Below are 54,938 nucleotides of genomic sequence, written 5' to 3'. Positions count from 1 at the left end.
GTCTTGCCGTGGTCGACGTGACCGATCGTGCCGATGTTGCAGTGCGGCTTGTTACGTTCGAACTTTTCCTTGGCCATCAGGTCACCTTCGCGGCGTCGGCTAGAGTGGGAAATTCAAAGAGTTGGAGCGGGTAGCGGGAATCGAACCCGCATCCTCAGCTTGGAAGGCTGCTGCACTACCATTGTGCTATACCCGCGATGCGGTGGCGGCGGTTCGCGCCGTCTCCTTCCTACTGAGCCGGGGCCCATCGCCGTCCAGCCTCGAAACTCGCGCGTGGTGGGGGAAGCAGGACTCGAACCTGCGAAGCTTACGCAGCGGATTTACAGTCCGCCCCCTTTGCCGCTCGGGACATTCCCCCAAGCGCGAGTTCCGGAGCTTCGGTCGTCCGCAAGCCTTCGAAACGAAAACTCACGAACAAAAAGCCTCTGACGTCCTCGCCGGCCTGTTATAGGAGCGCCGGTTCAGTCGCCGGAGGCCCGAAGGCCCCAAATCGGAGCGCGTCTTATAGTGGCCTCTTTCCGTGAACGCAACGACCGCAAGGCCCGATCTGAACAGGTTGGAAAAAGCGGCGGCGATCGCCAGAAAAATCAACGCCCTCAACGATCTAGCCAGGGCCGGGTGGATCCCGAGGGCTGGTTGTGGGGCTGGCACGCGGTAGAAGCCGCGCTGGCCAACCCCGCTCGCGAGGGGCCGATGCGCCTTCTGGCGACCCCGGAAAAGGCCCGCGAGCTGGAATCGCGAATCCCCCGCGAGCGCCGCGACCTGCGCGTCGAGCCGGTCGACGCCCACGAACTGTCGCGCATGCTGCCCCAGGGCGCCGTGCACCAGGGCGTGGCGCTGCGCGCCGCCCCGCTGGAAGGCGTCAGCCTGCACGAGTTGGCCGAGGGGCGCTCGGGCGTCATCGTCATGCTGGACCAGGTCACCGACCCGCAGAACGTCGGCGCCATCTTCCGCTCGGCGCTGGCCTTCGGGGCCAAGGGCGTGATCCTGCAGGACCGCCACGCCCCCGCTCTGTCCGGCGCGCTGGCCAAGGCCGCCACCGGCGCCACCGAGCGCCTGCCCTGCGCGCGCGTGACCAACCTGTCGCGCGCGCTGGAGACTCTCGCCGACCTGGGCTGGCGGGCGGTGGGCCTGGACGGCTCGGCCGAGCTGACCCTGGCCGAGGCGCTCGACGGCGGCCCGACCGTCCTGGTGATGGGTTCCGAAGGCGAAGGCATCCGCCGGTTGGTGGCCGAGCACTGCGACGTGCTGGCCAAGATCCCCATGCCCGGCGGCTTCGAGAGCCTGAACGTCTCCAACGCCGCGGCCGTGGCCCTGTACGAAGCCTCCCGGCCGCGCTGACTTATCCCTCCGGGTTTCCCCGGAGGCGCCCTCGCCCGTGACGCGAAAAGAACATTGATCTTTGAACGTCGCGGGCGTTCTACTTAGGGGAGTCGCGGGGGCGACGGAGGCTGTGCCATGTCCCTGCGTGCGCTTTTCCTCGCCAGCGTTCTGACATTGCCCGCCTTGGCGGCGTGCTCGCGCGTGGCCGATCAGACCGCCCTGCCCTACGCCACGGCCGAAGCCGAGACCGCCGAGACGCCCGACCTGGCCGGCGGGCCGGACTCCGTGGGCGACGCCGCCCAGCGCGCCGCCATGGACGCCGCCGTCGACGCCGCCCTCTCCGGGGCCGAGGCGGCTCCCGCCCCGCCCACCGTGCTGATCGTCTCCAACACGCCGATCCCGAACCCGGGCGACCCCGTGCGCCCGGCCGGCGTGTTGCGCATCGCCATGGCCCCGGTGCCGAACCCCGACGCAGCCCCGCGGTCCGCCCCGGCCCTGCTCGGCGCCCCCGAAGGCGAGCCGGCTCCGGCCATGGAGCTGGCCGGCGCGCCCGAAAAGCCCAAGCACGTGGGCGCCATGGTCGAGGCCGCCGCCGCGCCCGAGCCCGCTGCGAAACCCGCCGCCGCGCCGGCCCGCCGGGTCCACGCCAGCCTGGCCGCCGCCGCGCCGAAGCCTGCCGTCGCGCCCGAGCCCCAGGCCGCACCGATCGAGGTCGCCGCGGTCGAGGCGCCGCCGCCCGCCACGCCGATGGAGGCGGTGCTGGGCACGGCCGCGCCGCCGCCGCCCGAGGACGTCCAACTGCCGCGCGTCGCCGCCGGCGTCACCCCGGCCGACACCGACGGACCGATGTCGCCGCTGGTCTGGCTCTCGGGCCTGGCCGTGGTGGTGGTCGGCGGCGTGTTCGCCGCCGTGCGCCTGATCCGCCGCGAACGCGAACCGCTGCGGGCTTAATTCGAGAGCCGTCCCTTCTCCCCTCGCGGGAGAAGGTGGCGCGCGGAGCGCGTCGAATGAGGGGTGCAAGCGCGACGCTTGAACCGCCGGAGCCTCCACGCGCTCTGTTCTGATCCGGTGGCGCCGTCACCCCTCATCCGGCCGGCTCCGCCGGCCACCTTCGCCCGCAAGGGGAGAAGGAGAGTCGCAAGCGCGCCGCCATCGCGCTTGCGGACCGGACGTTCCTGACCCAACAAGGACGCATGCTCGATTCACTCTTCCACGGCGACGTCGCGGCGCAGCTTTCGGCCCTGTTCAAGGTGCTGATGATCGACCTGGTGCTGGCCGGGGACAACGCCGTGGCCGTGGGCCTGGCCGCCGCCGGCCTGCCGCACGACCAGCGCAAGAAGGTCATCCTCTGGGGCCTGGGCGCGGCGGTGATCCTGCGCATCGCCTTCGCCCTGATCACCACCCAGTTGCTGGGCCTGATCGGCCTGCTGCTCGCCGGCGGCGTGCTGCTGCTGTGGGTGTGCTGGAAGATGTGGCGCGAGCTGCGCGAGCAGGGCCGCGAGGCCGGGGCGCGCGGCGAGGCGGCGCTCGAGGACGCCACCGGCGTGGACGTGAACTGCTCCGACGAGATGGGCGGCGCGGCGGCTGTTCCCGCCAAGCAGAAGACCTTCCGCCAGGCCTTCCTGCAGATCTTCATCGCCGACCTGTCCATGTCGCTCGACAACGTTCTGGCCGTGGCCGGCGCGGCGCGCGAGCACCCGGGCGTGCTGGTGTTCGGGCTCATCCTGTCCATCGCCCTGATGGGCGTGGCGGCGACCTGGATCGCCAAGCTGCTGCACAAGCACCGCTGGATCGGCTTCCTGGGCCTGTTCGTGGTGCTCTACGTGGCCCTGCACATGATCTGGGAGGGCCACCGCCAGGTGGTCGTCGATCTGGGCCGGGTCGAACAGTACAACGCCTTCATGCCGGGCCCGCTTGAGATCGGGCCGGCCGAGAAGGCCAAGTTTATGGCCCACTGACCATGTCCGAGATTTCCCCCGAGGTCGAAGCCCTGCTCGAGCGCGTGGCGCGCCTGGAGCAGAAGGTCGAGGTCCAGAGCGGCGCGGTCGCCGCCCTCATGCAGCTGGCCCTGATGCGGCCGACCGCGCTCAGCTGGTACGACACGCCCGACGGCGGCGACTTCAAGGCCCGCCTGGCCGCGCCGCTGGAGCTGGAAGGCGTGGTCGCCAAGGCCCAGCTGGGCCACCTGCGCCAGGCCGAGCCGCACGGTCACAGCGAGATGTTCGTGCTGGGCTGGCGCGCGGTCACCGAGGACCTGGCCCGCGCGCTGCAGCTCTGGCAGGGGCCGCTGACGCCGGCGCAGTAGCGGGCGCGCGCGCCCGCTACGTTCCTCTCCCAGCGGAGCGCGCGCTTTCCACCCCACAAACCGCCACCCTCGGGCTTGTCCCGAGGGCCCAGGGTTCAGCCCCCACGAACTGCGCCGGGTTCGCGCGGACATCGACGCGCGAGCGCGTTCATCCGCTCTGCTACGGACGACTGGGCCCTCGGGACAAGCCCGAGGGTGACGATCCTTCGTGTACGTCGCGCCTGAGCGCGGCGGCTTACGCCGCCGGCTGCTCCGCCCCGCCGAACCGCTCCGCCCACTCCGCCACCATGGCGTCGTCGATCTTCTTGAACAGCACGTCCGGCGCCTTCACCGGCGCGCCGGGCTGAAGCTTGCTCAGCTCCGCCTTGCCGTCCGCGCTCGGCCAGGGCAGCGGCAGTTCCAGGCCCACGCCGCCGCCGATGGCGATCGAGGCGAAGGGCAGGATCGGCTGGCTGACGGCGGCGAACAGGGCGACCAGGTTCAGGCCGGTGCGCACCACCACGGCGGCGCGGTCGCGGTCGGTCTTGATCGCGGTCCACGGCGCGGCCTCGGTCAGGTACTCGTTGCCCAGCACCCACAGCCGGCGAACGGCCTGGGCCGCCTTGCGGTACTCCATGGCCTCGAACTGCTCGGCCGCCTCCTTCAGAGCCTCGGAGACGTCGGCGTAGAGCTTCTCCTCCAGCGGCCCCGCCTCGCCGCCTTCCGGCACCACGCCGTCGAAACGGGTCTCGGTGAACTTCAGGATGCGGTTGACGAAGTTGCCCAGCACGTCGGCCAGGTCCTTGTTGGTGGCCGCCTGGAACTGCTCCCAGGTGAAGGCGGTGTCGGAGTGCTCCGGCGCGTAAGCCGTCAGGTACCAGCGCCAATAGTCGGCCGGCAGCAACTCCAGCGCCTGGTCCATGAACACGCCGCGGTTCATGCTGGTGGAGAACTTGCCGCCGTACCAGTTCAGCCAGTTGAAGGCCTTCAGCACGTCGACCGTCTTCCACGGCTCGCCCGAGCCCAGGATGGTGGCCGGGAAGCTGACGGTGTGGAAGGCGACGTTGTCCTTGCCCATCACCTGTACGTAGCGGACGTCGGCGGCGCCCTCGTCCAGCCGCCACCAGCGCTTCCAGTCGTTCCCCGTGGCTTCGGCCCACTCGACGGTCGAGCCGATGTACTCCACCGGCGCGTCGAACCAGACGTAGAACACCTTGTCCTCGAAGCCGGGACGCGGATAGCCGCCCTGGGTCACGGGGATGCCCCAGGCCAGGTCGCGGGTGATGCCGCGGTCGATCAGCCCCTCGTCCAGGTGCTTGTAGCCGATCGAGCGGGCCAGGCTGGCGAACTCGGTCTTGGAGTCCAGCCAGGCGCGGATCTTGTCCTCGACCTTGGTCTGCAGCAGGTACAGGTGGCGGGTGTCGCGCACCTCCAGGTTCTTCGAGCCCGACACGGTCGAGTACGGGTCCTGCAGGTCGGTCGGGTCCAGCAGCCGCCCGCAGTTGTCGCACTGGTCGCCGCGCGCCTTCGGGTAGCCGCAGTGCGGGCAGGTGCCCTCGACATAGCGGTCGGGCAGGAAGCGCTTGTCGTCGATCGAATAGATCATCCGGTCGACGCGCTCTTCGATCAGGCCGTTCTTTTCCAGCGCCTCGGCGAAGTGCTGGGTCAGCCGGTGGTTCGGCGGGTTGGACGAGCGGCCGAACCAGTCGAACGACAGGCCGAACGCCTCGCCCGCCTGCTTCTGGATCACGTGCTGCTCGTCGCAATAGGTGCGCACGTCCTGCCCGGCGGCGGCGGCGGCCAGTTCGGCCGGCGTGCCGTGCTCGTCGGTGGCGCAGATGTACAGCACCTCGTGCCCGCGGGCCCGCTGGAAGCGCGCATAGACGTCGGCCGGCAGCATCGACCCGGCCAGGTTGCCGAGGTGCTTGATGCCGTTGATGTAAGGCAGGGCCGAGGTGACGAGAATGCGGGCCATGGCGTCCGTGTGCGTTGAGAGCCGCCCGGTATAGTGGGGCGCGGCGAGAGGCGGAAGCCCGCCCAGATCTCCCCCCGAGCGAAGCGCTGGGGGGAGCAGGCGGCTGAAAGCCGCCGTGGGGGGCTCCAGCGGAGTGCGCCGCTTCCGTCGCGCCAGGACGAGCCCCCTCCACCACGCTACGCGTGGTCCCCCTCCCCCAGAGGGGGAGGATCTTGGCTCACGCCGTCTTCGCCACGTCCACGCCCAGTTCCTCGATCATCGCCTCGCGGATGACGAACTTCTGCACCTTGCCGGTCACCGTCATCGGGAAGGCGTCCACGAAGCGCACGTAGCGCGGGACCTTGTAGTGGGCGATCTGGCCGCGGCAGAACTCGGCCACCTCGGCTTCGGCCATGGCCTCGCCCGGCTTCAGCCGGATCCAGGCGCAGATCTCCTCGCCGTACTTGCTGTCCGGCACGCCGACCACGGCGACGTCCTCGATCTTGGGGTGGCGGTAGAGGAACTCCTCGACCTCGCGCGGATAGACGTTCTCGCCGCCGCGCACGACCATGTCCTTCAGCCGGCCGACGATGTTGCCGTAGCCCTCGAAATCGATGACGGCCAGGTCGCCGGTGTGCATCCAGCCCTCGGCGTCGACCGCCTCGGCGGTCTTCTCCGGATCGTCCCAGTAGCCCAGCATCACCGAATAGCCGCGGGTGCACAGTTCGCCGGGTGTCCCGCGCGGAGCGATTTCGCCGTCGGCGCCGACCACCTTCACCTCCAGGTGCGGCTGCACCCGCCCGATGGTCGAGACCCGCCGCTCGACCGGATCGGCCGGCGAGGACTGGAAGCTCACCGGGCTCGTTTCGGTCATGCCGTAGGCGATGGTGACGTCGGCCATGTGCATGCGCCCGATCACCTGGCGCATGACCTCGACCGGACAGGGCGCGCCGGCCATCACGCCGGTGCGCAGGCTGGACAGGTCGAAGCGCTCGAACTCCGGATGGGCCAGCTCGGCGATGAACATGGTCGGGACGCCGTACAGAGACGTGCAGCGCTCCTTCTCGATCGCCGCCAGCACCGCGCCGGGCTCGAAGGCGTCGGCCGGATAGACCATGGTCGCCCCGTGGGTCAGGCAGGCCAGGTTGGCCATCACCATGCCGAAGCAGTGGTAGAGCGGCACGGGCACGCACAGCCGGTCGCCCTCGCGCAGGCCCTGAGCGCGGCCCACGAAGAAGCCGTTGTTCAGGATGTTGCGATGGCTGAGCGTGGCGCCCTTCGGCTGGCCGGTGGTGCCGCTGGTGAACTGGATGTTGACCGGGTCGGCGCTGGAGACGCCCGCCGCGATCCGGTCCAGCGCCTCGCGATGGGCGGGGCCGCCCAGCGCCGGCAAGTCGTCGAAGCGCAGCCAGCCGGGCCGGGGTTCGCCGCCGATCTTGATCACCGCGCGCAGGTCGGGAGCGCGCTCGCAGAACAGCTCGCCCGGGCACTCGTCGGCGACGGCCGGGCACAGGGCCTCGACCATGGCCACGTAGTCGCTGGTCTTGAACCGCTCGGCCACGACCAGCGCGCTGATGCCGACCTTGTTCAGCGTGTATTCCAGCTCCGCCTGGCGGTAGGCGGGATTGACCGTGACCAGGATCAGCCCGGCCTCGGCGGCGGCGAACTGGGTCAGCACCCACTCGGCGTTGTTGGGCGACCAGATACCGATCCGGTCGCCAACCTCCAGACCGAGAGCCAGCAGGCCGGCGGCCACCTGTTGCGCCCGCTCGCGCAGCTCGCGCCAGGTCAGGCGCACGCCTTGATGGACCGAGACCAGCGCCTCCTGCTCGCCCCAGCGCTCGGCCGCGCGGGCCAGGGCCTGGCCGATGGTCAGCTCGGACAGCGGCGGCTCGGCGGGCCCGCGGACATAACTCAGGCTGCTCGGCATCACGATCTCCAGCGGCCCCGCATGGACTATAGCCCGGCCCGAGGCCTCCGCCAGATCGGGATTCAGCCCGAAGGGGCGACCATCGCCCGCAGCTTCCGCGTGGTGTTCCAGTTGCGCGCCGTGCCGCGGGTCCCGAGCTTGCGATCGATCAGGGCGTTGGTCAGCTTCGAGGTCCCCGCCCCGTTCGGATAGACCAGGAAGGCCTCGCGCCCGACCACCTCGACCTGTTCGGGCCAGCCCGCGATGGAGGCCTTCAGGGCGGCGATCTCAGCCGCCGCGGGGGCCGACTTCAGCGCCATGACGAAGGCGCGCGAGGGCTCCCGCTCGGCCTCGACCCGGAATGGATTGGCCGCGATCGCCGCGGTCCAATCCTCAGGACTGCGGACCATGACGTCGGTGTCCAGCCCCATCCGTTCGGAGAAAGCGGCCTCAAGCCGGCGCTCCAGCTCGCCGGCCGTCGTGCCCTCGGCCCCGAACACCAGGTTGCCGCTGGCCAGCAGCGAGCGGGGCTCGGCGAAACCCATTTCGGCCAGCAGGACGCGCAGCTCGGCGGCCGGGGCCTTGCGGTGGCCGCCGACGTTCACGCCGCGCAGCAGGGCGATCCAGGATTTCACGGCGACGCTCCCGACTCGAAGTTTCTCGGCTAGCTTGGCCGCCAGCGCGCAGCAGGAAAAGCAGATGCCGCCCTACGACCACGTCGTGCTCCTCGGCCGGTTCCAGCCGGTCCATGACGGCCACGCCGCCGCGCTCCGCCGCGCGCTGGCGCTGGGCCGCGAGGTGGTCGTGCTGATCGGCTCGGCCGACGCGCCGGTCAGCGCGCGCGATCCGTTCAGCTTCGACGAGCGCGCGGCGATGCTGCGGGCGGCGGCGGGCGCGGACGCCGGGCGGCTGAGCGTGCGCCCGGTGGTCGACCACCTCTACAACGAGGACGCCTGGCGGGCCGAAGTGCAGACCGCCCTCGCAGGACCGGCCGGCTCGGTCGCCCTTATCGGCCGCGAAGGCGCCGACGCGTGGCGCGACGCCTTTCCGAAGTGGGCGAAGGTCGACCTCGCGCCGGTCGAGGCCCCCTCTGCCGACGACCTGCGCCGGCAGCTGTTCTCCGACGATCCCGAGGCGCTGAAGGGCGTCCTGCCCGCCGCGGTGCTCGACCTGCTTCACACGCACCGCACGAGCGACGCGTTCGCCTACGCCGCCGAGGAATGGCGCCAGCTCGAAGCCTATCGCCAGGCCTGGTCGGTCGCCCCCTACCCGCCCGTCTTCGTCACCGTAGACTCCGTGGTGGTCTGCGACGCGCACCTGTTGCTGGTCGAGCGCGCCGGCCAGCCGGGCCGCGGCCTGTGGGCGCTGCCCGGCGGCTTCCTCGATCCGGACGAGACCACGCTGGCCGCCGCCGTGCGCGAGGTCGGCGAGGAGACCGGACTCGCCGCCGACATGCTGGAAGGCGCGCTGGTCGGCCGCGAAGTGTTCGACGCGCCGGACCGCTCCTTGCGCGAGCGCACCGTCACCCACGCCTTCCGCTTCGACCTGCCGCCCCAGCCCCTGCCGACCGTCGCCGGCGCGGACGACGCCGCCCAGGCGCGCTGGATCCCGCTGGCCGAGGTCCGGCGCATGCGCGGGCGGATGTTCGAGGACCACTACTTCATCGTCGAACGCCTGCTCGGCCTGGCCTGACTAGCGCAGCACCCGACGCAGCTCGGCGCGCAGTTCGCGCCCGTCGTAGGGCTTGTGCAGCACCGGCCAGCGGCCTTCGGCGCCCTCCAGCCGGTCGCTGGCGTAGCCGGTGGCCAGGATCACCTTCAGGTCGGGGCGCCTGGCCTTCACCGCGTCGGCCAGGTCGACCCCGCTCATGCCGCCGGGCATGACCACGTCGCTGAGCAGCAGCTTCACCTCCGGCGCCTGCTCCAGCCGCTGGAGCGCGGTCGGCCCGTCCGGGGCGCTGACCACCTCGCAGCCCATGTCCTGCAGCAGGGCCTCGGCCACCTGGCGAACGCCGGGGTCGTCCTCGACCAGCAGCACGCTGCAGCCCTTCTCCAGCGGCCGCGCGTCCTCCAGCTCCGCGGCCGGCTCGGCCTCGGCGACGCCGCCGGCGGCAGGCACGTAGAGGCGCACCGTCGTGCCGCGCCCGGGCGCGCTGTCGATCGTGACGGTCCCCGACAGCTGGCGGACCAGGCCGTAGACCTGGGCCAGGCCCAGGCCCGTGCCCTTGCCCACCTCCTTGGTGGTGAAGAACGGCTCGAAGGCGTGGGCGGCGACCTCCGCCGTCATGCCCCGGCCGGTGTCCTGGACGGCGATCACGGCGTAGTCGCCGGCCGGCAGGTCGGGAACCTCGCCATCGGACAGCTTTACGCGCGAGGCCCGCATCCGGATCTCGCCGCCGTCGGACACCGCCTCGCCGGCGTTGACCACCAGGTTCAGCAGGGCCGCCTCCAACTGGCCCGCGTCGACCAGGCCCGCCCCAAGGTCCGGATCGACGTCGACGGTGAGCGGCGTCGCCTCGCTGACCGCGCCGCGCAGCATGGGCTGGAAGCGGGCGATCAGGCCGGGCAGGTCGACCCGCTCCAGCTTCAGCTCCTGCCGGCGCGAGAAGGCCAGCATCTGTCGGGCCAGCCGTTCGCCGCGCCGGGCCGCCTCCAGGGCCGCCCCGCCCAGCCGCTGCACCCGGTCCGGATCCGGCTTGCGCAGGATCATGTCCAGCGCGCCGATGATCACCGTCAGCAGGTTGTTGAAGTCGTGGGCGATGCCGCCGGTCAGCCGGCCGACCGTCTCCATGCGCTGGGCCTGGGCCAGGGCCGCCTCGGCCTTGTGGCGCTGTTCGATGCTGGCCTCCAGCTCGGCCGTCCGTTCGGCCACCCGGCGTTCCAGCGCCTCGCTCTGCTCGACCGCCTCGGTGACGTCGCGGCTGAGCCCGCCGAACCAGCGCAACCGGTTCTGGTCGTCAAACAGCGGGAACATGGCCGTCTCGATCGCCCGGCGCCCGCCGTCGTCGGGGCGCACGATCTGGAACCGGACCCGCACCTTCTCGCCGCGCAGGGCGCGGGCGACGGCGCGAGAGACCGCGCGGCGGTCGTCGGGTGCGACCAGTTTCCACCAGTGGCCGACGTGGGCCAGGAAGGCCTCGGGCCGCTCGCCGGAGATCCGCTCGTAGGCCGGATTGAGATAGTCCAGCCGGCGATCAGGCGCGTCGATCAGCCAGACCACCTCCTCGGCGTGGTCGGCGAAGCTGCGCAGCTTCTTCTCGCTGAACCTCAGCGCCGCTTCGGCCCGGCGGCTGTCGGTGACGTCGCGGGTGATGCCGCCGTACCAGAGCGGCCGGCCGGCGTCGTCGCGGACCGGGAACTCGCCCTCGCTCAGCACGCGCTCTTCGCCGTCGGCGCGGATCACGCGGTACTCCAGCACCTGCCGCTCGCCGCGACGCACGCCGGCGTGGGCCGCCCGCACCGCCTCGACGTCGTCCGGATGGGCGTGGCGGGCGATGAATTCGGGGTCGGCGTAAAGCGCCTCGCGCGGCCAGCCGAACATGGCCTCGAACGCCGGGTTGGCGTAGCTGACCCGGCCGGTCTCCGCCTCGGCCATCCAGCAGCAGACCTCTTGGGTGGACTCCGAAAAGGCCCGGAAGCGCAGCTCGCTGTGACGCCAGCCCTCGACCGCCTCCTTCAGCTCGGTGACGTCCGCCCCGGCGCCGACGTAGCCCAGGAAACTTCCGTCCGGCCCGTAGTGCGGTGCGCCGGTCTCGTCGATCCAGCGCCATGAGCCGTCGCGGCTCAGCAGGCGGTACTGCATCCGGTAGGTCTCGCGCCGGTCGAAGGCGCCTTCGTAGGTCGCCACCGCCTCGGCGCGATCTTCGGGATGCACCAGCTGCGACCAGTCATTCAGCAGCTGTTCGCCCAGGCTCTGACCGGTCAGGTCCAGCCAGCGCTTGTTGAACCAGTAGCAGCTCTTGTCCGGCCGCGAGAGCCAGACCAGCATGGGCGCGGTGTCGGCCAGCTCTCCGAACCGCTGCTCGCTCTCCACCACCGCCATCTGCGCGGTCTTCAGAGCGGTGACGTCGAAGCTGACCCCGCGCATGCCGCGGATCCGGCCCGAAGCGTCGCGCACCACCTCGCCGCGCGCGGCCAGCCAGACCACGCCGCCGTCGTCGCGCATCACCCGGTAGTCGGTCCAGTACGCCTTGCCCGAGCCGTTCAGCGCCGCGGTGTAGGCGGCGTGCGCCCGGTCGCGGTCGGCCGGATGCATCATGGCGAACTGCTGCTCGGTGGTCAGTTCGGCGTGCGGGGGCAGGCCCCACAGGCGCAGCAATTCCTCGCTGTTGTGCAAGCGGTCCGTGCGGGCGTCCCACCACCAGACCCCGACCCCGCCGGCGGCCTGGGCCAGGCGCAGGTTTTCGCGCGTGTCCTCGAGTTCGCGCTCGGCCGCGCGCGTCTCGGTCACGTCCTCGCCGGAGTTCAGCACGCCGATGACCCGCCCCTTGCGGTCGCGCAGCGGCGTGGAGCGCCAGACCATGCGCCGACGCGCGCCGTCCGCGGTCAGGACCTCGGCCTCCTGTTGCGCCGGCATCTCGCGCCGGCCAGCGGCGACGTCGGCGAGCAGGGCTTCGGCCGCCCTTCGGTTCTCCTCGGGGAGGAACTCCGCGATCCAGCGCCGCCCCACGATCGCCTCGCGCGGCGCGCCCAGCAGCTCCTCGCCCTTCAGATTGATGTCTCGAACGATCCCGTCAGCGTCGATCGCCAGCAGCACCACGCCGGCGAGATCGAAGCACTGCCGGGCCAGGGCGTCGCGCGAGCGCGGCCAACCGGGAGGCGCGGCCCCCATCTCCGGTTCGGCCCTGGCGCGGACGGAACGTCGCTTTGAGAGCATGGGTCTCCGCCTGCCCCCGGACGGGAAAACGGCCGGCGTCTGGAGTTGGTTCGCCCGGTCCGCGGGCGATGTCCGTCTTTCTACGGATACGTCAGGGGACGGCCCCGGGGCTCACCGGCGCTGGCGGCGACCGCGCCGGCGCTGGTCACCCGCCCGGCGTCCACCCCGCCTTGGCCGGCGGCGCGCCGCTACCAGTCGATCTGGGCCTTGATCTTGGGCAGCTGCATCAGCCAGACGCCGAAGTCGTCGTCCAGCGCCTCGTAGGTGCCGCCCGGGCTGAGGTTGACGTCGTACTGGAAGAACGGGTCCTTCGTCTCGTCCAGGTGGGCTTTGACGTAGCGGTTCGCCTTGTTCCAGCTGTTGACCGTGTCCAGGTCCGTGCCGTCGGTCAGGTCGAAGCCGGCGCTGAACTGCAGGGCCGAGCAGCGCCCCTGGTCCTTGCAGTCGTACATGTAGATGTCGAAGTTCACGCCGTCGGCGGCGCTGGCCACGTGCGTCTCGCCTTCGACCTTTTCCAGGTCGGCCTTGTAGCCCTGGGCGCCCAGCCATTCGGCGACCTCCTCGACGGTCAGGCCGCCGCCCGGGATGTCCTTCGCCGCCGCGCCGCCCCCCGCGGCCGCCACCAGGGCCGCCGTCGCGATCGCAATCCAACGCGTCATGGGTCCTGCCCCCGGTTGACCGAAGCTGAGCCATAACCAGCCGGCTCACGCATCCGTTCCTTGAGCCGCCCCCGGACGCGCGCTTAGTGGCGCCGGGGGCAGGAGTTCAGGACATGCGCCCCAGGCTTCACACCCTCATCTCCAGCACGCGCCCCGGCCGCGTCGGCCCGGCCATCGCTGGGTGGTTTCACGAACTGGCGCTCGAGCACGGCGGTTTCGACGCCCACCTGGTCGACCTGGCCGACTTCAACCTGCCGGTGCTGGACGAGCCCAACCACCCGATGAAGCAGGCCTACCAGCACGCCCACACCAGGGCCTGGGCGGAGAGCGTCCACGCCGCCGACGCCTACGTCTTCGTCACGCCCGAGCACAATTACGGGCCGCCCGCCTCGCTGGTGAACGCGCTGAACTACGTCTACCGCGAGTGGAACTACAAGCCGGCCGCCTTCGTCAGCTACGGCGGCGTCTCGGGCGGCCTGCGCGGCGTGCAGATCACCAAGCAGCTGCTGACCACGCTCAAGGTGGTGCCGCTGGTCGAGGCCGTGGTGATCCCGATGTTCGCCCAGCACATGGACCCGGCCGGCGGCTTCAAACCGACCGAAATGCACGAGACCTCGGCCAAGACCGCGCTCGCCGAGTTGAAGCGCTGGGCCGAGGCGCTGAAGCCGCTGCGGACCGCCTGAGCAGCACCCAGGGAGGAACAGATGAGCGACCACGTCTACAAGATCGTCGAGCTGGCCGGCACGTCGCAGGACGGCATCGAAGCCGCGATCCGCAACGCGCTGGGCCGCGCCGAGCAGACCCTGCGCAACCTGCGCTGGTTCGAGGTCACGCAGATCCGCGGCCACGTGAACGAGGGCCAGCCCTGCCACTTCCAGGTGATTCTCAAGGCCGGCTTCACGCTCGACGGCGAAGGCGGCTGACCCGGCGTTGCGCCCGCGCCCGGGCGGCGGCATAAACCGCCCCGGGCCGGTTTAGCTCAGTTGGTAGAGCAGCTGATTTGTAATCAGAAGGTCGCTGGTTCGATTCCGGCAACCGGCACCAGCGCCCCCCTCCCCGTCAGGCCGGCTTGCGGCGGCTCACGCCTTCGAACCGGGAGCCGGCTTCCAGCGTAAAGCTGTCGCTGGTCACGTCGCCCTCGACCTGAGCGTTGAGACGCACCCGCACCTCGTCGGCGACCAGGGCTCCCTTCACGCGGCCCAGCACCTCGATGCGCCGGCCAACGACCGTCCCGTCGACCCGGCCGCCGGCGCCGACCGTCACGTTCTGCGCGCGCACCTCGCCCTCGAACGGGCCGCCCAGGTGCACGTCGCCGTCCCCGGACAGGGTCCCGGCGAAGGTCAGGTCGCCAGCCAGGAAGGAGGCCGTCTTCGGCCGGGCGGCCGGAGCTGGCGCGCGCTCGGCCCGGGCCGGCTGGGCGGGCGCCGCGGCGGGCGCCGGAGCAGGCTCGGGCTTGGTCTCGGGCTTGGATGCGGTTTCCGGCTCAGCTTCGGCGACCGGCTCGGCCACGGGCGCGGCCGCCTCGCCGAGCTCGGCCGGCGGATCGATCGGGTCGCCCAGAAGCGCCCCCAGCAAGGCGTCGGTCGCGCTCGGCGCGGCGGCTTTCGGCTCGGCGGCGGGCTTCTTTCGGGCGAACATCGGCGAACTCCTGCAAAGCTTGAAAGCGATCGTCGCCCGCCGCAAGCTTGGCCGTCCACGTGCGCAAAGGTCGCACCCCCGCGGCGTCGGCGGCGCTTGCTCTGATTTGCAGGCGCCGCGGACCTTCGCCCGCGACGACCTCGAGGCGCCGGTGACCCGCGAGTTCTGCGGCCGCTGCGGCACCCATCTGGCCACCCGCCGGCCGGGCCTGGAGGCGGTGATCCTGAAGATCGGCATGCTCGACGAGCCGGCCCCCTATCGCGGCCCGAAGATGGCGATCTTCACCGTCGACAAGCAGGACTTCCACCACCTGCCCGACGGCCTGCCGGCCTTCGAGCGCCTGCCCGGCTGATCAGCCCGGCCGCATCGAGCCGGTCTCCAGATAGCGCCGGTGCCAGGACAGGGCCTCGTCCAGCAGCACCGGGGTCTGCAGGCCGTAGGACTCCTTCAGCGCCCGCTGAAAATAGTCCTCAAGCCCCGGCCGGTAGTCCGGATGGGCGCAATTTTCGATGATCGCCCGGGCCCGCTGCTTGGGCGACAGGCCGCGCAGGTCGGCCAGGCCCTGCTCGGTGACGATCACCTGCACGTCCTGGGTGATGTGGTCGACGTGGCTGGCCATCGGCACGATGGCTGAGATCTTGCCGCCCTTGGCGGTCGAGGGGGTCATGAACACCGAGATAAAGGCGTTGCGGGCGAAGTCGCCGGAGCCGCCGATGCCGTTCTGGATGCGCGAGCCCATCACGTGAGTGGAGTTCACCGCCCCGTAGATGTCGACCTCGATCAGGCCGTTCATGGCGATGCAGCCCAGCCGGCGGATCAGCTCGGGGTGGTTGCTGATTTCCTGCGGCCTCAGGATGATCTTGTCGCGATAGTCGGCCATGCGCGCGTTCATGGCCGCGGCCGCCTCCGGGCTCAGCGAGAAGGCGGTGGCCGAGGCGGACAGCATGCGGCCGCTGTCGAGCAGTTCCAGCATGCCGTCCTGGATCACCTCGGTGTAGGCGGTCAGGTTCTCGAACGGCCCGTCCTTCAGCCCGGTGAGCACGGCGTTGGCGATGTTGCCCACCCCCGACTGCAGCGGCAGCAGCGAAGCCGGCAGGCGGCCGCGCGCCACCTCGTGGCGGAAGAACTCCATCAGGTGGCCGGCGATGGCGCGCGCGGTCTCGTCGGGCGGGGTGAAGGGCGCGTTGCGGTCCGGCGCGTCGGTCTCGACGATGGCGACGATCTTGTCGGGATCGACCCGGAAGCCCGGCTCGCCGATCCGCTCGTCGGGGCGCACCAGCGGGATCGGCACCCGGTTCGGCGGCAGGGCCGTGCGGTAGTAGATGTCGTGCATCCCCTCCAGCGCCGGGTTCTGCCAGGCGTTGACCTCCAGGATCACCTGGTCGGCCCGCTCCAGCCAGGTCTTGTTGTTGCCCACCGACGAGGACGGGATCAGCGTGCCGTCCGGCCGGATCGCCGTCACCTCGATCACCGCCGTGTCCAGCGGGCCCAGGAAGCCCTCCCAGGCCATGGGCGCGACCTGGCTCAGGTGCATGTCCAGGTATTCCATCTCGCCGCGGTTGATGCGCTCGCGGGCGATCGGATCGGAGTTGTACGGCAGGCGGAACTCGATCCCGTCGGCCCGGGCCAGCGCGCCGTCCAGCTCCGGCCCCGTCGAGGCCCCGGTCCACACCCGCAGGCGCGAGCGCCGGCCCGCCGCCCGCTCCGCCTCGATGCGCGCGGCGAGCGCCAGCGGCACGGCCTTGGGATAGCCCGAGCCGGTGAAGCCGCTCATGCCGACCGTGCTGTTGGAGGCGATCAGGGCGGCGGCCGCCTCGGCCGGCATCACCTTGGCCCGCAGGGCGGGATTTCCGATCCGTTCGGGGGCGCTCATGGCGGCGCTTGTCTCCTGCTCTCGTCCCCCGCCCCGGGACATGCGCTCTCACGTCGGGCGGGCGCCCGCAAGCGGGGTCACGGGATTTTGTTTGATTGCCAACATATCCGAGATGCGTCCGTTTCTGACGCAGCCGGTCTCCACCTTGGCCGTGTCGCAACCGGAGCCCCGCCATGGCCGCCCTCGCCTTCACCTTCTTCGCCGCCCTGCTGGTCCTGGCCTTCGGCGGCCTGGCGCTGGAACTGGCCGTGCGCGCGCCGCGCGGCGCCCGGGTGATGGCCTGGCTGCTGTTCGCGGTGGTGCTGTTCGTGCTGCGCAACGTGGTCGAGCTGGTCGGACGCATCGCCCACGGCGCGGACGGCCGCGCCTTCGCCTGAAGCCGCGCCGAACCGCGCACGCCCGCGACGGGTTCCTGTCCTCCGACAGGAGCGCAGCCATGGCAGACCCCAGCCGCCCCGTGCGCACCCGCCCACGGGTGGTGGTGGTCGGCGCCGGCTTCGGCGGCCTGGAGGCGGTACGCGCCCTGGGCCGGACCATGGCCTCGATCACCGTCATCGACCGGCGCAACCACCACACCTTCCAGCCCCTGCTCTACCAGGTGGCCACCGCCGCCCTCTCGCCGGCCGAGGTGGCCTGGCCGATCCGCGAGGTCCTGCACCGCCTGCGGCACGTACGCGTGGTGCTGTCAGCGGCGCGCGCGGTCGACCTGGAGGCGCGCGCGGTGGAGACCGCCGACGGGCCGTTCCCCTACGACTTCCTCGTGATCGCCGCCGGCGCGACGCACTCCTACTTCGGCCGCGACGACTGGGCGGCCTGGGCGCCGGGCCTGAAGAGCATCGACGACGCGCTCAGGCTACGCCGGCGCATCCTCAGCGCCTTCGAGCGGGCGGAGCTGGCCCGGGACCTGGACGAACTGTCGCGCCAGCTCACCTTCGTGGTGGTCGGCGGCGGCCCGACCGGGGTGGAGATGGCCGGCGCCATCGCCGAGATCGCCCGCGACGCCCTGCCCCGCGACTTCCGCTCGATCGACCCGGCGACCGCTCGGATCGTGCTGGTCGAGGCCGGGCCGAGGATCCTGCCGGCCATGCCCGAACACCTGGCCGCCTACGCGCAACGTCGGCTCGAGGCGATGGGAGTCGAGGTCATGACCGGCCAGATGGTCACCGGCGTCGACGCAGAAGGCGCCGCGCTGGACGGCGGCCGGATCGAGGCGGCGACCATGATCTGGGCGGCCGGCGTGCAGGCGGCAGCCCTGGTCCGCGCCCTTCCGGGCGAGCACGACCGCGCCGGCCGGCTGCTGGTCGGCCCCGATCTGTCTATGCCGGGGCATCCGGAGGTGTTCGTGATCGGCGACGCCGCCATGGTCGCCAGGGCGGACGGCAAGCCCGTCCCGGGGATCGCACCGGCCGCCAAGCAGATGGGCCATTACGTCGGCAAGGTGATCGCCGCCCGCATCGCCGGGACGTCCGCCGACGCGCCGTTCCGTTATCGCCACCAGGGCGACCTGGCCACCATCGGCCGCGACGCCGCCGTGGTGAAGCTGGGACGGGTGGAGATCACCGGCTTCGTGGGCTGGCTGTTCTGGAGCGTGGCCCATGTCTACTTCCTGATCGGCCTGCGCCAGCGCCTGGCCGTCGCCACCGACTGGCTGTGGGCCTGGGTCACCCGCCGGCGCGGGGCGCGGCTGATCACCGACGCCTGAGATCACGCCGATATGTTCGGCATCGAACCATGAGACGCCCTCGGCGTTCTCGCTGACCGTCACCGTAACGAGTGGGGTCGCGTGCAGAAGGCGTGCCTTTATGAAACCCGGGCCGAGGACGCCGAGCGGCTGGCGCGCATCGCCCAGACCGACGAGGAACGCCTCGCCTATCTGCAGATCGCCGCGGTCTGGCGCGAGATCTCCCGCACGCGCCGCCAGCTCCTGGAGGGCAAGCCGGAGCACTGAGGATCGCAGTTCCCGTCCGGCGCGTTTGCGCGCCATGGCGACGCGGCTGAAGGTCTATCGCACCCAGATCGGCTTTTTCGACACCATCGTGGCCGCGCCGTCCCAGAAGGCCGCGCGCGCCGCCTGGGACGTGCGCGAGGACCTGTTCGCCTCCGGCGCCGCCGGCGTGACCGAAGATCCCGAAGCGGTGAAGGCGGCCCTGGCCCATCCGGGCGTGGTGCTGCGCCGCGCGGTCGGGACCGATGGCCCGTTCACCGCCGGGGACGCCGCCTTGCCGAAGGTCCCGTCCCTGCCCAGGCCGAAGCCGACGACCCGCGACAAATCGCCCGAGCTCGTGTCGCCGCCGCCGCCGCCACCACCGCCGAAGCCGAAACCCGACCGGTCGGCGCTGGACGCCGCCGAGCGCGCCCGAGAGGCGGTCGAGCGCGAAGCCGACGAGGCCCTGGCCGCCCTCGCCGTCGAGCGCCGCGCGCTCGACCGGCGCGAAGCCGCCCTGCGCACGGAGCTGGAGGCTCGCCGCGATCGGGCCGAGCGTGAGCTGGCGCAGGCCCGCGCGGCCTGGCGAAAGGGCGGGGGCGACTGACCCGCGACCGATACCGGCGATACGCGAATACTACCAATCGACGATCACATCGCTGAAAAAGAACGTCGAAATTCAGCATGCTTAACCGCCAAACACCATGAATATCGTTCAACGATAACAAATCGTGTTCAGATATATTGAAAACTCGCTAGCCATATCTCTTATGATTTGAGCAATGCGCGCAGCGCTCTCCTGAAACCGCATCAGGGAGCCCGCCATGAGACTTGGAATTCGCACAATCCTCGCCGCCACGGCCGGAACGCTGTTCTTGACCGCCCTGCCCGTCAGCGGCGCCGCGGCGCGCGACGCGGACGCATCCGGCGCGATCGACCTGCCCGCGCGCCTCGTCGACGCGGCCAGCGCCTACGAGACCTACATGTCCAAGGCCGGGGCCATCTCGCCCGGCTTCAAGAACGGCGACGAGATCCAGCGCGCCCTGAACACCGGCGCCTCCTACGAGGCCAAGCAGCTGGAGGAAGGCGCGATCGCCTACGTCGCGACGCTGGCCCTGCAGGACGACCGGTTCGTGCGCTCGGCTCGCATGGCCGCCCAGGCCGATCCCTACTTCGCCACCCGCCTGATCAGCGACCCGACCTCGGCGGGCGACCTGTCCGGCGCGGACAGCGCCGCAGCCAGCGCCAGCGCGGCCCTGAAAGAGCAGGGCGGGCGGCTGCTGAGCGCCGGCAAGGCCATCAAGCAGGAAGCCTACGACGTCCAACGTCAGGCCTGGGCCACGGGGAACGTGGCCAATCCGACCGCCCGTCTGGCCCGGATCAAGGCGATCTCGACCACCCGCTACAAGCCCACCCCCGAGGACCGCGCCCGCCTGGAGACGGCCTCGGTGCATTCGCACGGCGGCGGCGGCGGCTACTCGCCGGTGGTGTCGCGCGGTCTGGCGCTGGCGGCGCTCGCCGCAGCCGGCCAAGCCGACGACGCCGAGCGGATCAAGCCGCTGCTGTCGGACCAGAAGTTCGGCTTCGCCCTGCGCATGGCCAAGCTGAACCTGTACCAGTGCCTGTCGGTGGCCCGCCCGCATTACGAGGACGTCTTCTGCCTGGGCGTGCACGGCATGGCGGAAACCGCCAGCGCGGTGTTGGACGCCAGCACGCCGCAGCCCGGCGCGCGCCGGGTCGCCGCCGCCGCCCCGCCGGTGGTGCAGGCCTCGATCCGCTCCGACGAACCGGCGGCCGTGACCAAGCCGCGGCGCGGCCGCTAAGCGTAAGCCTTCTTCCTCCACCCTGGCCCGCCGGTCGGGATTGTTCGCCCCCGACCGGCGTCTTTTTTCACCCGCCCGAGGAAGACCGACAGCCTTCAATCCGCGCCGGACGGCGTGCCATGAGGATCGAACAGCGGTATAGCGACGCTCGACGAACCGCCGACAGGAGACCGCCCATGCGCCGCCCCGCCCTTCTCGTCCTCGCCGCCTCCGCCGCCATGGCGCTCAGCGCCTGCGGGCCCAAGCAGGAGAAGACGGCCGAGGCTCCGGCGGCCGAAGCGCCCGCCCCCTCGGCGGCGCCGATCCCGGTCCCGCCGACCGAAGATCAAGCCAAGATCCTGGCCACCTTCCCGGCCCCGTACAACACCGCCGACCTGGCCAACGGCAAGCGCGTGTTCGCCCGCTGCCGCTCGTGCCACAGCCTGACCGAAGGCGGCCCGAACATGACCGGCCCGAACCTCTACGGCGTGTTCGGCCGCAAGGCCGGCTCCAAGGCCGACTACAACTACTCCGACGCGGTGAAGAACGCCGGCTTCACCTGGGACGCCCAGCGCCTGGACGGCTGGCTGTCCGACCCGAAGCACTTCCTGCCCGGCACCAAGATGTCCTTCGCCGGCGTGCACGACGCCAAGGACCGCACCGACCTGATCGCCTACCTGATGACCGAGACGGGCCACCGGCCCGGCTGAGTTCTCCCGCCCCGACCGGGAGAGCCGCCTTGACTGCGCGGCCTGGGGTCCGATCCGCGGTTTCCTCCCCGCCGGCTCGGACCCTTTGCCGTTTAAACGCCCTCCCTTCTCCCGCAAGGGGAGAAGGACCGCTTTCTATTCCGCCGCTTCGTCCAGCCGGTCGTTGGCGACCTTCTCGCCCTCTTCCCAGGCCTCGATCTGGCGGGCGGTGTGCTCGGGCGACTTCGTGAAGCGGGCCAGCAGGTTGTAGAACATCGGCACCACGAACAGGGTCAGCAGGGTCGCGAAGATCGCACCGGCGAAGATCACCACGCCGATGGTCTGGCGGCTGGCCGCGCCGGCCCCTTCCCACAGCACCAGCGGCAGGGCGCCGAAGGCGGTGGCGATCGAGGTCATGATGATCGGGCGCAGGCGAAGCGAGCTGGCCTCGATCACCGCCTCGCGCACGGACCTTCCCTCGTCGCGGAGCTGGTTTGAGAACTCCACGATCAGGATGCCGTTCTTGGCGGCGATGCCGATCAGGATGATCAGGCCGATCTGGCTGTAGATGTTCAGGCTGGAGCCGGCCATCAGCAGGCCGAACAGCCCGCCCAGCGCCGCCAGCGGCACGGTCAGCATGATGATCGCCGGGTTGATCCAGCTCTCGAACTGGGCCGCCAGCACCAGGAAGACCAGCAGCAGCGCCAGGCCGAAGGCCACGCCGACGGCGCCGCCGGCTTCCAGCAGGTCGCGGGCCTGGCCGCCCCAGCGGACGGACGGGCCGGCCGGCTGCTTGGCCGCCTCGGTCTGGAAGAAGCTGACCGCGTCCTTGACCGTGTAGCCGGGCTGCAGCTCGGCGGTGAGGGTGATGGCGCGCAGGCGGTCCAGACGCTTGCGGTCGGGCGTGTCGCCCTTCAGCTCGGTCTTCACCACCGAGGCCAGTGGGACCAACTGACCGGAGGCGGAGCGCACATAGAGCGAGTTCAGGTCCTCGACGCCGCGACGCTGCTCCAGGTCGGTCTGCAGGCGCACGTCGTACTCCTGGCCGCCCTTGATGTAGGTCGTGGCGCGGCGGGAGCCGAACATGGTCTCCAGCGCGCGGCCGATGTCGGTCGAGGAGACGCCGAGCGCGGCCGCTTTCTCGCGGTCGATGTCGACGAGCAGGCGCGGCGCGTTCGGCTCGTAGTCGAGGCGCGGGCGCACCAGGCCCGGGTTGTCGTTGGCCGCCTGCAGGATGGGCTGCATCCAGCGCTGCAGCTCGTCGTAGTCGGTGCCGACCGCGATGAAGTCGACGTTGGCGCCCCCGCCCCCGCCGCCGCCGCGCTGGAACGGCCCGCGGACGGACGCGATCACGCGCGCGCCGGTGATGCCCGACAGGCTCTTGTTCAGGCGCGCGGCGATCTCGTCGGCCGATTCCGAACGGTCGGCCATCTCGTTCAGCACCAGCACGCCGCTGCCGCCGTTGAAGCTGGCCCCGCCGAAGCCCGGCAGGCTGATCATGTAGCGCTCGGCCGGACCGCCGTGGCCGACTTCCTTGGCCAGCGCCTTCTCCAGCTTGCTCGACTGCTTGACCATGTAGTCGTAGCCGGCGCCCTCGGGGCCCTGCAGGCGCACGTCCACCCGGCCGCGGTCTTCCGGCGGCACCAGCTCCTGCGGCAGGGCGAAGAACAGGCCCGCCGCCGACAGGGCGGCGACCAGGGTCAGACCGCCGACGGCGATCGCCGCCGACTTCTTGCCCAGCAGGCTGTCCAGCGAGTTGCGGTAGGAGTCGCGCAGCGCGTCCATCGCCCGGTCCATGTGGCGGGCGACGAAGCCTTCGCCGTGGGCCGGACGCAGCAGCTTGGACGCCAGCATGGGCGACAGGCTGAGCGCCAGGAAGGCGGAGAAGGCCACGGCCGCGGCGATGGCCGCCGCCAGTTCGACGAACAGACGCCCGATGTAGCCCGGCAGGAACAGCAACGGCGCGAACACCGCGATCAGCACCATGGTGGTGGCCACTACCGCGAAGAACACCTGTTTCGCGCCGCGCTGGGCGGCGACCGGGGCCGGTTCGCCCTCGTCCACCCGGCGCTGGATGTTCTCGACCACGACGATGGCGTCGTCGACGACGAGGCCCACGGCCAGCACCAGGCCGAGCAGGGTCAGCAGGTTCAGCGAGAAGCCCAGGGGGGCCAGCACGATGAAGGTGGCCAGCAGACAGATGGGCGCGACGATGGTCGGCACGATGGCCGCGCGCAGCGTGCCCAGGAAGATGAAGTTCACCAGGCCGACCAGGGCCAGCGAGATGCCGATGGTGATCCACACCTCCCTGATGGCCTCGGAGGTGAAGCTGGAGTTATCGACGATGACTTCCAGCTTGGTGCCGGCCGGCAGGCCCGGCTTGATCTGCTCCATCGCCTCGCGCACGCCCTTGGAGATCTCCAGGTCGTTGGCCTGGGACTGGCGGGTGATGCCGATGCCGACCTGGTCCAGGCCGTTTGAGCGGAACAGGCGGCGGCGCTCGGAGGCGGCCTCCTCGACGCGGGCGACGTCGCCCAGGCGGGTGACGTAGCCGTTCGCGCCCGGCTTGCCGATCGGCAGCTGGGCGAAGTCCTGCGGCGTGCCGTAGCTGCGCGCCACGCGGATGGTGAAGTCCTTGTCCTGGCCTTCCAGATAGCCGGCCGGCAGCTCGGCGTTCTGGCTGTTCAGGGCGGCTTCGACGTCCTGCACGGTCAGCCCGCGGGCGGCCAGCTGGTCGGCGTCCAGCCAGATGCGCATGGCGTAGGTCTGATCGCCGAAGACCCGCACCTGGCCGGCGCCCGGCACGGTGGAGAAGCGTTCGACCAGATAGCGCTCGGCGTAGTCGGTCAGCTCCAGCCGGCTCATCTTGTCCGAGGCGAAGCTGAGGATGATCACCGGCGAGGCGTCGGCGTCGGCCTTGGCCACTTCCGGCGGGTCGGCCTGCTCGGGCAGGGAGCGCACCACGCGCGAGACGCTGTCGCGCACGTCGTTGGCGGCGTCGTCGATGTTCCGGTCGAGCGAGAACTCCAGCGAGATGTTGGAGCGGCCGTCGCGCGAGGACGAGGTGATCCGCTGCACCCCCTGGATGCCGGCCACCTGGCGCTCGATCACCTCGGTGATGCGGTTCTCGATCACCTCTGCGGAGGCGCCGGTGTAGCTGGTGGTGATCGACACGATCGGCGGGTCGATGTCGGGCAGCTCGCGCACCGGCAGCACGAAGAACGCCGCCAGGCCGACCACGCAGAGGATGATCGCCGCGACCGCGGCGAACACCGGACGTCGGACGGAGATGTCCGAAAGGGTCATCGAGCCGCGCCCTGCTTGGAGCCGCCCTTGCCGCTCCCGTGGCCGCCCTCGCCGCCCTTGGCGCCGGCCAGGCGCACGGGCTGGTTGGGCTGCACCCGGTTCAGGCCGTCGGCGACGATCTTGTCGCCGGCCATCAGGCCGTCGCGGATTTCGATGAAGCCGCCCTCACGCGAGCCCGGCAGGACGACCACGCGCTGGGCCACGGTCTTCTCGCCCTGCGGGGTGATCTTCATGACGAAGGCGGTGTCGGCTTCGAACTGCACGGCCGATTCCGGCGCGGCCAGGGCGGTGCGCGAGCCGTGGTCGAGGCCGACCCGGATCAGCATGCCCGGCTTGATGCGGCCGTCGGCGTTGGCGAATTCGGCGCGCGCGGTCAGGGCGCGGGTGGCCGGGTCTACGCGGGTGTCCAGCACCGCCACGCGGCCGTTCAGGGTCACGCCCGGCAGGGCGTCGGCGGTCGCCTGGATCGGCGCGCCGACCTGCAGGATCGGCAGGTAGCGTTCCGGCACCTGGAAATCGACCTTGATCACGCTGAGGTCGTCGAGGGTGACGATCGGGGTGCCCGGGCTGACCAGCATGCCCGGCGCGGTGTCGGACAGGCCCACGGTGCCGGCGAACGGCGCGCGGATCACGCGGTCCAGCTTGCGGGAGTTCTGGGCGACGACGGCGGCCTTGGCGCGCTGCCATTCGGCCTTGCGCTGCTCGGCCGTGGCGCGGGGCGCGATGCCCTTGTCGGCCAGGGTCTGCCAGCGCTTGTACTCGGCCTCGGCCAGGTCGGCGGTGGCCTGGGCCTGCATGACGTCGGCGTCCTGCTGGCGGGTGACCAGCTCGACCAGCACCGCGCCCTTGGCCACGGACTGGCCCGGACGGAAGTGCACGGCGGCGATCAGGTCGGAGGTCGGCGCCGTGACGGTGATGGATTCACGCGCCTTGGCCTGGCCCAGCACTTCGACCCGATCCACGAACGGCCGCGGGGCCACGACGTACTGGGTGATCTGGGCGCCGCGGCCGCCACCGCCGCCGCCGCCGCCCGGACCGCCCTTGTCGCGCCCGAAGGCGAGCTTCATGCCGCCCGCCACGCCCATCGTCAGTACGACGGCGATCGCCGCGACCAGGAAAAAGTGTCGCTTAAACAAGGCCGGCCCACTCCCCGTAGCCATAGGCGCTCGATCGCCCGTCTTAACGCGTGACCCCTCGTGTGCCGACGGATCGTTACTGATTGATGACGCCCCAACTACCTGCGGAGTCGGCCGTCGTCGAGGCGCCGACGATCACGCCTGCGCTATAGGGAAAAAGGGCGTTCCGCAAAACGGATCGCCCCTCCCCGGCGAGTTCTAACGAGTTAGTGCGGGATTTCCGTCGCGGAATTTTCGCGCACGATCCCGGATACTCCCAAAACGGGCGCACACCTTGCGTCGAACGGCCACAGAAGCTCGCTCATACATGCCGACGCGTGAGCGATCGGCGGCCCGGAGTCTTCCGGACCGTGCGCCACATGGACGGGGAGACCGGACGCGGCGCTTACGCGTCGTAGCCCGGCAGTTCGCGGTCGAGGCGGCGCAGGAAGCCCGGCCAGGCCAGGCCGGAGATGAAGCCCATGCCCATGCCGCCGACCTGCTTGACCTCTTCCTGGGCGGCTTGCGGGGCGGTCAGCACGCCGTCGCGGCCGGCCGACAGGGCCATCACCTGCTGGGCGCAGGCGCGTTCCAGGAAGAACATGCCCAGCCACGCCTCCGCCGCGGTCGCGCCGGCCGACAGGGTGCCGTGGTTGCGCAGCAGCATCAGCTTCTTGTCGCCCAGGTCGGCGACGATGCGCTCGCGCTCCTCCAGGTTCAGGGCGATGCCCTCGTAGTCGTGATAGGCCAGCTGAGGGCGCACCAGCAGGGCGTGCTGGGTCAGGGGCAGCAGGCCGTCCTTCATGGCCGCCACCGCCACGCCCTGGTCGGAGTGCAGGTGCATGACGAAGTGCGCGTCCTCGCGCGCGGCGTGCACGGCCGAGTGGATGGTGAAGCCCGCCGGATTGATGAAGCTGGCGGTCTCCTGGACGACGTTCCCCTCCAGGTCGACCTTGACCAGGCACGAGGCGGTCATCTCGCCGAAGAACCAGCCGTACGGATTGATCAGGAAGTGCTTCTCCGGCCCCGGCACGCGGGCCGAGATGTGGGTGAAGATGGCGTCGTCCCACCCGTGCAGGGCGACCAGCCGGTACAACGCCGCCAGATCGACGCGGGTCTTCCACTCCGCCTCGCTCACCCTCCCCTTGAGGGAGGTCTGCGCGCCGTCCGCCATGGTCGTCTCCTCGGTACTCTTCTTTCGTTGGCGGGGACCGTCGCGCCGTAGGTGAACGCCGTCAAGATTGAGGCGCCGTTAAGGCTGTTTTCATTCCCGGCGGCGAAGGTCCGGACGCTTTCAGAAGCGGGGAACGTGCGTGTCGGCGGCGGTTAAGACGGAAAGCCTGCTTCTACTGGCGCAAAGCCGCCAGGCGGGAGACCGCGAGCGGCTTCTGCTGGCCATCGCCGACCTGTGCGACGGCGCGCCCGAAGCCGGCCGCCCCGAGATCCAGGCCCTGCTGGGCGACGTGTTCATGACCCTGGTGGTCGACGCCGAGCGCGACATCCGCCGCGCCCTGGCCGAGCGCCTGGGACGCGTCGAATGGGCCCCGCGCGGCCTGATCCACGTCCTGGCCCTGGACGAGATCGACATCGCCCGCCCGATCATCGCCGCCAGCTCGCTGCTGGACGACGCCGCCCTGGTGCGCGTGGTGGTCGAGGCCACCCTCGAGCACCAGATCGAAGTCGCCCGCCGCCCCTACATCAGCGAGAGCGTGGTCGACGCCCTGATCGACCACGCCGGCCCCGAAGCCCTGGTCGCGCTGGCGGCCAACGACACCGCCGCCACCACCGAGGACAGCCTGGCGCGCCTGGTCGACGCTTCGCGCCGCATCGCCGCCCTGCGCTCGCCCCTGGCCCGTCACCCGCGCCTGACCCGCCAGCTGGCCGAACAGCTCTACGCCTGGGTCGGCCAGGCGCTGCGCCAGGCGATCGTCTCGCGCTTCCGCATCGACGTGACCGTGTTCGACTCCGCCCTGTCCGACGCCGTGCAGTCGGCGATCGGCGGCGCGCCGCGTCCCGCCCCGGTCGAGGACGCCCAGTCCGAGGCCCGCCTGGTCGCCAAGCTGCAGGCGGCCGGCCAGCTGCGCCCCGGCTATCTGGTGCGCGTGCTGAAGGAGGGGCAACTGGGCCTGTTCGTGCAGGCCCTGGCCACGCTCGGCGAATTCGACGCCTCCGACGTGCGCGCGGCGCTGCGCGCCCGCACCACCGAGCCGCTGGCCCTGGCCTGCGCCGCGGTGGGCATCGACCGGGTGGTGTTCCCCGACATCCTGGGCCGGGTCATGGGCCTTAACGGAGGCCGCCCCGGCGGCGCCGTCGACGCCGGCAAGCGCACCGCCGCCGCCTTCTCCCTGTCGCCGAGGGAAGCCGCCGACGCCTTCCGGATGTTCGTCGAACGGATTTGACAGATCGGGTCGGCGCAGCTGCAACTGGCCTCATGCATCCGCCGCACACCCTGATCCGGCGTCTCGCCTTCACCGCCGCCGACCGGCCCGAGGCCCAGGAAGCGCGCGAGCGGCTGGCCGCGATCTACGGCGACACGCCCGAGGCCCAGGCCGAGGTGGTGGTCGCGCTGGGCGGCGACGGCTTCATGCTGGAGACCCTGCACCGCCACCTGGCCGACGGCCGGCCGATCTTCGGCATGAACCGCGGCTCGGTCGGCTTCCTGATGAACGACTACGCCGAGGACGGCCTGCTGGAGCGGATCAACGCCGCCGAGCAGACCGTCATCCACCCGCTGGCCATGGACGCCTGGACCATTCACGGCGAGACCCGCCGCGCGCTGGCCATCAACGAGGTGTCGCTGCTGCGACAGACGCGCCAGACGGCCAAGCTGAGCATCTCGGTCGACGACAAGGTGCGGCTGGAGGAGCTGTCCTGCGACGGCTGCCTGGTCGCCACCCCGGCCGGCTCCACCGCCTACAACCTGTCGGCCCACGGCCCGATCATCCCGCTGGGCGCCTCTCTGCTGGCCCTCACCCCGATCAGCGCCTTCCGCCCCCGCCGCTGGCGCGGCGCGCTGCTGCCCCACACCGCCCAGGTGACCTTCGACGTGCTGGAGGCCGACAAGCGCCCGGTCAGCGCGGTGGCCGACAACTTCGAAGTCCGCGACGTCGCCCGCGTCAGCGTCGCCGAGCAGCGCAACATCTCGCTGGTCATGCTGTTCGACGCCGGCCGGACCTACGAGGAGCGCGTGCTGGTGGAGCAGTTCTCGGCTTAAAAAATCTTCCCCCTCTTGGGGAGGGGGACCATGCGAAGCATGGTGGAGGGGGCTCGTCCTGGCGCAAAGGCCGGCCACACCGTCAGTCCTTTCCGACCACGCCCGGTCCGAAGGGCGCGCCTCGCTGGAGCCCCCTCCACCAACCTTCGGGCGCCCCCCCTCCCCCACCGCTCGCTTCGCTCGCTCGGGGGAGGAATGCCGTTAGGATTTCCTAACTCCTATCGGTGCATGCTCCCCGCGAGAGTTCGCAAAGGACGTTCGCCGTGGAAAAGCCGAACCCCGCCCAGGTCATCCCGCCGCAGACCAGTCTGCGGCTGAAGGTCGGCGGCGGCCGCTTCGGCGGCATCGACCCGGCCGCCCTGGCCAAGGCCGAAGCCGCCCTGAAGGGGCTGTCGGCCCAGTTCGCCCAATGGCTGAACGACGAAATCACCAAGCTCGAGGCGGCCCAGGCCGCCATCAAGGCCCAGGGCTACACGCCCGAGACGGCCGAGGGGCTGTACATGCGCGCCCACGACCTGAAGGGCCTGGGCGCGACCTACGAATACCCGCTGATCACCCGCATCGCCGCCTCGCTCTGCAAGATGACCGACAAGCCGGACGTGCGGATGAAGGCGCCGGTCTATCTGATCGACGCCCACGTCGAGGCCATCAAGGCGGCCGTGCGCGACGAGATCAAGGACGACGAGCACCCGGTCGGCCGCGCGCTCGCCGAAGAGCTGGAAGGCAAGGTCGCGGCGCACCTGGCGACGATCTGAGCGTTCCGACAGAGCATTCATAAGCGGCCGGGCGACAACATCGCCCGGCCGTTTCTTTTTGCCCTTCTCCCTTGCGGGAGAAGGAGCTTGCGGCCCCTCCGCCGCGTTGGGCGGCCATGCCCCCGACCGAAAAGCAGAAGATGCTCGCAGGCGAACTCTACCGCCCCGACGCGGAGCTCGCCGCCGACCACGCCCGCGCCCAGCGGCTGTTCGACCTGTACAACGCCACTAACGAGGACGAGCCCGAACGCCGCCGCGCGCTTCTGCTCGACCTGCTTGGCGAGGCGGGCGAGGGCGTGGTGATCCGCCCGCCGTTCCGTTGCGATTACGGCGCCCACATCCGCGTGGGCGCCGGGACCTTCATGAACTTCGGCTGCGTGATCCTGGACTGCGCCGAGGTGGCGATCGGAAAGCTGTGCCAGCTCGGCCCCGGCGTGCAGATCTACGCCGCCGACCACCCGCGCGATCCGGCGCTGCGCCGCGAACTGCTGGAGCTCGCCCGCCCCGTGCGGGTCGGCGACAACGTCTGGATCGGCGGAAACGCGATCCTGCTGCCCGGGATCACGGTCGGCGACGACGCGGTAGTCGGCTCAGGCGCCGTGGTCACCCGCGACGTCCCGGCCGGCGCGACCGTCGTCGGCGCGCCGGCGCGGCCGGTCGGGCGCTGATGAGCTAAGCCGCGTTGGCGTGGTGCGGGCGCAGGTCGTCTTCGCGGCGGTCGAGGCGCTCGAGCAGGTACTCCAGGTCCTCGCGCGGGGCGTAGGGGCGCTGGGTCAGGAAGCGTTGCAGCATGCGCTCCTGCAGCCGCTCGCGGTCGGCGAGCAGGCCCTCGTGCTGCAGCGAGCGCCACACGTCGACGCCGGTGCGGAAGGCGGCGAACAGGCGGGTCGGCAGGCCGGCCCGCTCGCACACGGCGCGCAGGCCCAGCGGCCCGGCGTCGTGAACCATGATGCAGACCCGCGAGTGCGGCACGCCGGCCAGCTCGGCCAGGCCGTGCTCGAAGAAGGTCATCTGACCGCGCGCCAGGGCGCGCAGCAGCAGCGAGGCGTTCAGGCGCTTCAGCTTGTTCAGGTGCGCGGCGAAGGCGGCCAGGTCGCGGGCGTCGGCGATCTGGTCGACGATGTCGGCGGTGGCGCGCTCGCGGGCGCCGGCGGCCAGGCGCAGGGACAGCTCCGGCGACAGGCCGTGACGCTTGATCAGCTGCTCGCGCACCGCCCCTTCCAGCCGGCCGACCAGCTGCTCGACGATGTGCGGCGGCACGGCCGAGCGGGCGGCCACGGCCTGGGCCACGGCCGGCGATTTCGGGAAGCGCTGCAGGGCCAGCGACAGGGCCCGTTCCGGCGTCTCGGCGTGGTCGTTGGCGCAGACGGCGGCGACCGCCGGCTCGGCCCCGAAGGCGATGATCGCGCCGGTCACCCGCGCGGCAACCTTCGGACGCTGGGCGATGGCGACCTGGCGCTCGGGCGCGCCGCGGCGGACGATCTCGATCAGGTCCTCGTCGGTGAAGGCCGGCGACTCCGCCAGCACCGGCAGGGCCACGCTCTCCACGTCGGCGGCCAGCTTCATCGCCACGTCGCGCGGCAGTAGCGGCGAAGAGCGCAGGGTCACCGATAGCGAACGGCGCACCAGCTCCACCGCGTCCGCGGCCAGCAGGCGCACGATGTCCTGGGCGGCGGCGCGATCGCGCTCGGACAGCGGCATGCGGTCCAGCGTGCGGCACAGCTTGTGGGTCGCGGTCGCGCGCGCGTCCGGCGTTTCGTGCTTGGACAGCCGGCGCAGGTCGGCTTCGGTCAGGCGCGGACGCGCGAAGGTCATGGCGGCCCCGAATCTGATTCGGATCGGAAGACGCCTGGAAAATGCGAGTTCAATCCTAATGAAATTTTACCTTTGGCCGCCAACGCGCCCGCAACGGCCCAGATTCCTTGGGGATAAGCCGCGCCCTAACGCCGCAGCCTCAAATCCACTTTCGCGGCGGCGATCGAGTGTTCCGTAACCGGACAGCAAGGTCCGGCGCCTAGGCTCGAACCGAGTCAGGAGATCGCTTTTGGAACCCGCGTCGGTCGATCCCACCGCCCTGCCCCCGGCCGAATTCCGGCGCGCCGTCGCGCGGCAGGCGCTGGACGCCCAGGTGAAGCTCCTGCCCTACGCCCTGGGCTTCTTCGCCGTGGCCCTGGTCATGTTCCTGGCGGTCGGCATGTTCGCGCAGGGCAAGCTGCAGCTGCTGGGCTGCGTGCTGCTGTACTGCCTGAACTGGGCCGGCATCTACGCCGCCATGCGCTGGCTGCACCAGGACGACGACCGCTACGACGACGTGCGCCTGCGCGCCGTGGTGCAGAGCGCCGGCGCGGCGCTGTGGGTCGGCGCGCTCTACGCCACCTGCGGCTACGCCCAGGCCGCGGGCCTGCTGTCGCCGCTGCTGCTGATGCTGTGCGGCGGGGCCGCCGCCGGCGTGATCTTCTTCACCTCCCCCTACCTGCCGGCGCTGGCCGTCCTGGGCCCGCTGGCCGCCGCCGCCCCGGTGCTGGCGCTGGACGCCAGCCACGCCCCGGAAACCACCCGCAACATGGTGCTGTCGGGCCTGCTGCTGGCCCTGGCCCTGGCGCTGATCCTGAACCGCCACCTGCGCGGCCACTTCAAGCTGGCCCTCGAGCGCGAGGGCCTGATCGCCGAGCGCGAGAACGCCCTGGCCGACGCCAAGAAGCTGACCCGCTCCAAGTCGCTGATCCTGGCCACCCTGTCGCACGAGATCCGCAACGGCCTCTCGGGCGTCGCCCACGTGCTGGCCGGGGCGCTGGGCGCCGGTTCGCGCGGCGCGCCCTCGCGCGAACAGCTTAAAGCGGCGCTGCACGCCGCCCGCGATCTGGTGGAGGTGCTGGACGCCACCCTGGATTCCGAGACGGCCGAAGCCGGCCGCCTGACCCTGACGCCCAAGCCGATCGACGCCGGCCGCCTGGTCCAGGAACTGGTCCTGCTGCACCGCCCGCCGGCCAACGCCAAGGGCCTGGAGATGGTCGCCCAGGTCGGCGACGAACTGGCCGCCGGCGGCGCCGTGGTCGGCGACAGCGCCCGCGTGCGCCAGATCCTCAACAACCTGATCGGCAACGCGGTGAAGTACACGCTGCGCGGCCGCATCGAGGTGCGCGTGTTCCTCGCCCAGCCCGGCCGCGCCCGCTTCGAGGTGGCCGACACCGGCCCGGGCCTGACGGCGGCCGAGATCAACCAGGCGTTCGAGCCGTTCTCGCGCGTGGTGCGCACCGGCGCGGGCGTGCCCGGCGCGGGCCTTGGCCTGTCCCTGTCGCGCCGCCTCGCCCGCCTGATGAACGGCGACGTGTTCTGCGACAGCGCGCCGGGCGTCGGCAGCCGCTTCTGGCTGGAGCTGCCCTTCGACCCGAAGGCCGCCGCCGTCGAGGCCGTCGAGCCGATCGCCCAGACCCGCTCCATGCGCGTGCTGGTGGCCGAGGACGACGCGCTGAACGCCGCCATGCTGCGCGCCGTGCTGGAACAGCTGGGCCACAAGGTCCTGCACGCCCAGGACGGCCGCCGCGCCCTGGACCTGCTGGCGCTCGGCGAGATCGACCTGATCATGCTGGACGGCCGCATGCCCGGCATGGACGGCCCGACCACGGCGCGCGCGCTGCGCGAACTTGACGGCCCCGAGGCCAGCCTGCCGGTGGTGGCGGTGATCGGCGGCGACGCCGAGGAAGCCCAGGCCATGCTGGCCGCCGGCGCCGACAGCGTGCTGCGCAAACCCGTCACCGTCGCCGGCGTCGCCCGCGCGGTGGCCGACGCGGCCCGCGCCGGTTCGCGCGGCGAGAAGAAGGTGGCGTGAGCCACAACGCGCTTCGCTTTCCTTAGATCTCCCCCCGAGCGTCAGCGATGGGGGGAGCAGGCGGCGAAAGCCGCCGTGGGGGGCTCCAGCGGAGCGCACGGTTTCCGTCGCGCCAGGGCGAGCCCCCTCCACCGCCTTCGGCGGTCCCCCTCCCCCACCGCTCGCTACGCTCGCTCGGGGGAGGCCTAAGACTACGCCCGCTCGTCCTCGTCCGGCCCGAAGGCGGAGAGCAGCTGGGCGGTGAACAGGGTGTCGGCCGCCGAGCCCTGGCCGTCGCCGCCCAGCATCATGCCCAGCAGGTTCTGCTCCGAGCGCAGTTGGTCCAGGCGCTGGGCCAGGACGAAATTCCCGCCGTCCAGCTCGGGCTCGGCCGACGGGACGGCGTCCGGGTCGACCGCGGGCGCGACGCCGCCGGTGCGGGTCAGGTTGGCGTAGACCTCCGCCACGCTGACCGGGCGGCCGTCGCGGTAGAAGATCGAGCGGTTCGCCTGGGCCGCGTCGGGAAACAGGCGCGCGGCCGAGAGCCCCGGCTGGCGGTCGGCCGCCTCGACGAGCTTGGCGGCGCCGGCCGGGCCGAGGAAGTGGGCGGCGTAGAGTTCGCCCGCCGTCGGCTCGCGCCCGGTGCGCCCGCGCAGGTAGGCGGCGTGGTCGGCGGCCAGCTCGCCGGCCATCAGCGACGACGCGTGCGCGTCGAAGCGCAGGTCCATCACCGCGCGCCGCGCCGTCCCGCTGACCCGCAGCCTGCCGTCGGCGCCCTGCTGGATCTGGTCGGCGTAGGCGCCCAGGCCGTGCTTGGCGCCGTGCTTCTTCAGGGTGGACAGCCAGGTCTGGTCGACGAACTGGAACAGGCCCGAGGCCGAGGACGAGCCCGCCTTCGCCTGCGGGTTCAGCGCGCTCTCGCGCTTCGCAGTCTTCAGAAGAAATTCGAAGTCCACGCCGGTGGCGTTCGAGGCGCGACGAATCGCCGCCTCAACTCCGGCCCCTTCGAATCCCACCTTGCCTATCGTCATCGAAGGGAAAGCTCGGTCAGCGTGGTTAACGGCGACCTAACGCCACGTCACGCCGGTGTTAAGGACCGCCGCTTTTCGAACGCAATACTGCCGCTACGCAACCTTACAAACTCGTAATGTTCGACGAACGCCGGGTGAACACGGCGGGAAACGCACACCGAGGAGACGGCCATGATGATGCTGAGGACCGCCGATGGAGGCGCTGTCGTCCACGCGCTCGACATGGGGACCCGTAAGCCCCTGCCGCGCTGGATGTGGATGGCGATCGCGGCCTCCGCCGCCCTGCATGTCGCCGGCGGGGTCTGGCTCTATCAACGCAATTTCGAGACGCCGCCGCTGATCCAGGTCCCGGACGAGCCCCCGCCGTTCGTGATCAGCATGGCTCCCCCGCCGCCCGTCGAGAAGCCGATCGAGCGCACGCCGCCCAAGCCGCCGACCCCGGTGCACAAGCCCAAGGCGGTCGCGCCCGCGACGGTTCCGACCCTGCCGTTGACGCCGCCGGACACGCCGCCCGCGGTCTATTCGACCGGCCCCGAGATCGTCGCGCCCAGCCCTGCCACCGACGTGAAGTCGGTCGAGATCAAGCCCGCCGTCGCCCCGCCGCCGGTCATCGCCAACCCGAAGTGGATCAGCAAGCCGACCTCCGATCAGATGGCCCGCTGGTATCCGCTGGGCGCGATCGAGAAGGAGGTGAGCGGCCGGGTGGTGATGAAGTGCCGGGTCACCGCAACGGGCTCGGTCGGCAATTGCGCCGTCACCTCCGAGGACCCGGCCGGCTACGGCTTCGGCGACGCGGCGATCAAGCTGTCGCGCTACTTCAAGATGAGCCCGCGCACCGTCGACGGACAGCCGGTCGAGGGCGCCGAGGTCAGCATCCCGCTGCGCTTCGGGTTCCAATGACCAGCGCCCGTCGCGGGCCAGACTAACGAGTTAAGGGCAGGCCCGGCCGAACCGGTCGGGCCCGATGGCGGCGGCGTGCGGCCCGGGCGTTTCTCCGGCCGCCGCCGCCGTCAGCGTCTGCGCCGCCAGCGGCGCCAGCAGCCAGCCGTTCCGGCGCGGCCCCAGGGCCACGAACACGCCCGGCGCCCCGGGGACGGCCCCCGCGATCGGCAGGCCGTCGGGGACAGCGCCACGCACGCCGGCCTGGGCGTGGACCACCTCGGCGGACGCCAGCTCGGGCACAACCGCGACCGCCGCCGCGCGCAGCCGCGCGACCGTTTCCGCCTCGACCTCGCAATCGGTGACGCCGGGCTCCATGGTCGCGCCCACGATCACCCGGCCGGCCCGCGGCAGCAGGTAGACGCCCGGCGCGCGCACCACGCCCGTGACCGCATGGGCGCCCTCGCCGCCCAGTTCCAGGATCTGTCCCTTGATCGGCTCGACCAAGCCCATCAGCCGCGCCAGTTCGGCCGGCCCGTCCGGCGGCGCGCCGGTCCAGCCGACCGCGACGACCACCGCGTCGGCCGGGAAGGAACGCCCCGTTTCGTCGACCACCTGCAGCGGATCGGTTTCGATCCCCACGACGCCCGCCGTCACAAGGCGCCCGCCGCGCGCCCGCACCGTCGTGCGCATGGCCTCCAGCGCCTGGAGCGGCGTGAGGCGCCAGTCGTCGGGCGTGCGCCAGCCGGCGGCTGTCGGCTCGACCGTGAAGCCCAGCCCCCGCGCGCGGCCGGCCAGCGGCTCGGCCGGGCCGACCCATTCGGCGCCGTCCTGGATGAGCTCAATCCCGCACGCCTCGGCGAAGGCCGGCCACAGGTCGCGTCCGGCCCGGTAGAGGGCCGCGCGGCCGGCGTCGGCCTCCTCGAGCACGGCCTCGAACACGGGAGCCAGCATGCCGGCGGCGACGGCCGAGGCGTTGGCCGGGCGCTCGGCGCGGTCGAACACCGTCACCCGCGCGCCCTTCAGCGCGAAGGCCGCGGCCGACGCCAGGCCGAGCGCGCCGGCGCCGACGACCAGAATGTCCATGTCGCGCAGCGTCATTGTCGCGGCTGCGTGTAGCCGCGCGAGCGGCCGCCTTCAAGGCGAGCGCCGGGCGGGTGGGCATGCTAGCTTGCCGGCGCGGGGGTGGCGCGGAGGCGCGGCCATGCATGACTTCCCGTCTTGGGCCTCGACGCTCCGGGATCTGTCGACGGGCCTGGCCGCGGCGATCGCCGGCTGGGTGGGCCTGCGCGGCGTGGGAGCTTGGCGGGCCGAGGCGGTCGGCCGGCGCAAGACCGAGCTGGCCGAGGAGGTGCTGGCCCAGTTCTACCGGGCCCGCGACGCCCTGACCTGGGCCCGCTTCCCCCATCCCGACGTGTTCGCCGACGCGCCGGGCGCCGGCGAGGGCGCCGACGACGACGCCGAGGCGCGCCGGCGTCAGGCGGCTTCCGCGCCGGTGGAGCGCCTGTCGCGCGAGATGGCGTTGTTCTCCGACCTGCAGGCCAATCGCTACCGCTTCATGGCCGTGTTCGGCGAGGCGGCGGCGCGGCCGTTCGACGAGATCATGGCGGCGCGCGACGACGTGGTGCGCTGCGCCCGCGATCTGATGCGCAGCTACGCCGACGACGCGCCCACGCCCGAGGCGGCGCAGGCGCGCGGCCAAATGGAGCGCGACGTCGGCTGGGGCGCGCGCGACACCGACCCGATCGCCGCGCGGGTGGACGCCGCCATCCACGAGATCGAGCGCACCTGCCGCCCCTTGATCGACGAAGTGCACCGCAAGGACCGGATCGCCCGCAAGCGGGGCTGAACGGCCTCAGACCACGTGGGCGAAGGCCGGCGCGGACTTGAGCGTGGCGGCCAGGGCCTGCAGCGCGCGGCTCAGGGACTCGCGGTCCCGCGCCGCCCCCAGAGACAGACGCACGCCGTTGCGCGCCGCCCCCGCCGCGGCGAAGGCGTCGGCCGGCGCGGGCGCCAGGCCCCGCGCGCGTGCGGCGTCGACCAGGGCGAAGCGGTCCCAGGCCGGCGGCAGGTCCAGCCAGACGTGGATGCCGTTCGCGGGGCCGGTCGCGCTCGGGAGAATGTCGCCCGCCAGCGCCCGCCGGGCGCCCGCTTCCGCGCGTACGCCCTCCAGCAGGTCCTGGGCGACGCCGTCGCGGATCCAGCCCAGGATCAGGGCGCTCGCCAGCGGCGAGGCCATGCCGGTCACAGCCCTCATCGCCGCGGCCAGCCGCTCGGCTCCGGCGGCGTCGGGCGCGACGGCGAAGGCCAGGCGCAGGCCCGGCGACAGGCACTTGGACAGGGTGGAGACGTACCAGGTCCGCTCCGGCGCGAAGCGGGCGATCGGCGGAAGCGGGCTTTCCGGCAGCAGGCCGTAGGCGTCGTCCTCGATGATCGCCAGGCCGTGGGCGGCGGCGATGCGGACCACCGCCTCACGCCGTTCGACGCTCATGGTCGCGGTGGTCGGGTTCTGGATGGTGGGGGTGAGATACAGCGCCTGGGGCCGGCGCTCGGCGCAGACCCGCTCCAGCGCCTCGGGCGTCACGCCCTCCGCATCGACCTCGACCGGGACCAGGCCGATCCCCAGATGCCGCGCCAGCGACAGCAGACCCGGATAGGTCAGCGGCTCGACCGCCAGCGCGCCCCCGGGCCGCACCACGCTGACCAGCAGGGCGTTCAACACCGCCTGGGCGCCCGGGGCGACCAGGGCCCGCTCCGGCGCGATCCTGCCCAGCAGCGGCTCCAGCCACTGAACGACCGCCGCCCGCTCGGCCGCCCCGCCGCCGACCGGGCGGTAGGCCATCAGGGTCGCGGTGTCGGCGCGGCCGAGCACGCCCGACAGGCCCTCGGCCAGCAGGCGGCGCAATGAGCGCCCCTCGGGCTGGGGCGGGATGTTCATGCTGAGGTCGACCAGGCCGCGGTCGGCCTCGGCGGCCGCCCCGCGCACGAAGGTGCCCCGCCCGACCGCCCCGTCCAGCAGGCCCCGCTCGCGTGCGGCCCCGTAGGCGCGGGTGACGGTGGTCAGGTCGACGCCCAGCGCCTCGGCCAGGGCGCGGTGCGTCGGCAGGCGATCACCGCCCTGCAGCTCGCCGGCGCGGACCGCCGCCTCCAGGGCGTCGACAATGCGCAGGTAGCGCGCCCCCGAGGCGGCCTCGTAGCGCGCGCGCAGAATTTCGATCAGGCGAGGGACGGACACGCTGGCCTCCGGCCACAATAATCCATACATTAGCGTTCACATGTATGCAGACGTCAACCGGATTGTATGGATCAGCCGATGACCGAGCCCGCCGCCTACCCGCCCCTCTCGCCTTGGAAGACGGGCCCGGCCTGCCGCTGCCCGCGCTGCGGCAAGGGCAAGCTGTACAAGGGATTCCTGACCTTGGCGCCTAGCTGCAGCGTCTGCGGCCTGGACTTCTCGTTCGCCGACCCGGCCGACGGCCCGGCCTTCTTCTCGATGAGCATCGTCGGCCTGGTGATCATGGGCCTGTTCGCCTGGGTGGAGGTCGCCTACCGCCCGCCCATCGTCTTCCACCTGGTCGGCACCCTGCCCCTGCTGGTGATCGGCTGCCTGGCGACGCTGCGCCCCATCAAGGGCTGGCTGGTCGCCTCGCAGTACTACTACAAGGCCGAAGAGGGGAAGTTCGAGCACTACGGCAAGCACGGGCCGTTCTGACCAAACCCCGTCATCGCGGAAAGCGCGAAGCGCTTATCCGGGACCCAGCCAGTTCGACCTGAACGCCGAAGGCCGCGCCACAACGAGCGCCGCGCTTGCTGGCCCGGCCGCAACCGCCCTCCCCGCACGCCGGTTGGAACGACGATGGTCCGCGTCGCCCGCCTCCTGTCGGCCCTGCTCGGCGCCCTGCTGCTGACCGCCTGCGCCTCGACGCCGGAGGCCTTTCTCCGCCCGGTCGGACCGGCCCCGCCGGGCGGCAGCACGGTGGACATGCTGATCGTCACCACCCGCAAGCCCTCGCCCGATCCGGGCGTGCTGTTCACCGGCGAGCGCGGCATCGGCTATCGCACCACCGAGATCGTCGTCTCCATTCCGCCCGAGGCCTCGCGCAAGATCGGCGACGTCGAGTGGCCGAAGACGAACACGCCCGACCCCGCCAAGGAGTTCGCCGTGCTCAGCGTCCGGCCGCTGGAACTGGGCCAGGCGACCGACTGGTTCACCCGCACGGCCGGGGCCGACGGCCGGCTGCTGGTCTTCGTGCACGGCTTCAACACCCGCTTCGAGAGTGCGGTCTTCCGCTTCGCCCAGATCGTCCACGACTCCGGCGCGCCCATGGCGCCGGTGCTGTTCACCTGGCCCTCGCGCGGCAGCGTGTTCGCCTATGTCTATGATCGGGAGAGCGCCAACTACTCGCGCAACGCCCTGGAGGCGGCGCTGACCCGCGCGGCCAAGGCGCCGGAGGTGAAGGACATCACCATCCTGGCCCACTCCATGGGCACCTACCTGACCATGGAGGCGTTGCGCCAGACCGCGGTCCGCCAGGGGCGCGTGCCGGCGAAAATCACCAACGTGGTGCTGGCCGCCCCGGACATCGACATCGACGTCTTCCGCGAGCAGTACGAGTCCCTGGGGCCGGAGAAGCCGCACTTCACCATCTTCGTCTCGACCGACGACCGGGCGCTTTCGCTGTCGCGCTTCATCGCCGGCGACGTCGGCAGGCTGGGCGCCGTCGACCCGGCGAAGGAGCCCTGGCGTTCGCGGCTGGAGGCGCACCCCGGCGTGACGGTGATCGACCTGTCGAAGCTGAAGACCGGCGACCCGTTCAACCACGAAAAGTTCGTGGCCAGCCCGCAGATCGTACAGGTGCTGGGCGGCCGCCTGGCCCAGGGCCAGAAGCTCAGCGACTACAACCCCAGCCTCGGCGAGCAGGTCGGCGTGCTGGCGGTCGGCGCCGGGCGCACGGTCGGCACGGCGGCCGGCGTGGTGGTCGCCGCCCCTCTCGCCATCGTCGATCCCAACACCCGCGACCGGCTGAGCGAGCAGGCCGCGCCGCTGGCGGCCGAACCGTCGAAGAACACCACCGAGGCCGAGCCGCAAGCCTCGCCGCAACCCGAAACTCCGCCGACAAAGCCGCCGAATTGAAAGCACGGTACGCGGACTAGACCCGGGCACAACCCCTTAACAATCAGATGCTTTCGGGCGGATCGCCACCCACTTTGAAAATTCGTTCTGGCGGCCGCGCGAGTCCGTGCTACGCCTGACGGGTCGCCATGATCAGGCCCGGAGTCCCCGCATGAACTTCACCCCGTCCGAGCGTCAGAGCTATTGGCGCGACCGCGTGCGCGCCTTCATGGCCGCCCACGTCTATCCGAACCTGGCGACCTACGAGGCGCAGCACGCGGCCGGCGACCGCTGGTCCGTGCCGCCGATCATGGAGGAGCTGAAGGCCAAGGCGAAGGCCGAGGGGCTGTGGAACCTGTTCCTGCCGCCGAACGAGCGGCACGACGAGGACGGCTTCCACGGCGCGGGCCTGACCAACCTCGAATACGCCATGTGCGCCGAGGAGATGGGCCGGGTGCTGTGGGCCTCGGAGGTGTTCAACTGCTCCGCGCCGGACACCGGCAACATGGAGGTGCTGCACCGCTACGGCACGCCCGAGCAGAAGCGCCGCTGGCTGACCCCGCTGCTGGAAGGCCGGATCCGTTCGGCCTTCCTGATGACCGAGCCGCAGGTCGCCTCCTCCGACGCCACCAACATCGAGACCTCGATCGTGCGCGACGGCGACGACTATGTCGTCAACGGCCGCAAGTGGTGGTCCTCGGGCGTCGGCGATCCGCGCTGCGCCGTGGCCATCGTCATGGGCAAGACCGACCCGACCGCGCATCGCCACCAGCAGCAGTCGCAGATCCTGGTGCCGCTGGACGCGCCGGGCGTGAAGATCGTGCGCATGCTCCCCGTCTTCGGCTACGACGACGCGCCGCACGGCCACGCCGAGGTGATCCTCGAAAACGTGCGCGTGCTGGCCGAGAACCTGATCCTGGGCGAAGGGCGCGGCTTCGAGATCGCCCAGGGCCGCCTGGGCCCCGGCCGCATCCACCACTGCATGCGCACCATCGGCGCGGCTGAAGTGGCGCTGGAAAAGATGGTCAAACGTCTGCTCGCCCGCAAAGCCTTCGGCAAGGCGGTGGCCGAGCAGTCTGTGTGGGAGCAGCGCGTCGCCGAGGCGCGCATCGACATCGAGATGACCCGCCTGCTGTGCCTGAAAGCCGCCGACATGATGGACAAGGCCGGCAACAAGGTCGCCCAGCTCGAGATCGCCATGATCAAGGTGGCGGCCCCGCGCATCGCCCTGAAGGTGATCGACGACGCCATCCAGGCCCACGGCGGCGGCGGCGTGTCGGAGGACTTCGGCCTGGCCCGGCTCTACGCCATGATCCGCACGCTCCGCATCGCGGACGGCCCCGACGAGGTGCACTGCCGGGCGATCGCGCGGCTGGAGTACGCACGGCACGCCTCCGCCTAAGATCCCTGGCGGCCGAAAGCCTCGCCCGGAACCGCGCCCTGAACGCCGCGGTTTCCGGCCGCCGTAGGAGCCCCTCATGCGTGACGACGACGTACGCGCCGCCTTGCAGCGGCACTGGGCGGCTTCCGACATCGACGACTTCGCGTCGGAACACCAGATCTACAGGGAAGACGCGATCCTCGATTACCCACAATCGGGCGAACGCATCCGCGGCCGCGAAAGCATTCAGGCCTCCCGCACGGCGCAGCCGAGCCGGAAGCGCTTCAGGGTGCGACGCCTGCTTGGCGGCCGCGATCTTTGGATCAGCGAGGTGGTCGTCACCTACGACGAGCGGCCGGTCCACATGGTCAGCATCATGGAGTTCGAGGCCGGCCAGGTGGTCCACGAGACCCAGTACTTCGCCGACCCGTTCGAACCGGGGCTGTCCCGCGCCCAATGGGCCGAACGCATGGATTAGCCTGCGCGCGGCCCTCCGCAGGATCACGCAGGTGACAGCCACCGCCTTCCCGGGCTTAATTCCCCCACGGCCGCCGTCAGACGCGCGCCACAGGAAGCGCCTTCGTGTTGTGGACGCCCAAGGAACGGGCCGTTTCCGGCCTGAATGACGTGACGGCCATCGAGGCCGCGGGCATGCCGCGCGACCTGCCGGCCAGCACCTACGAGATGATCGGGCGCACCGCCCGCCAGCGGCCGCACGCCAAGGCGCTGTCCTTCTTCCTGAGCGTCGACGGCCACGCCCGACCGGAGAGCTGGAGCTATCGCCGCTTCTTCCGGCGCATCACCCAGACCGCCAACCTGTTCCACAGCCTGGGCGTCGGCAAGAACGACGTGGTCGCCTACGTCCTGCCCAACCTGCCCGAGACCCACTTCACCATCTGGGGCGCGGAAGCCGCCGGCATCGCCTTCGCCATCAACCCGATGCTGGGGGCCGAGACCATCGCCGAGCTGCTGAACGCGGCCGAGGCCAAGGTGCTGGTGACGCTGGCGCCCTTCCCGCACACAGACCTCTACGAAAAGCTGCAGGGCGTGGTCGCCCAGGTCCCCAGCCTGCGCCACGTCGTGCTGGTCAACCTGGCCGACCGCGTGCGCGGGATTAAGAATCTGCCCGCCCGCTGGCTGCAGAGGCGCGAGGCTAAGCGACATAAGCCGATGACCGGCGTAGGCGTGCACGACTTCGGCAAGGCGGTCGACGCCCAGCCGAACGATCGGCTGGTCAGCGGCCGCAGCATCTCGCCCGGCGACTTCTCCTCCTACTTCGGCACCGGCGGCACCACCGGCACGCCGAAGATCGCCATGCGCCGCCACGCCAACGAGGTGGCCAACGCCTGGATGGCCGGGCGCTGGCTGGGCCAGGGGCTGGGGCCGAAGACCACCATCTTCTCCGGCCTGCCGCTGTTCCATGTGAACGCCGTGACGGTCAGCGGCCTGGCCCCGTTCGCGCGCGGCGCGCACGTGCTGGTCGGCACGCCCCAGGGCTATCGGGCCGAGGGCCTGATCCAGCACTTCTGGGACATCGTCGACCGCCACCGGGTGACCCTGTTCAACGGCGTGCCGACCCTGTTCGCCGCCTTGCTTCAGGTCCCGATCGGAAGCCGCGACGTCTCCAGCCTGGAGTTCGCCCTGTGCGGGGCCGCGCCCATGCCGGTGGAGGTGTTCAAGACCTTCCAGGAGCGCACCGGGCTGAAGATCCTAGAGGGCTACGGCATGACCGAGTCCACCTGCGTCAGCTCGGTCAACCCGCCGCTGGGCGACCGGCGGGTCGGCTCGATCGGCCTGCACCTGCCGTTCCAGCAGATGAAGATCGTCATCGTCGACGACGCCGGCAAATACGTGCGCGACGCCGCCGTCGACGAGATCGGCGTGGTCGCCCTGGCCGGCCCCAACATGTTCGCCGGCTACCGCACCGAGGCGCACAACCAGAACATTTGGCTCGAGCTGGGCGACGGCCAGCGCTGGTTCAACTCCGGCGACCTCGGCCGCCAGGACGCCGACGGCTACTTCTGGCTGACCGGCCGCAAGAAGGAGCTGATCATCCGCGGCGGCCACAACATCGACCCGGCCTCGATCGAGGACCCGCTGCACCGCCATCCGTCGGTGGAACTGGCGGCCGCGGTCGGCCGGCCCGACCCGCATTCCGGCGAGGTGCCGATCGCCTACGTCCAGCTGCGCCCCGGCCTGCACGCGACGGAAGCCGAGCTGCTGGCCTTCGCCCACGCCGAGATCGGCGAGCGCGCCGCCCAGCCCAGGGCGGTGCGCATCATCCCGGAAATGCCGCTGACCGCGGTCGGCAAGCTGTTCAAGCCGAAGCTCAGGTGGATGGAGGTCGAGAGCGCCCTGACCGACGCCCTGGCCACGGCCGGGGTGAAGGCTGTGGTCGTCGCCGCCGAGGACAAGCAGCGCGGCACGCTGGCCACCGTGACCCTGGCCGATCCGGCCCAGGCGGCGACGGCGCGCGAGGTGCTGGGGCGGTTCGCCGTGGCGTCGGAGATCACGGGCTAGGTCTGAGCCTCAGGCGGCGGCCGGTTCGCGCGCCTCGTCGCGCGGGCGGCGGATCGGCAGGCGGCGCGCGTGGCTCAGGCTGCGCCACACCCACTCCAGCGGCCCGTAGCGGAAGCTGCGCATCCACAGCTGCGACCAGGCGATCTGCAGCACCCAGATCGCGCCGACCACCGCCCATAGCTCGGCCCGGGTCAGCTGGCCGAACAGGCCCAAGCCGCGGCCGCTCCAGAACAGGGTGGTCATGATCACCGACTGGGCGATGTAGTTGGTGAAGGCCATCTTGCCGACATTGGCCAGGGCCGAGGTCACGCCGCGCAGGGCGCCCGCCTTCAGCAGCAGGGCGACCAGGGCCAGGTAGCCCAGGGTGACCACCGGCGCGAGGGTGGCGTTGGCGATGGCGACATAGGCGCGCCAGGTCGGCGAGGCCATGCCGGCCTCCACGTCGCCCCAGGCGGTCCAGCCAATCACGCCCAGCGCCGCGGCGCCGAGCAGCAGCAGGACGACGTAGAGCCCCGCCCCACGGCGCGCCTGGAACACGCCGGTTCTGAGCAGACCCATGCCGATCATCATCAGGCCCAGCGCGTTCCAGACGTAGAAGATCAGCGAGGGGACCTGCAGGACCAGCCAGCTCTTGAAGTTAGCCTGCAGGGCGCTGGCCAAGCCGCCGCGATAGGCGGCGATCTCCGCCGGCGCCCCGGCCGCCGCCCTGGCCGCGTAGGCCGCGATCTCGACCCGCGCCTGCGGGATGAACAGGGACGACACCGGGCTGGCGATCTCGAGCAGGATCACGCCCAAAAGCAGCAGACTGCCGACCGTGAACAGCCGCTTGGGCGCCCACGAACGGGCCAGGGCCGCCAGCGATCCAGCCACCGCGTACAGCAGCAGGATGTCGCCGAACCAGATCGCCGCCCCGTGCAGCACGCCGAACACCGCCAGCCACCCCAGCCGCCGCCACAGCACCGGGCTCTTCTCCGGATCGCGCCGCTCACCCCCGACCAGCAGGACCGACGCCCCGAACAGCAGGGAGAACAGGGTGACGAACTTGGCCTCGAAGAAGACGTGCATGATCGCCCAGGCGACCTGCGAGGCGTGCGCCTGAGCCACGAGCGCCGGATCGGCATGGGCGGCGTACGGCAGGGCGAAGGCGGTGGCGTTCACCGCCAGGATCCCGAGCACGCCCAGCCCGCGCAGTGTGTCCAGGCTGGCGATCCGCCCAGCGTCGTTGGTCATGGCCGTCCCCCGTAGCGACGGGAGGCGATCACGAGCGGGCGGCGGACGCAATGGCTTTAAGGATCGTCGGCGCTGCGGCGCCCTCGGGTCACGGATAGTAGACGCCGATCCACTCGGCGGTCATGGCCGGGCGGGTGCGCCCTTCGATCTCGACCGCGCACTCGCGCGTCAGCAGCATCGCGCCGGCCTTGCGCTCGGCCGAGCGCAGCTTCTCTCGCAGGCGCACGCGCGCGCCGGCCGGCACCGGGGTGAGAAAGCGCACCTTGTCGAAACCGTAGTTGATGCCGCGGCTGAACCCCTCGATCTGCAGGATCTGGGAAGTCATGACCGACAGCATCGACAGGGTCAGGAAGCCGTGGGCGATAGTGCCGCCCATCTCGGCCTTCGCCCGGTCCACGTCGCAGTGGATCCACTGGCGGTCCTCGGTCACCTCCGCGAAGGCGTCGATACGCGGCTGGTCGATGGTGAACCAGTCCGACACCCCGAGCTCGCAGCCGACCAGGCCCGGCAGGTCTTCGAACCGGACTTTCGCGTCAACGGTTTGCGCCAGCATCACCGGGCCTCGCCATTTCCCCCGAAAGGCGAAGCAAACCACAATTTCGACAAAAACGCCGAACGTGTTCAGCAAAATATCGCAAGCGTGGCGCTCTCGCCTCAGGGGGAGGCGGATCGGCGCTTACGGGTACAGGACCCCGATCCACTCGGCGATCAAGGCGGGCTTCGTTTGCCCCTCGATCTCCACCGTGCATTCGCGGGTCAGGGCCAGGCCGCCGGCCTTCGGTTCGGCCGCCAGCAACTTCTCGCGCAGGCGGATGCGCGCGCCGGCCGGCACGGGGCTCAGGAAGCGCACCTTGTCGAAGCCGTAGTTGACGCCGCGGCTGACGCCCTCGACCTGCAGGATCTGGTAGGTCATGGCCGACAGCATCGACAGGGTCAGGAAGCCGTGGGCGATGGTCCCGCCGATCTCGGCGTTGGCCCGCTCGACGTCGACGTGGATCCACTGCCGGTCTTCGGTCACCTCGGCGAAGGCGTCGATGCGCGGCTGGTCGATCACGAACCAGTCGGAGACGCCCAGCTCCTGGCCGACCAGGGCCGGCACGTCCTCAAGGCGGACGGTTGAATTCATAGCTTCAGCCAGCATTTCAGCGCCCCCTCGGCCGCCACGAAATCCTCGCCCTTCGACAAGCTCAGGGTGAGGATTTCTCATCGGCTCACAGTAGTCCTCATCCTGAGCTCGTCGAAGGACGAGGGCGGCTCCTCAATAGATTTCGAACAGGCCGGCCGCGCCCATGCCGCCGCCGACGCACATGGTGACCACGCCGTACTTGGCGCCGCGGCGCTTGCCCTCGATCAGCACGTGGCCGGTCATGCGCGCGCCGCTCATGCCGTAGGGGTGGCCGATCGAGATGGCGCCGCCCGACACGTTCAGCCGGTCGTTGGGGATGCCCAGCTTGTCGCGGCAGTAGAGCACCTGCACGGCGAAGGCCTCGTTCAGCTCCCAGATGCCGATGTCGTCCATGGTCAGGCCGTGCTGCTTGAGCAGCTTCGGCACGGCGAACACCGGGCCGATGCCCATCTCGTCCGGCTCGCAGCCGGCCACGGCCATGCCGCGGAAGGCGCCCAGCGGGTTCAGGCCGCGGCGCTCGGCTTCCTTGGCTTCCATCAGCACCGAGGCCGAGGCGCCGTCCGACAGCTGGGAGGCGTTGCCGGCGGTGATGAACTTGCCTTCCTGGATCTCCAGGCCGGCCTTGAACACCGGCTGCAGCTTCTGCAGGTCCTCCAGCGTGGTCGACGGGCGGTTGCCCTCGTCCTTCGACAGGGTGATTTCCTGCGCGCTCGCCTGACCGGTGGCCTTGTCGACCACCTGCATGGTGGTGGTCATCGGCACGATCTCGGCGTCGAGCCGGCCTTCGGCCTGGGCCTGAGCGGTGCGCTGCTGGGACTGCAGGGCGTATTCGTCCTGGGCCTCGCGGCTGATGCCGTAGCGGGCCGCGACCACCTCGGCGGTCTCCAGCATGACCATGTAGATGGCCGGGACCATGGCCACCAGCGCCGGGTCCTTGCCGCGGTACAGGTTCATGTTCTGGTTCTGCACCAGGGAGATGGACTCCAGCCCGCCGCCGACGGTGACGGTCATGCCGTCGCCGGTGATCTGCTTGGCGGCCGTGGCGATGCCCATCAGGCCCGAGGCGCACTGCCGGTCCAGGCTCATGCCCGCCACGCTCACCGGCAGGCCGGCCCGCAGCGCCGCCTGGCGGCCGATGTTGGTGCCGGTCGAGCCCTGCTGCAGGGCAGCCCCGATCACCACGTCGTCGACCTCGGCCGGGTCGATCCCGGCGCGCTGGACCGCGTGCTTGATGGCGTGGCCGCCCAGGGCCTGGGCCTGGGTGTCGTTGAAGGCGCCGCGATAGGCCTTGCCGATCGGCGTGCGGGCGGTGGAGACGATGACGGCTTCGCGCATTCGGAAGGTCCTTCAGTTCTTCCCTTCTCCCCTTGCGGGAGAAGGTGGCGCGCGGAGCGCGTCGGATGAGGGGTGTCGGCACGACGGGGGCCGGTCGTGGGATGCCCGGCGCGAGGATCTGAGATCGCGGCGCCGACACCCCTCATCCGGCCGGCTCCGCCGGCCACCTTCTCCCGCAAGGGGAGAAGGAAATCAGCACTAAGCAGCCTTGGTCTGGTTGGCCTTGGTCAGCTCGACCATGCCTTGGGCGGCGCCGCTTTCGGGCACCAGGTCGCCGGTGCGGTCGGACACCGCCTCGAAGCGGGCGGCGACCTGTTCGGCCGCGTCCTCGACGTCGCCGACGAAGATCCCCTGGGTCAGGCCGATGTGGGCGCGCTCGAAAGAGCCGGCCCCGGCGCACAGGATGGCTCGGGTCGGCGCGTTCTCGCTGACCAGGTGGATGACGCCAGGCGTCACCGTCTCCGGCTTCAGCAGGGCCAGCACCTCCGGCGGCATCAGGTCCTCGGTCATGCGGGTGGCGGCGGTCGGGGCCAGGCAGTTCACCCGGATGTCGTTCTTGGCGCCTTCCAGCGACAGGGTCTGCATCAGGCCGACCAGGGCCATCTTGGCCGCGCCGTAGTTGGACTGGCCGAAGTTGCCGTACAGGCCCGAAGAGGAGGTGGTCATGACGATGCGGCCGTAGTTCTGGGCCCGCATGATCTCCCACACCGCCTTGGTGCAGTGGACCGCGCCCATCAGGTGCACGTCCATGACGAAGCGGAAGTCCTCGACGCTCATCTTGGCGAAGGTCTTGTCGCGCAGGACGCCGGCGTTGTTGACCAGGATGTCGACCCGGCCCCAGGCGTCCATCGCCTGCTGCACCATGGCCTCGACCGCGGCCATGTCGGTGACCGAGGCGCCGTTGGCGATCGCCTCGCCGCCAGCCGCGCGGATCTCCTCGACGACCGCTTCCGCGGCCGCCGAGCTGGCGCCGGCGCCGTCACGGGCGCTTCCGAGGTCGTTCACCACCACCTTCGCGCCGCGGGCGGCGAGCGCCAGGGCGTGCTGGCGGCCCAGGCCGTTCCCAGCCCCGGTCACGATGGCCACGCGGCCGTCGAATCGGATCGTCATCTCGTATCCACCAAAGTTACGGTACGGGCACTATCGAGCCGATTTCCATTGCATGGCAAGGGTCGCTTCGCCGCGCCCGGTCATTTTTGAAAAACCGGCTTGCCACTCAGTCGCGCCCGGATAAGGTTCGCGTCAACCCCCTCCAAAAGGGCGGTATGGAGAAGACGCCCCATGTCCCTGTTCGACCTGAACGGCAAAGTCGCGGTCATCACCGGCTCCTCGCGCGGCATCGGCAAGGCCATCGCCGAGCGCATGGCCGAACACGGGGCCAAGGTGGTGATCTCCTCGCGCAAGGCGGCCGCCTGCGACGAGGTCGCCCGCGAGATCGACGCGAAGTACGGCGAGGGCACGGCGCTCGCCTGCCCGGCCAACATCTCCTCCAAGGAGGACCTGCAGCGGCTGGTCGAGACCACCGTCCAGACCTTCGGCATGATCGACGTGCTGGTCTGCAACGCGGCGTCCAACCCGCACTACGGCTCGATCCTCGACATCGAGGACGACGCCTTCCGCAAGATCTTCGAGAACAACGTGCTGGCCAACAACTGGCTGGTGCAGCTGGTCGCGCCGCAGATGCGCGAACGCAAGGACGGAGCGATCATTATCGTCTCGTCGATCGGCGGTCTGCGCGGCGACGCCTTCATCGGCGCCTACAACGTCTCCAAGGCGGCCGACTTCCAGCTGGCCCGCAACCTGGCCGTCGAGCTGGGCCGCGACAACATCCGGGTCAACTGCATCGCGCCGGGCCTGGTGCGCACCGACTTCGCCCGCGCCCTGTGGGAGAACCCCGACACCCTGAAGAAGGTGACCCGCGGCGCCCCGCTGGGCCGCATCGGCGAGCCGGACGAGATCGCCGGCGCGGCGGTGTTCCTGGCCTCGAAGGCCGGCGCCTTCATGACCGGCCAGAAGATCGTGGTCGACGGCGGCGTGACCATCGGCGCGCAGTTCTGATCCCGCACAAACCCAGGAGAGCGGCATGAAAGCCCTGCTCAGCACCGCCCCCGGCGGGCCCGAGACCCTGGTCCTGACCGACCTGCCCGATCCGACGCCCGGCAAGGGCGAGGTGGTCGTGGCCGTACGCGCCTGCGGGATCAACTACCCCGACACCCTGATCATCGAGGACAAGTACCAGTTCCGGCCCGAACGCCCGTTCGCGCCGGGCGGCGAGATCGCGGGCGCGGTCGAGGCTCTGGGCGAAGGCGTCACGAGCCTGTCCGTCGGCCAGCGGGTGATCGCCGTGCCGGGCTGGGGCGGGCTGGCCGAGAAGATGGTGGTGCGGGCCGAAGCCTGCGTCCCCTTCCCCGACAGCGTGCCGTTCGACGAGGCGGCGGCCTTCCTGTTGACCTACGCCACCTCGCACCACGCCCTGAAGGACCGGGCCAAGCTTGCGGCCGGCGAAACCCTGCTGGTGCTGGGCGCGGCCGGCGGCGTGGGCCTGGCGGCGATCGAGCTGGGCAAGGCCATGGGCGCGCGCGTGATCGCCGCCGTGTCCTCCGAGGAGAAGGCCGAATTCTGCAAGGCGCACGGCGCCGACGCGGCGGTGGTCTATCCGCGCGGCCCGTTCGACGACGCGGGCAGGAAGGCTCTGGGCGCCCTGTTCAAGGAAGCGGTCGGGCCGAACGGCGCGGACGTGATCTACGACCCCGTGGGCGGCGACTATTCGGAAGCGGCGCTCCGGGCCATCGCCTGGGAGGGCCGTCACCTGGTGGTCGGCTTCCCGGCCGGCATCCCCAAGCTGCCGCTGAACCTCACCTTGCTTAAGGCCTGCCAGGTGGTGGGCGTGTTCTGGGGCGCCTTCGCCGCGCGCGAGCCCAAGCGCCACGCCGCCAACGTGCGCGAGCTGTTCGCGCTCTACGCCGCCGGCAAGATCAAGCCGGAGATCTCCGAGCGCTTCCCGCTGGCCCGCGCCGGCGAGGCCATCGCGCGGCTGGCCCGGCGCGAGGCGCTGGGCAAGCTGGTGGTGACCCTGGGAGAGGCGCAATGACCGACCTGACCGCCTTCCGCGCGCAGACGCGGGCCTGGCTGGAGGCGAACTGCCCGGCCGAGATGCGCGAGCCGACCTCGGGCTTCGAGGACGCCTGCTGGGGCGGGCGCAAGTGGACCTTCCAGTCCGAGGCCCAGCGCGTCTGGCTGGAGCGCATGGCCGACAAGGGCTGGACCGTGCCGGAATGGCCGCGCGAGTACGGCGGCGGCGGCTTGTCGCGCGAGGAGGCCAAGGTGCTGCGCCAGGAGATGGGCCGCATCAACGCCCGCCTCCCCCTGTCCAGCTTCGGCATCTGGATGCTGGGCCCGGCCCTGCTGAAGTACGGCACCGAAGAACAGAAGCAGGAGCACCTGCCGAAGATCGCGCGCGGCGAGATCCGCTGGTGCCAGGGTTATTCCGAGCCGAACGCCGGCTCCGACCTGGCCTCGCTGCAGACCCGCGCCGACGACGCCGGCGACCACTGGGTGGTCAACGGCCAGAAGATCTGGACCTCCTACGCCGACAAGGCCGACTGGATCTTCTGCCTGGTGCGCACCGACTTCTCCGCGCCCAAGCACCTCGGCATCAGCTTCGTGCTGTTCGACATGACGACGCCGGGCGTGACGACCAAGCCGATCACCCTGATCTCGGGCAAGTCGCCCTTCTGCGAGACCTTCTTCACCGACGTGAAGGTGCCCAAGGCCAACCTGGTCGGCGAGCTGAACCGCGGCTGGGACGTGGCCAAATACCTGCTGGGCCATGAGCGCGAGATGATCGGGGCCATGGGCGAGGTCGCAGGCCACCGTCCGCTGGGCCTGGTCGCGGCCGAGAGCGTCGGGATCGAGAACGGCCAACTGGCCGATCCGCTGCTGCGCGCCAAGATCGCCCAGCTGGAGGTCGACGCCATCGCCTTCCGCCTGACCCTGGAGCGGGCCGGCGACATGGCCAAGGCGCGCCAGGGCAACCCGGCCTTCGCCTCGGCACTGAAGTACTACGGCTCGGAGCTGAACAAGCGCCGCCACGAGCTGCTCATGTCGGCCGGCGGCTCGGACGCCCTTGAGTGGGAGGGCGAGCGCTCGAAGGACGGCGCCGCCGCGCGCGACTGGCTGCGCACCAAGGCCAACTCCATCGAGGGCGGGACCAGCGAGGTCCAGCTCAACATCATCGCCAAGCGCATCCTCGACCTGCCGGGGGCCTGATCCCATGCCGCTGCTGCTGAACGACGAACAGACCATGCTGCGCGACACCGCGCGCGGCTTCCTCGCCGAGAACGGCCCGGTGGCGCAGCTGCGCGCGCTGCGCGACCGCCGCGACGCCGACGGCTTCTCGCGCGAGCTGTGGAAGGGCTTCGCCGAGATGGGCTTCACCGGGATCCTCACGCCCGAGGCCCACGGCGGCCTGGGCCTCGGCCACGTCGAGGCCGGGGTGGTGATGGAGGAGATCGGCCGCAACCTGACGCCCTCCCCGTTCCTGTCGACGGCCCTGCTGGCGGTGACCGCCCTGGTCCGCGGCGGCTCCGAAGCGCACAAGGCCGAGCACCTGCCGGCCATCGTGGCCGGCGAGCGCCTGTTCGCCCTGGCCGTCGACGAGCACGCCAAGCACGGGCCGGCCAAGACCGAGCTGCGGGCCGAGCGCTCGGGCAACGGCTTCCGGCTGAACGGGACCAAGACCTTCGTGGTCGACGGCCACGTCGCCGACCGGCTGATCGTGGCGGCCCGGACGGCCGGCGCGCCCGGCGAGATCGACGGCCTGACCCTGTTCCTGGTCGATCCGAAGGCTGCCGGCGTCGCGACCGAGCGCACCCAGATGGTCGACAGCCACAACGCCGCGCGCCTGGCCTTCGCTGATGTCGAGGTCGACGCGGACGCCGTGCTGGGCGAGGTCGACGGCGGGTGGGGGCTGCTGGAAAGCGTGCTCAACGTCGGCCGCGCGGCCGTCGCCGCCGAGATGACCGGCGCCGGGGAAGAGGCGTTCGGGCGGACGCTGTCCTACCTCAAGGAGCGCAAGCAGTTCAGCAAGGCCGTGGGCGAATTCCAGGCCCTGCAGCACCGCTGCGCCCACCTCTACACCGAGCTGGAGATCACCCGCTCGGCCGTGCTGAAGGCGCTGCAGACGCTGGACGAACAGTTCGACGCCGCCGCCCCGATCGTGGCCGTGGCCAAGGCCCGGGCCGGGACCACCGCGACGCTCGCGGCGCAGGAGGCGGTGCAGATGCACGGCGGCGTCGGCATGACCGACGAGTTCGACATCGGCTTCTTCATGAAGCGCGTCCGCGTCGCCCAGGAGCTGTTCGGCGACGACGCCTTTCACGCCGACCGCCTGGCGAAGCTGGGCGGCTACTAGGAGCCTTCTCCCCCTGAGGGAGAAGGAGGGCCCCGCGCACCGGAGGCCCTTGGGGCCGAAGGTCCGCGCGGGAGGATGAGGGGTTTCGCAACCAGCGCCGTGCGACCCCTCACCCTCCCGCGCAGACCTCCGCCCGCTGGCAGCGGGCTCCGGTGCGCGGGGCCCTCCCTCTCCCTCAAGGGGAGAGGGGAAGAATGGAGCCGCTGATGTCCGCCTTCCCCGCCATGTCCCTCGCCCAGGCGCACGCGCTGATGTGCCGGCCCGGATCGCCGTTCGAGGTGGGCGAGGCGGAGATCCGCGGGGTCGTCACCAAGGTCTGGAAGAACGCGCCGCCGACCCTGCGCGAAGTCTTCCTGATGGGCCGGGCCCACGGGACGCGCGACTTCCTGATCCACGAGGACGAACGCACCGACTTCGAGGGCTTCGCCCGCGCGGCCCTGGCCGTCGCCCACGCCCTGATCGCCGACGGCGTGAAGCCGGGCGACCGGGTGGCGATCGCCATGCGCAACCTGCCGGAGTGGCCGGCCGCCTATTTCGGCGCGGTGCTGGCCGGCGCGGTGGCCACGCCGCTGAACGCCTGGTGGACAGGCCAGGAGCTGGTCTTCGCCCTGCAGGATAGCGGCGCGAAGCTGCTGATCGCCGACGCCCAGCGGCTGGAGCGGCTGGCCGGCCGGCTGGACTCCTGCCCGACGCTCGAGCGGGTGTGGGTGGCGCGTGCGGACGAGGATCCGGGCCTGCCGCGCCTGCGCCGGTTCGAGGACGTGACCGGTCCCGTGAACAGCTGGGGCGCCCTCCCCGATTTAGCCCTGCCGGCCGTCGAACTGACGCCGGAAACGGACTCGAGCCTGTTCTACACCTCGGGCACCACCGGCCGGCCGAAGGGCGCGGTCGGCACCCACCGGGCCGCCGTCACCACCCTGATGAACACCGCCTTCTCGGCCGCGCGGGTGCACGTGCGCCGAGGCGAGGCCGTGCCGGAGCCGAAGCCGGAAGACCCGCAGAAGGGCTTGCTGGCCTCCATCCCGTTCTTCCACACCACCGGCTGCCAGGCCCTGATGACCGCCGCGTTCGTGCAGGGGGCCAAGCTGGCCGTCCAGCGCCGCTGGGAGCCGGCCGAGGCCATGGCCCTGATCGCGCGCGAGAAGCTCACCCACGCCGGAGGCGTGCCGACCATCGCCTGGCAGCTGGTCGAGCATCCGGCCCTGGCCGAGCACGACCTGTCGTCGCTGGTCAACGTCGCCTACGGCGGCGCGCCGGCCGCGCCGGAACTGGTGCGGCGCATCCGCGAGACCTTCCCGGCCGCGATCGCCGGCTCCGGCTGGGGCATGACCGAGACCACCGCCACCTTCACCCACCACCAGGGCGAGGACTACGAGCACCGCCCCGGCAGCTGCGGCCCGGCCTTCCCGGTCGGAGAGATGCGCATCGTGGGCCCCGACGGCTTCGACCTGCCCGTTGGCGAGATCGGCGAGCTGTGGGTCAAGGGCCCAAACGTCGTCAGCGGCTACTGGAACAACCCGGACGCCACCGCCGCGACCTTCGTCGACGGCTGGCTGAAGACCGGCGACCTGGCGCGGCTCGATGAAGAAGGCTTCTGCTACATCGCCGACCGGGCCAAGGACATGCTGATCCGCGGCGGCGAGAACATCTACTGCGTCGAGGTCGAGAACGTCCTCTTCGAACACCCGGCGGTGGTCGACGCCGCCCTGGTCGGCCTGCCCCACCAGGTGCTGGGCGAGGAGCCGGCGGCGGTGGTGACGCTGCGCCCGGGCTCGGAGGTCG

The 54,938-nt window shown here is 71.2% G+C and carries 51 protein-coding genes, 3 tRNA genes and 1 pseudogene (1 of these 55 running past the window's edge); 33 read left to right on the top strand and 22 right to left on the bottom strand.

The features are described from left to right. The 3 genes from H8B08_RS19290 to H8B08_RS13440 all read right to left on the bottom strand — a co-directional run. Positions 1-77: hypothetical protein (locus H8B08_RS19290; protein ID WP_245158267.1), on the bottom strand; the 77-nt coding region annotated here is incomplete at its 3' end. A 45-nt stretch (positions 78-122) separates the two neighbouring features. Beyond that, positions 123-196 (bottom strand) — tRNA-Gly (locus tag H8B08_RS13445). A gap of 78 nt (positions 197-274) precedes the next feature. Then, positions 275-358: transfer RNA gene (locus H8B08_RS13440), tRNA-Tyr, on the bottom strand. A 149-nt stretch (positions 359-507) separates the two neighbouring features. Between H8B08_RS13440 and rlmB the strand changes: the two genes are divergently transcribed. From rlmB to H8B08_RS13420, 4 genes are all read left to right on the top strand, one after another. Beyond that, complete coding sequence (rlmB, locus tag H8B08_RS13435; protein ID WP_187450702.1) at positions 508-1,341, top strand: 23S rRNA (guanosine(2251)-2'-O)-methyltransferase RlmB; 834 nt, start codon at positions 508-510, stop codon at positions 1,339-1,341. A gap of 183 nt (positions 1,342-1,524) precedes the next feature. Continuing rightward, positions 1,525-2,274, top strand: a complete 750-nt coding sequence (locus H8B08_RS13430) for a hypothetical protein (RefSeq protein WP_187450701.1) — start codon at positions 1,525-1,527, stop codon at positions 2,272-2,274. 242 nt (positions 2,275-2,516) lie between these two features. Further along, a complete protein-coding gene (locus H8B08_RS13425; RefSeq protein WP_187450700.1) occupies positions 2,517-3,281 on the top strand; it encodes a YjbE family putative metal transport protein in 765 nt (254 codons plus the stop codon). Between the two features lie 2 nt (positions 3,282-3,283). Beyond that, positions 3,284-3,628, top strand: coding sequence for a hypothetical protein (locus H8B08_RS13420; protein WP_187450699.1), 345 nt, complete (start codon positions 3,284-3,286; stop codon positions 3,626-3,628). A 235-nt stretch (positions 3,629-3,863) separates the two neighbouring features. On the opposite strand, the gene metG is transcribed toward H8B08_RS13420, so the two are convergent. From metG to H8B08_RS13405, 3 genes are all read right to left on the bottom strand, one after another. Continuing rightward, positions 3,864-5,582 (bottom strand): methionine--tRNA ligase, encoded by a 1,719-nt coding sequence (gene metG / locus H8B08_RS13415; protein ID WP_187450698.1) that lies wholly within the window; start codon positions 5,580-5,582, stop codon positions 3,864-3,866. 217 nt (positions 5,583-5,799) lie between these two features. After that, positions 5,800-7,491 (bottom strand): AMP-binding protein, encoded by a 1,692-nt coding sequence (locus tag H8B08_RS13410; protein WP_187450697.1) that lies wholly within the window; start codon positions 7,489-7,491, stop codon positions 5,800-5,802. A gap of 62 nt (positions 7,492-7,553) precedes the next feature. Then, positions 7,554-8,105 (bottom strand): DUF1697 domain-containing protein, encoded by a 552-nt coding sequence (locus H8B08_RS13405; protein ID WP_187450696.1) that lies wholly within the window; start codon positions 8,103-8,105, stop codon positions 7,554-7,556. A gap of 64 nt (positions 8,106-8,169) precedes the next feature. On the opposite strand from H8B08_RS13405, the gene H8B08_RS13400 reads away from it, so the two are divergent. Beyond that, positions 8,170-9,162, top strand: coding sequence for an NUDIX domain-containing protein (locus H8B08_RS13400; protein WP_187450695.1), 993 nt, complete (start codon positions 8,170-8,172; stop codon positions 9,160-9,162). On the opposite strand, the gene H8B08_RS13395 is transcribed toward H8B08_RS13400, so the two are convergent. Continuing rightward, complete coding sequence (locus tag H8B08_RS13395; RefSeq protein WP_187450694.1) at positions 9,163-12,345, bottom strand: PAS domain S-box protein; 3,183 nt, start codon at positions 12,343-12,345, stop codon at positions 9,163-9,165. A gap of 188 nt (positions 12,346-12,533) precedes the next feature. Then, the gene (locus H8B08_RS13390) at positions 12,534-13,004 is read right to left on the bottom strand and encodes a YbjN domain-containing protein (RefSeq protein ID WP_187450693.1); all 471 of its coding nucleotides are present in this window, start codon (positions 13,002-13,004) and stop codon (positions 12,534-12,536) included. A 113-nt stretch (positions 13,005-13,117) separates the two neighbouring features. Here H8B08_RS13390 and H8B08_RS13385 point away from each other — a divergent pair, with 113 nt between their 5' ends. The 3 genes from H8B08_RS13385 to H8B08_RS13375 all read left to right on the top strand — a co-directional run bounded on the left by H8B08_RS13385 (position 13,118) and on the right by H8B08_RS13375 (position 14,048). Beyond that, on the top strand, positions 13,118-13,687 hold the full coding sequence (locus H8B08_RS13385) for an NADPH-dependent FMN reductase (protein ID WP_187450692.1): 570 nt from the start codon (positions 13,118-13,120) through the stop codon (positions 13,685-13,687). 21 nt (positions 13,688-13,708) lie between these two features. After that, positions 13,709-13,927, top strand: a complete 219-nt coding sequence (locus H8B08_RS13380) for a dodecin (RefSeq protein WP_187450691.1) — start codon at positions 13,709-13,711, stop codon at positions 13,925-13,927. Between the two features lie 45 nt (positions 13,928-13,972). Continuing rightward, positions 13,973-14,048, top strand: a tRNA-Thr gene (locus H8B08_RS13375). A 15-nt stretch (positions 14,049-14,063) separates the two neighbouring features. Here the strand turns inward: H8B08_RS13375 and H8B08_RS13370 are convergent. Next, the gene (locus tag H8B08_RS13370; RefSeq protein ID WP_222934472.1) at positions 14,064-14,642 is read right to left on the bottom strand and encodes a polymer-forming cytoskeletal protein; all 579 of its coding nucleotides are present in this window, start codon (positions 14,640-14,642) and stop codon (positions 14,064-14,066) included. Positions 14,643-14,748: 106 nt separating this feature from the next. On the opposite strand from H8B08_RS13370, the gene H8B08_RS13365 reads away from it, so the two are divergent. Next, the gene (locus H8B08_RS13365; protein WP_222934471.1) at positions 14,749-14,994 is read left to right on the top strand and encodes a GFA family protein; all 246 of its coding nucleotides are present in this window, start codon (positions 14,749-14,751) and stop codon (positions 14,992-14,994) included. On the opposite strand, the gene H8B08_RS13360 is transcribed toward H8B08_RS13365, so the two are convergent. After that, complete coding sequence (locus H8B08_RS13360; protein ID WP_370545475.1) at positions 14,995-16,557, bottom strand: acetyl-CoA hydrolase/transferase family protein; 1,563 nt, start codon at positions 16,555-16,557, stop codon at positions 14,995-14,997. A 131-nt stretch (positions 16,558-16,688) separates the two neighbouring features. Here H8B08_RS13360 and H8B08_RS13355 point away from each other — a divergent pair, with 131 nt between their 5' ends. The 6 genes from H8B08_RS13355 (at position 16,689) to H8B08_RS13330 (ending at position 20,951) form a co-directional block, all read left to right on the top strand. Then, positions 16,689-16,892: a hypothetical protein gene (locus H8B08_RS13355; protein WP_187450688.1), complete on the top strand. Its 204-nt coding sequence runs from the start codon at positions 16,689-16,691 to the stop codon at positions 16,890-16,892. A gap of 59 nt (positions 16,893-16,951) precedes the next feature. Continuing rightward, a complete protein-coding gene (locus H8B08_RS13350) occupies positions 16,952-18,217 on the top strand; it encodes an NAD(P)/FAD-dependent oxidoreductase (protein ID WP_187450687.1) in 1,266 nt (421 codons plus the stop codon). Between the two features lie 81 nt (positions 18,218-18,298). Further along, on the top strand, positions 18,299-18,463 hold the full coding sequence (locus H8B08_RS13345) for a hypothetical protein (RefSeq protein ID WP_187450686.1): 165 nt from the start codon (positions 18,299-18,301) through the stop codon (positions 18,461-18,463). A gap of 34 nt (positions 18,464-18,497) precedes the next feature. Next, the gene (locus tag H8B08_RS13340) at positions 18,498-19,046 is read left to right on the top strand and encodes a hypothetical protein (protein ID WP_187450685.1); all 549 of its coding nucleotides are present in this window, start codon (positions 18,498-18,500) and stop codon (positions 19,044-19,046) included. 268 nt (positions 19,047-19,314) lie between these two features. Beyond that, positions 19,315-20,262, top strand: a complete 948-nt coding sequence (locus H8B08_RS13335; protein ID WP_187450684.1) for a hypothetical protein — start codon at positions 19,315-19,317, stop codon at positions 20,260-20,262. A gap of 176 nt (positions 20,263-20,438) precedes the next feature. Further along, positions 20,439-20,951: a cytochrome c family protein gene (locus tag H8B08_RS13330; RefSeq protein WP_187450683.1), complete on the top strand. Its 513-nt coding sequence runs from the start codon at positions 20,439-20,441 to the stop codon at positions 20,949-20,951. Positions 20,952-21,086: 135 nt separating this feature from the next. On the opposite strand, the gene H8B08_RS13325 is transcribed toward H8B08_RS13330, so the two are convergent. From H8B08_RS13325 to H8B08_RS13315, 3 genes are all read right to left on the bottom strand, one after another. Further along, the gene (locus tag H8B08_RS13325; protein ID WP_187450682.1) at positions 21,087-24,236 is read right to left on the bottom strand and encodes an efflux RND transporter permease subunit; all 3,150 of its coding nucleotides are present in this window, start codon (positions 24,234-24,236) and stop codon (positions 21,087-21,089) included. Next, positions 24,233-25,372, bottom strand: a complete 1,140-nt coding sequence (locus tag H8B08_RS13320) for an efflux RND transporter periplasmic adaptor subunit (protein WP_187450681.1) — start codon at positions 25,370-25,372, stop codon at positions 24,233-24,235. The genes H8B08_RS13325 and H8B08_RS13320 overlap by 4 nt, the downstream gene beginning before the upstream one ends. Positions 25,373-25,757: 385 nt before the next feature. Then, positions 25,758-26,525, bottom strand: a complete 768-nt coding sequence (locus H8B08_RS13315; RefSeq protein ID WP_187450680.1) for a class II aldolase/adducin family protein — start codon at positions 26,523-26,525, stop codon at positions 25,758-25,760. Between the two features lie 139 nt (positions 26,526-26,664). Here H8B08_RS13315 and H8B08_RS13310 point away from each other — a divergent pair, with 139 nt between their 5' ends. The 4 genes from H8B08_RS13310 (at position 26,665) to H8B08_RS13295 (ending at position 29,988) form a co-directional block, all read left to right on the top strand. Then, on the top strand, positions 26,665-27,750 hold the full coding sequence (locus H8B08_RS13310) for a DUF2336 domain-containing protein (RefSeq protein WP_187450679.1): 1,086 nt from the start codon (positions 26,665-26,667) through the stop codon (positions 27,748-27,750). Positions 27,751-27,782: 32 nt separating this feature from the next. Further along, a complete protein-coding gene (locus H8B08_RS13305) occupies positions 27,783-28,565 on the top strand; it encodes an NAD kinase (protein ID WP_187450678.1) in 783 nt (260 codons plus the stop codon). A gap of 263 nt (positions 28,566-28,828) precedes the next feature. Next, on the top strand, positions 28,829-29,320 hold the full coding sequence (locus H8B08_RS13300; RefSeq protein ID WP_187450677.1) for an Hpt domain-containing protein: 492 nt from the start codon (positions 28,829-28,831) through the stop codon (positions 29,318-29,320). 116 nt (positions 29,321-29,436) lie between these two features. Next, on the top strand, positions 29,437-29,988 hold the full coding sequence (locus tag H8B08_RS13295; protein WP_187450676.1) for a sugar O-acetyltransferase: 552 nt from the start codon (positions 29,437-29,439) through the stop codon (positions 29,986-29,988). Positions 29,989-29,992: 4 nt separating this feature from the next. On the opposite strand, the gene H8B08_RS13290 is transcribed toward H8B08_RS13295, so the two are convergent. Beyond that, positions 29,993-31,135 (bottom strand): DUF2336 domain-containing protein, encoded by a 1,143-nt coding sequence (locus H8B08_RS13290; RefSeq protein ID WP_187450675.1) that lies wholly within the window; start codon positions 31,133-31,135, stop codon positions 29,993-29,995. A 229-nt stretch (positions 31,136-31,364) separates the two neighbouring features. On the opposite strand from H8B08_RS13290, the gene H8B08_RS13285 reads away from it, so the two are divergent. Continuing rightward, positions 31,365-33,149 (top strand): ATP-binding protein, encoded by a 1,785-nt coding sequence (locus H8B08_RS13285; RefSeq protein ID WP_255500829.1) that lies wholly within the window; start codon positions 31,365-31,367, stop codon positions 33,147-33,149. Positions 33,150-33,340: 191 nt separating this feature from the next. Here the strand turns inward: H8B08_RS13285 and H8B08_RS13280 are convergent, their stop codons facing one another. Beyond that, positions 33,341-34,159 carry a transglycosylase SLT domain-containing protein gene (locus H8B08_RS13280; RefSeq protein WP_187450674.1) on the bottom strand — a complete coding sequence of 273 codons (819 nt, stop codon included), beginning with the start codon at positions 34,157-34,159 and terminating at the stop codon, positions 33,341-33,343. A 171-nt stretch (positions 34,160-34,330) separates the two neighbouring features. Here H8B08_RS13280 and H8B08_RS13275 point away from each other — a divergent pair, with 171 nt between their 5' ends. Then, positions 34,331-35,059: a TonB family protein gene (locus tag H8B08_RS13275; protein ID WP_187450673.1), complete on the top strand. Its 729-nt coding sequence runs from the start codon at positions 34,331-34,333 to the stop codon at positions 35,057-35,059. Between the two features lie 30 nt (positions 35,060-35,089). On the opposite strand, the gene H8B08_RS13270 is transcribed toward H8B08_RS13275, so the two are convergent. Further along, complete coding sequence (locus tag H8B08_RS13270; RefSeq protein ID WP_187450672.1) at positions 35,090-36,139, bottom strand: FAD-binding oxidoreductase; 1,050 nt, start codon at positions 36,137-36,139, stop codon at positions 35,090-35,092. 103 nt (positions 36,140-36,242) lie between these two features. On the opposite strand from H8B08_RS13270, the gene H8B08_RS13265 reads away from it, so the two are divergent. Next, complete coding sequence (locus tag H8B08_RS13265) at positions 36,243-36,887, top strand: hypothetical protein (RefSeq protein ID WP_187450671.1); 645 nt, start codon at positions 36,243-36,245, stop codon at positions 36,885-36,887. A gap of 6 nt (positions 36,888-36,893) precedes the next feature. Here the strand turns inward: H8B08_RS13265 and H8B08_RS13260 are convergent, their stop codons facing one another. After that, on the bottom strand, positions 36,894-38,273 hold the full coding sequence (locus H8B08_RS13260; protein WP_370545474.1) for a PLP-dependent aminotransferase family protein: 1,380 nt from the start codon (positions 38,271-38,273) through the stop codon (positions 36,894-36,896). A gap of 78 nt (positions 38,274-38,351) precedes the next feature. Here H8B08_RS13260 and H8B08_RS13255 point away from each other — a divergent pair, with 78 nt between their 5' ends. From H8B08_RS13255 to H8B08_RS13235, 5 genes are all read left to right on the top strand, one after another. Then, a complete protein-coding gene (locus H8B08_RS13255) occupies positions 38,352-38,750 on the top strand; it encodes a DUF983 domain-containing protein (protein ID WP_187450669.1) in 399 nt (132 codons plus the stop codon). A gap of 144 nt (positions 38,751-38,894) precedes the next feature. Next, complete coding sequence (locus tag H8B08_RS13250; protein WP_187450668.1) at positions 38,895-40,172, top strand: alpha/beta hydrolase; 1,278 nt, start codon at positions 38,895-38,897, stop codon at positions 40,170-40,172. A gap of 151 nt (positions 40,173-40,323) precedes the next feature. Beyond that, a complete protein-coding gene (locus tag H8B08_RS13245; protein ID WP_187450667.1) occupies positions 40,324-41,553 on the top strand; it encodes an acyl-CoA dehydrogenase family protein in 1,230 nt (409 codons plus the stop codon). A gap of 76 nt (positions 41,554-41,629) precedes the next feature. Then, positions 41,630-42,010: a nuclear transport factor 2 family protein gene (locus tag H8B08_RS13240; protein ID WP_187450666.1), complete on the top strand. Its 381-nt coding sequence runs from the start codon at positions 41,630-41,632 to the stop codon at positions 42,008-42,010. A gap of 104 nt (positions 42,011-42,114) precedes the next feature. After that, entirely contained in the window at positions 42,115-44,052 is a 1,938-nt protein-coding gene (locus H8B08_RS13235) for an acyl-CoA synthetase (RefSeq protein ID WP_222934470.1), read from the top strand. Between the two features lie 9 nt (positions 44,053-44,061). On the opposite strand, the gene H8B08_RS13230 is transcribed toward H8B08_RS13235, so the two are convergent. The 3 genes from H8B08_RS13230 to H8B08_RS13220 all read right to left on the bottom strand — a co-directional run bounded on the left by H8B08_RS13230 (position 44,062) and on the right by H8B08_RS13220 (position 46,408). After that, entirely contained in the window at positions 44,062-45,282 is a 1,221-nt protein-coding gene (locus H8B08_RS13230; RefSeq protein ID WP_187450665.1) for a DUF418 domain-containing protein, read from the bottom strand. A gap of 88 nt (positions 45,283-45,370) precedes the next feature. Beyond that, entirely contained in the window at positions 45,371-45,835 is a 465-nt protein-coding gene (locus tag H8B08_RS13225) for a MaoC family dehydratase (RefSeq protein WP_187450664.1), read from the bottom strand. 123 nt (positions 45,836-45,958) lie between these two features. After that, a complete protein-coding gene (locus H8B08_RS13220; protein ID WP_187450663.1) occupies positions 45,959-46,408 on the bottom strand; it encodes a MaoC family dehydratase in 450 nt (149 codons plus the stop codon). A 41-nt stretch (positions 46,409-46,449) separates the two neighbouring features. Here H8B08_RS13220 and H8B08_RS19280 point away from each other — a divergent pair. Beyond that, positions 46,450-46,542: pseudogene (locus H8B08_RS19280) on the top strand (hypothetical protein); the annotation flags it as partial. Here the strand turns inward: H8B08_RS19280 and H8B08_RS13215 are convergent. Together H8B08_RS13215 and H8B08_RS13210 are read right to left on the bottom strand one after the other, a co-directional pair. After that, positions 46,541-47,743 carry an acetyl-CoA C-acyltransferase gene (locus H8B08_RS13215; protein WP_187450662.1) on the bottom strand — a complete coding sequence of 401 codons (1,203 nt, stop codon included), beginning with the start codon at positions 47,741-47,743 and terminating at the stop codon, positions 46,541-46,543. The pseudogene H8B08_RS19280 and the gene H8B08_RS13215 sit on opposite strands and share 2 nt — an antisense overlap. A 198-nt stretch (positions 47,744-47,941) precedes the next feature. Further along, the gene (locus H8B08_RS13210; RefSeq protein WP_187450661.1) at positions 47,942-48,853 is read right to left on the bottom strand and encodes an SDR family NAD(P)-dependent oxidoreductase; all 912 of its coding nucleotides are present in this window, start codon (positions 48,851-48,853) and stop codon (positions 47,942-47,944) included. A gap of 171 nt (positions 48,854-49,024) precedes the next feature. Here H8B08_RS13210 and H8B08_RS13205 point away from each other — a divergent pair, with 171 nt between their 5' ends. The 5 genes from H8B08_RS13205 to H8B08_RS13185 all read left to right on the top strand — a co-directional run. Then, the gene (locus H8B08_RS13205; protein WP_187450660.1) at positions 49,025-49,801 is read left to right on the top strand and encodes an SDR family oxidoreductase; all 777 of its coding nucleotides are present in this window, start codon (positions 49,025-49,027) and stop codon (positions 49,799-49,801) included. Between the two features lie 25 nt (positions 49,802-49,826). Beyond that, entirely contained in the window at positions 49,827-50,834 is a 1,008-nt protein-coding gene (locus H8B08_RS13200) for an NADPH:quinone oxidoreductase family protein (protein ID WP_187450659.1), read from the top strand. Then, a complete protein-coding gene (locus H8B08_RS13195; RefSeq protein WP_187450658.1) occupies positions 50,831-52,012 on the top strand; it encodes an acyl-CoA dehydrogenase family protein in 1,182 nt (393 codons plus the stop codon). The genes H8B08_RS13200 and H8B08_RS13195 overlap by 4 nt, the downstream gene beginning before the upstream one ends. A gap of 4 nt (positions 52,013-52,016) precedes the next feature. Further along, positions 52,017-53,156 (top strand): acyl-CoA dehydrogenase family protein, encoded by a 1,140-nt coding sequence (locus tag H8B08_RS13190; RefSeq protein WP_187450657.1) that lies wholly within the window; start codon positions 52,017-52,019, stop codon positions 53,154-53,156. 206 nt (positions 53,157-53,362) lie between these two features. Next, positions 53,363-54,938 carry the 5' portion of a class I adenylate-forming enzyme family protein gene (locus H8B08_RS13185; protein WP_255500828.1) on the top strand. The gene runs 143 nt beyond the window's last position, so only the first 1,576 of its 1,719 coding nucleotides appear in the window; the start codon lies at positions 53,363-53,365; the stop codon falls past the right edge of the window.

This window comes from Caulobacter sp. 17J80-11 (assembly GCF_014349105.1).
GTDB lineage: Bacteria > Pseudomonadota > Alphaproteobacteria > Caulobacterales > Caulobacteraceae > 17J80-11.
The sequence above is the reverse complement of the archived record's forward strand: the minus strand, read 5'-3'. Positions and strand labels throughout refer to the sequence as shown.

Excerpts from the sequence above, each read along its gene's own strand:
- H8B08_RS13265 (WP_187450671.1), top strand. The coding sequence starts at position 36,243 with ATGCATGACTTCCCGTCTTGGGCCTCGACGCTCCGGGATCTGTCGACG.
- H8B08_RS13340 (WP_187450685.1), top strand. The coding sequence starts at position 18,498 with ATGGCGACGCGGCTGAAGGTCTATCGCACCCAGATCGGCTTTTTCGAC.
- H8B08_RS13295 (WP_187450676.1), top strand. The coding sequence starts at position 29,437 with ATGCCCCCGACCGAAAAGCAGAAGATGCTCGCAGGCGAACTCTACCGC.
- H8B08_RS13245 (WP_187450667.1), top strand. The coding sequence starts at position 40,324 with ATGAACTTCACCCCGTCCGAGCGTCAGAGCTATTGGCGCGACCGCGTG.
- H8B08_RS13220 (WP_187450663.1), bottom strand. The coding sequence starts at position 46,408 with ATGAATTCAACCGTCCGCCTTGAGGACGTGCCGGCCCTGGTCGGCCAG.
- H8B08_RS13280 (WP_187450674.1), bottom strand. The coding sequence starts at position 34,159 with ATGACGATAGGCAAGGTGGGATTCGAAGGGGCCGGAGTTGAGGCGGCG.
- H8B08_RS13315 (WP_187450680.1), bottom strand. The coding sequence starts at position 26,525 with ATGGCGGACGGCGCGCAGACCTCCCTCAAGGGGAGGGTGAGCGAGGCG.
- H8B08_RS13210 (WP_187450661.1), bottom strand. The coding sequence starts at position 48,853 with ATGACGATCCGATTCGACGGCCGCGTGGCCATCGTGACCGGGGCTGGG.
- H8B08_RS13400 (WP_187450695.1), top strand. The coding sequence starts at position 8,170 with ATGCCGCCCTACGACCACGTCGTGCTCCTCGGCCGGTTCCAGCCGGTC.
- H8B08_RS13290 (WP_187450675.1), bottom strand. The coding sequence starts at position 31,135 with ATGACCTTCGCGCGTCCGCGCCTGACCGAAGCCGACCTGCGCCGGCTG.
- H8B08_RS13215 (WP_187450662.1), bottom strand. The coding sequence starts at position 47,743 with ATGCGCGAAGCCGTCATCGTCTCCACCGCCCGCACGCCGATCGGCAAG.
- H8B08_RS13230 (WP_187450665.1), bottom strand. The coding sequence starts at position 45,282 with ATGACCAACGACGCTGGGCGGATCGCCAGCCTGGACACACTGCGCGGG.
- H8B08_RS13305 (WP_187450678.1), top strand. The coding sequence starts at position 27,783 with ATGCATCCGCCGCACACCCTGATCCGGCGTCTCGCCTTCACCGCCGCC.
- H8B08_RS13275 (WP_187450673.1), top strand. The coding sequence starts at position 34,331 with ATGATGATGCTGAGGACCGCCGATGGAGGCGCTGTCGTCCACGCGCTC.
- H8B08_RS13250 (WP_187450668.1), top strand. The coding sequence starts at position 38,895 with ATGGTCCGCGTCGCCCGCCTCCTGTCGGCCCTGCTCGGCGCCCTGCTG.
- H8B08_RS13420 (WP_187450699.1), top strand. The coding sequence starts at position 3,284 with ATGTCCGAGATTTCCCCCGAGGTCGAAGCCCTGCTCGAGCGCGTGGCG.
- H8B08_RS13325 (WP_187450682.1), bottom strand. The coding sequence starts at position 24,236 with ATGACCCTTTCGGACATCTCCGTCCGACGTCCGGTGTTCGCCGCGGTC.
- H8B08_RS13255 (WP_187450669.1), top strand. The coding sequence starts at position 38,352 with ATGACCGAGCCCGCCGCCTACCCGCCCCTCTCGCCTTGGAAGACGGGC.
- H8B08_RS13390 (WP_187450693.1), bottom strand. The coding sequence starts at position 13,004 with ATGACGCGTTGGATTGCGATCGCGACGGCGGCCCTGGTGGCGGCCGCG.
- H8B08_RS13380 (WP_187450691.1), top strand. The coding sequence starts at position 13,709 with ATGAGCGACCACGTCTACAAGATCGTCGAGCTGGCCGGCACGTCGCAG.
- H8B08_RS13240 (WP_187450666.1), top strand. The coding sequence starts at position 41,630 with ATGCGTGACGACGACGTACGCGCCGCCTTGCAGCGGCACTGGGCGGCT.
- H8B08_RS13370 (WP_222934472.1), bottom strand. The coding sequence starts at position 14,642 with ATGTTCGCCCGAAAGAAGCCCGCCGCCGAGCCGAAAGCCGCCGCGCCG.
- H8B08_RS13355 (WP_187450688.1), top strand. The coding sequence starts at position 16,689 with ATGGCCGCCCTCGCCTTCACCTTCTTCGCCGCCCTGCTGGTCCTGGCC.
- metG (WP_187450698.1), bottom strand. The coding sequence starts at position 5,582 with ATGGCCCGCATTCTCGTCACCTCGGCCCTGCCTTACATCAACGGCATC.
- H8B08_RS13350 (WP_187450687.1), top strand. The coding sequence starts at position 16,952 with ATGGCAGACCCCAGCCGCCCCGTGCGCACCCGCCCACGGGTGGTGGTG.
- H8B08_RS13205 (WP_187450660.1), top strand. The coding sequence starts at position 49,025 with ATGTCCCTGTTCGACCTGAACGGCAAAGTCGCGGTCATCACCGGCTCC.
- H8B08_RS13190 (WP_187450657.1), top strand. The coding sequence starts at position 52,017 with ATGCCGCTGCTGCTGAACGACGAACAGACCATGCTGCGCGACACCGCG.
- H8B08_RS13200 (WP_187450659.1), top strand. The coding sequence starts at position 49,827 with ATGAAAGCCCTGCTCAGCACCGCCCCCGGCGGGCCCGAGACCCTGGTC.
- H8B08_RS13330 (WP_187450683.1), top strand. The coding sequence starts at position 20,439 with ATGCGCCGCCCCGCCCTTCTCGTCCTCGCCGCCTCCGCCGCCATGGCG.
- H8B08_RS13425 (WP_187450700.1), top strand. The coding sequence starts at position 2,517 with ATGCTCGATTCACTCTTCCACGGCGACGTCGCGGCGCAGCTTTCGGCC.
- H8B08_RS13195 (WP_187450658.1), top strand. The coding sequence starts at position 50,831 with ATGACCGACCTGACCGCCTTCCGCGCGCAGACGCGGGCCTGGCTGGAG.
- H8B08_RS13395 (WP_187450694.1), bottom strand. The coding sequence starts at position 12,345 with ATGCTCTCAAAGCGACGTTCCGTCCGCGCCAGGGCCGAACCGGAGATG.
- H8B08_RS13410 (WP_187450697.1), bottom strand. The coding sequence starts at position 7,491 with ATGCCGAGCAGCCTGAGTTATGTCCGCGGGCCCGCCGAGCCGCCGCTG.
- H8B08_RS13360 (WP_370545475.1), bottom strand. The coding sequence starts at position 16,557 with ATGTCCCGGGGCGGGGGACGAGAGCAGGAGACAAGCGCCGCCATGAGC.
- H8B08_RS13225 (WP_187450664.1), bottom strand. The coding sequence starts at position 45,835 with ATGCTGGCGCAAACCGTTGACGCGAAAGTCCGGTTCGAAGACCTGCCG.
- H8B08_RS13385 (WP_187450692.1), top strand. The coding sequence starts at position 13,118 with ATGCGCCCCAGGCTTCACACCCTCATCTCCAGCACGCGCCCCGGCCGC.
- H8B08_RS13270 (WP_187450672.1), bottom strand. The coding sequence starts at position 36,139 with ATGACGCTGCGCGACATGGACATTCTGGTCGTCGGCGCCGGCGCGCTC.